This window comes from Streptomyces sp. S4.7, from assembly GCF_010384365.1.
In the GTDB taxonomy this organism is placed as follows: Bacteria; Actinomycetota; Actinomycetes; order Streptomycetales; family Streptomycetaceae; genus Streptomyces.
Window position 1 is genome coordinate 5,254,674 of record NZ_CP048397.1, and the last position, 55,797, is coordinate 5,310,470.

The following is a 55,797-nucleotide window of genomic DNA, read 5'->3' on the forward strand; positions in this document are numbered from 1 at the left end:
CATGTCCGCTGCTCTCGAGTTCGCCAACAACCTCGCCGCCGCCGGGGATTCCGCCAAGACCACCCTGGTCGGCAACGTCGCCTCCGTCGGCTACGGCCTCGCGGCGATCGGCCCCGGCGTCGGCGTCGGCATCATCTTCGGTAACGGCACCCAGGCCCTCGCCCGTCAGCCCGAGGCGGCCGGCCTGATCCGCACCAACCAGATCATGGGTTTCGCCTTCTGTGAGGCGCTCGCCCTCATCGGCATCGTCATGGGCTTCGTCTACCAGTAAGCCGGACCGACAGCCCGACCCCCTTTCACGGAAGGCATTGATGTGAACGCTCTCTACGTTGCGGCAGAGGCGGAGGCTCAGAATCCGCTCGTCCCGCATCTTGACGAGCTCATCATCGGCCTGATCGCCTTCGCCATCGTCTTCGGCTTCCTCGCCAAGAAGCTCCTCCCGAACATCAACAAGGTTCTGGACGAGCGACGTGAGGCCATCGAGGGTGGCATCGAGAAGGCGGAGGAGGCCAAGACCGAGGCGCAGAGCGTCCTGGAGCAGTACAAGGCCCAGCTCGCCGAAGCGCGTCACGAGGCGGCCCGTCTCCGTCAGGAGGCGACCGAGCAGGGCGCCACCATCATCCAGGAGATGAAGGCGGAGGGGCAGCGGCAGCGGGAAGAGATCGTCGCCGCGGGCCACGCCCAGATCGAGGCCGACCGCAAGGCCGCCGCTTCGGCGCTGCGCCAGGACGTGGGCAAGCTCGCCACCGACCTCGCCGGCAAGCTCGTCGGGGAGTCCCTTGAGGACAGCGCCCGCCAGAGCCGCACCATCGACCGCTTCCTCGACGAGCTCGAGGACGGCGCGTCGACGGCCGAGGCGGCCCGATGACGATGCACGGAGCGAGCCGCGCGGCGCTGGCCGCCGCACGCGAGCGCCTCGACGCGCTGACCGACAACACGTCGGCCGACGCCTTGAAGCTCGCCGAGGAGCTGACCGCCGTCACCGCGCTGTTCCAGCGTGAGGTGTCGCTGCGCCGGGTCCTGACCGACCCGGCGCGGTCCGGCGAGTCCAAGGCCGAGCTGGCCGGCGGACTGCTGGGCGGACAGGTGGGCGGCGAGACCGCCGACCTGATCACCGGCATGGTCCGCTCCCGCTGGTCGCAGCCGCGTGACCTGGTCGACGCGGTGGAGGAGCTGGCGGCCCTCGCCGAGCTCACCGCCGCGCAGCGGGCCGGTGGCCTCGACGAGGTGGAGGACGAGCTGTTCCGGTTCGGCCGGATCGTCGAGTCCAGCACCGCGCTGCGGGCCGCGCTGACCGACCGGTCGGCGACGGCCTCGGCCAAGACCACGCTGCTGAACAGCCTGCTCGGCGGCCGGGCCAACCCGAGCACCGAGCGGCTGGTCGTGCGCCTGGTGTCCCAGCCCCGAGGACGTAGCCTGGAAGCGGGTCTTCAGACTCTGTCCCGGCTCGCCGCGGCCCGCCGGGACCGGATGGTGGCGGTCGTCACGTCGGCGGTGCCTCTCACCGAAGGCCAGAAGCAGCGCCTCGGCGCGGCCCTGGCCAGGCTCTACGGTCACCAGATGCATCTGAACCTCGACGTGGACCCCGGGGTCCTCGGCGGGATCTCGGTACGCGTCGGCGACGAGGTCGTCAACGGCACGGTCGCGGAACGTCTCGACGAGGCGGCACGGCGGCTGGCCGGCTGAAGGCCGGTCGGTACGTGATTTCCGGATTACAGACACACATACAGAGATCAAGAACAGCGGCCCGGTTGGGCCGTGCAGAAATTGCAGAAGATTCCTGGGGGTCGCCCCCAGACCCCCATAGAACTTCGGGCCCAACAAGGAGAGCAGGGAATCCAGATGGCGGAGCTCACGATCCGGCCGGAGGAGATCCGGGATGCGCTGGAGAACTTTGTCCAGTCGTACAAGCCGGACGCGGCCTCGCGCGAGGAGGTCGGGACGGTCAGCGTTGCCGGTGACGGCATCGCGAAGGTCGAGGGTCTGCCCTCGGCCATGGCGAACGAACTGCTGAAGTTCGAGGACGGGACCCTCGGTCTCGCCCTGAACCTGGAGGAGCGCGAGATCGGCGCTGTCGTCCTCGGTGAGTTCAGCGGTATCGAGGAGGGTCAGTCGGTCACCCGTACCGGCGAGGTGCTCTCCGTCGGCGTCGGCGAGGGTTACCTCGGCCGTGTCGTCGACCCGCTCGGCGCCCCGATCGACGGCCTCGGCGAGATCGCGACCGACGGCCGCCGCGCCCTGGAGCTCCAGGCTCCGGGCGTCATGGTCCGCAAGTCGGTGCACGAGCCGATGCAGACCGGTTACAAGGCCGTCGACTCGATGGTGCCGATCGGCCGCGGCCAGCGTCAGCTGATCATCGGCGACCGCCAGACCGGCAAGACCGCCCTGGCCGTCGACACCATCATCAACCAGCGCGACAACTGGCGCTCGGGCGACGTGAACAAGCAGGTGCGCTGCATCTACGTCGCCATCGGCCAGAAGGGCTCCACCATCGCGTCCGTACGCGGTGCGCTGGAAGAGGCCGGCGCGCTTGAGTACACGACGATCGTCGCCGCCCCGGCGTCCGACCCGGCGGGCTTCAAGTACCTGGCCCCCTACACCGGTTCGGCCATCGGCCAGCACTGGATGTACCAGGGCAAGCACGTCCTGATCATCTTTGACGACCTGTCGAAGCAGGCCGACGCCTACCGCGCCGTCTCGCTGCTGCTGCGCCGTCCGCCGGGCCGCGAGGCCTACCCGGGCGACGTCTTCTACCTGCACTCGCGTCTGCTGGAGCGCTGCGCCAAGCTCTCCGACGACATGGGCGCCGGTTCGATGACGGGCCTGCCCATCGTCGAGACCAAGGCGAACGACGTGTCGGCGTTCATCCCGACCAACGTCATCTCCATCACCGACGGCCAGTGCTTCCTGGAGTCCGACCTGTTCAACGCCGGCCAGCGGCCCGCGCTGAACGTCGGTATCTCGGTCTCCCGGGTCGGCGGCTCCGCCCAGCACCGGGCCATGCGCCAGGTGTCGGGACGTCTGCGCGTGGACCTCGCCCAGTACCGCGAGCTGGAGGCGTTCGCCGCCTTCGGTTCCGACCTGGACGCCGCGTCGAAGGCATCGCTCCAGCGTGGTCAGCGCATGGTCGAGCTGCTCAAGCAGCCGCAGTACGCGCCGTTCCCGATCGAGGAGCAGGTGGTCTCCATCTACGCCGGCACCACCGGCAAGATGGACGACGTACCGGTCGAGGACATCAGCCGGTTCGAGAGCGAGCTGCTGGAGCACCTGCGCCGCGAGCGCAAGGAGCTGCTGACCAGCATCGCCGAGGGCGCCAAGATGTCGGACGACACTCTTGAGTCCATCAGCGACGCCATCGCCGCCTTCAAGAAGCAGTTCGAGACCTCGGACGGCAAGCTTCTGGGCGACGACGCCCCGGCCGGCGTCAACGTCTCCAAGTGACGACGGAAGGGACCTGACTCATGGGAGCCCAGCTCCGGGTCTACAAGCGTCGCATCAAATCCGTCACCGCGACCAAGAAGATCACCAAGGCGATGGAGATGATCGCCGCCTCGCGCATCGTCAAGGCGCAGCGCCAGGTGACGGCCTCCACACCGTACGCGACCGAGCTCACCCGCGCGGTCACGGCGGTGGCGACCGGATCCAACACCAAGCACGCCCTGACCACGGAGGTCGAGGCGCCGACACGGGCCGCGGTCCTGCTCGTCACGAGCGACCGCGGACTCGCCGGCGGCTACTCCTCCAACGCCATCAAGGCGGCGGAGCGGCTCACCGAGCGGCTCAGGGGTGAGGGCAAGGAGGTCGACTCATACATCGTCGGCCGCAAGGGTGTCGCCTACTACGGCTTCCGTGAGCGCAAGGTCACGGAGTCGTGGACCGGCTTCACCGACAGTCCCACCTACGCGGACGCCAAGAAGGTCGCGGGACCGCTGATCGAGGCGGTCCAGCGGGACACGGCGGACGGCGGCGTGGACGAACTCCACATCGTCTTCACCGAGTTCGTCTCGATGCTGACGCAGACGCCGGTACAGAAGCGGCTGCTGCCTCTCTCCCTCGCCGACACGGCGGAGGCGGACGAGGAGTCGGCGAAGCACGAGATCCTTCCGCTGTTCGACTTCGAGCCGTCGGCGGAGGACGTCCTCGACGCCCTGCTGCCGCGCTACGTCGAGAGCCGTATCTACAACGCGCTGCTCCAGGCCGCCGCCTCCAAGCACGCGGCCACCCGCCGCGCGATGAAGTCGGCGACCGACAACGCCGGAGACCTCATCAAGAGCCTCTCCCGGCTTGCCAACGCGGCCCGCCAGGCCGAAATCACCCAGGAAATCAGCGAGATCGTCGGTGGCGCCAGCGCCCTGGCCGACGCGACCGCGGGGAGTGAAAAGTAATGACGACCACTGTTGAGGCGGCCACCCCGGGAAGCACGGCCACAGGCCGCGTGTCCCGGGTCATCGGCCCGGTCGTCGACGTGGAGTTCCCCGTCGACGCGATGCCGGAGATCTACAACGCACTGCACGTCGAGGTGGCCGACCCGGCCGAGGACGGCAAGCGGAAGACGCTGACGCTCGAAGTCGCCCAGCACCTGGGTGAGGGAGTCGTCCGCGCCGTTTCGATGCAGCCGACCGACGGTCTGGTCCGCCAGGCCGTGGTGACGGACACCGGCGCGGGCATCTCGGTGCCCGTCGGTGACGTGACCAAGGGCAAGGTGTTCAACACCCTCGGCCAGATCCTGAACGACCCGGACGGCGAGGCTCAGATCACCGAGCGCTGGCCGATCCACCGCAAGGCCCCGGCCTTCGACCAGCTCGAGTCGAAGACCGAGATGTTCGAGACCGGCCTGAAGGTCGTCGACCTGCTGACCCCGTACGTCAAGGGCGGCAAGATCGGTCTGTTCGGTGGTGCGGGCGTCGGCAAGACGGTCCTCATCCAGGAAATGATCATGCGTGTGGCGAAGCTGCACGACGGTGTTTCCGTGTTCGCCGGTGTCGGTGAGCGCACCCGTGAGGGCAACGACCTCATCGACGAGATGACCGAGTCGGGCGTTCTGGACAAGACCGCGCTGGTCTTCGGCCAGATGGACGAGCCGCCGGGCACCCGTCTGCGGGTCGCCCTGTCCGCCCTGACCATGGCGGAGTACTTCCGCGATGTGCAGAAGCAGGACGTGCTGCTCTTCATCGACAACATCTTCCGCTTCACCCAGGCCGGTTCCGAGGTCTCCACGCTGCTCGGCCGTATGCCGTCCGCGGTGGGTTACCAGCCGACCCTCGCGGACGAGATGGGTGTGCTCCAGGAGCGCATCACCTCGACCCGCGGTCACTCGATCACCTCGATGCAGGCGATCTACGTGCCGGCGGACGACCTGACCGACCCGGCCCCGGCCACGACCTTCGCGCACCTCGACGCGACGACCGTGCTGTCGCGTCCGATCTCGGAGAAGGGCATCTACCCGGCGGTCGACCCGCTGGACTCGACGTCCCGCATCCTGGACCCGCGCTACATCTCGCAGGCGCACTACGACGCGGCCAGCCGCGTCAAGGGAATCCTGCAGAAGTACAAGGACCTCCAGGACATCATCGCGATCCTCGGTATCGACGAGCTGGGCGAGGAGGACAAGCTCGTCGTCCACCGTGCCCGTCGCGTCGAGCGCTTCCTGTCGCAGAACACCCACGCCGCCAAGCAGTTCACCGGCCTGGACGGCTCCGACGTGCCGCTCGACGAGTCGATCGCCGCGTTCAACGCGATCTGCGACGGGGAGTACGACCACTTCCCCGAGCAGGCGTTCTTCATGTGCGGTGGCATCGAGGACCTGAAGGCGAACGCCAAGGAGCTCGGCGTCTCCTGAGTCATCGACTCACCGGTGGGGGGCGGTCTCGTGCCGCCCCCCTCCGAACCGCCGATCGTGACCCCATAGAATTAGACCGACACCCGGCGACACAGCCGGGTGGTGACCCGAGGAGCACCCTTGGCTGCTGAGCTGCACGTCGAGCTGGTCGCCGCGGACCGCAGTGTCTGGTCCGGCGAGGCCACCCTGGTCGTCGCGCGTACCACGTCCGGCGACATCGGCGTCATGCCCGGTCACCAGCCGCTGCTCGGTGTGCTGGAGTCGGGCCCCGTGACCATCCGTACGACCGACGGCGGCACGGTCGTCGCCGCCGTGCACGGCGGTTTCCTCTCCTTCGCCGACAACAAGCTCTCCCTGCTCGCGGAGATCGCCGAGCTGGCGGACGAGATCGACGCCCAGCGTGCCGAGCGCGCGCTGGAGCGCGCGAAGTCGGGTGAGGACGACGCCGCCGAGCGCCGCGCCGACGTCCGACTGCGCGCTGTGGCGGTGCGTTGACGCACCGCTTCTGGAATTACCCTCAGCCGCGGCCCGTTCTGGAGTCATCCAGACCGTGTCGCGGCTGAGGCGATGCGGCACCTGTTTCTGTTGGTTCGTGCGGGTTACTCGATAGGCGAGGAGGTCGGTACAGATGGTCCTCGCTCTGCTTGTCTGCGGACTGGTCGTCGTGCTGGTTGCGGTCGGGCTCTTCGTCTTCGGGCTGCGCCGACGGCTGATCCAGCGGTCCGGGGGGACCTTCGACTGTTCGCTGCGCTGGAACGTGGCCGAGGAGCCCGACACGTCCGGCAAGGGCTGGGTGTACGGAGTCGCCCGCTACAGCGGTGACCGCATCAACTGGTTCCGGGTCTTCTCGTACGCCCCGAGGCCCCGCCGCAGTCTCGAACGCTCCGCCATCGAGGTGCTCGCCCGGCGCGCCCCCGAGGGCGAGGAGGAGCTGGCGCTGCTCTCCGACTCCGTCGTGCTCGGCTGCGTCCACCAGGGCACACGCCTGGAGCTGGCGATGAGCGAGGACGCGCTGACGGGTTTCCTCGCCTGGCTGGAGGCGGCGCCGCCCGGCCAGCGGGTGAACGTGGCCTGAGCTCCCGGAAGCCGTGGCACTGAGAGCGACGAGGGGGACAGCGCCCGGACGGGCGCTGTCCCCCTCGCCTTGTGCGCGTGGTGCTACTTCAGACCGTTGCTGATCGCCGTCACGAGTTCGCCGTTCGCGGTGTCACCGGTGAAGTCCCAGAAGAACGCTCCGCCGAGACCCTGGCTCTTCGCCCAGGCCATCTTCGTCGCGATCGTCGCCGGGGTGTCGTAGCTCCACCAGTTGCTGCCGCACTTGGCGTACGCGGTGCCGCCGACGGTGCCGGTGACGGGGCAGGTGTTCTTCAGGACCTTGTAGTCCTCGATGCCCGCCTCGTACGTGCCGGGGGCCGCGCCCGTCGCGCTGCCGCCCGGTGCGGCCTGGGTGACGCCGGTCCAGCCGCGCCCGTAGAAGCCGATGCCGAGCAGCAGCTTCTTCGCCGGGACGCCCTGCGCCTTGTACTTGGCGATCGCGTCGGCCGAGTTGAAGCCGGCCTGCGGGATGCCCGGGTACGAGGTGAGCGGGGAGTGCGGGGCCGTGGGACCCTGTGCGGCGAAGGCGCCGAAGAAGTCGTACGTCATGACGTTGAGCCAGTTCATGTACTGCGAGGCGCCGGCGTAGTCGGCGGCGTCGATCTTGCCGCCGCCGGACGCGTCGGCGGTGACGGCCGCGGTGACCAGGTAGTTGGCACCGAACTTGGCGCGCATGGCCTGCATCATGTTCTTCATCGCGGCCGGGCCGCTGGTGTCACAGCTCAGACCGCAGGCGTTCGGGTACTCCCAGTCCAGGTCGATGCCGTCGAAGACATCCGCCCAGCGCGGGTCCTCGACCAGGTCGTAGCAGGACTGCGCGAACGCGGCCGGGTTCTTCACCGCGTCACCGAAGCCGCCGGACCAGGTCCAGCCGCCGAAGGACCAGAGGACCTTGATGTCGGGGTTCGCGGCCTTGAGCTTGCGCAGCTGGTTGAAGTTGCCGCGCAGCGGCTGGTCCCAGGTGTCGGCGACCCCGTCGACGGCCTGGTCGGCCGTGTACGCCTTGTCAGTCGCGGCGTAGGCGTCACCGATGGTGCACTTGCCGCCCTGGACGTTGCCGAACGAGTAGTTGATGTGGGTGATCTTGGACGCGCTGCCGGACGTCACCAGGTTCTTGACGTGGTAGTTGCGGTCGTAGACGCCCCACTCGGTGAAGTAGCCGAGCTTGACCTGGTCGCCGGGCGGGGTGCCCGGGTCCGTACCGCCGCCGGTCGTCTTCACGGCGACCGAGCCGCTGACCGGTCCGCTCTGGTCGGCCGTGTCACGGGCCTGGACGCTGTAGGAGTAGCTGGTGCCCGCGGTCAGGCCGGTGTTCGTGTACGTCGTGCCGGTGACCGTGGCGATCTTCGCGCCGTCCCGCAGGACGTCGTAGTTCTTGATGCCCTTGTCGTCGGTGGCGGCGCTCCAGCTGAGCTTGGCCGACGTGTTCGTGATCTCGCTCGCGGTGGGGGTGCCCGGGGCGGTGGGAGCCGTGTCGCCGGGGACGCTGCCGCCGTCGCAGGACGCGCCGTTGAGCTTGCAGCCGGTCGGGGAGCCGGAGCCGGAGCCGGTGCCGTTGAAGCCGAAGGTGACGGAGGCGCCCGGGTTGAGGGTGCCGTTCCAGCCGACGTTCTTGGCGGTCCAGTGGTTGGTACCGCTCTTGGTGACCGTGGCGTCCCAGGCGGAGCCGACGCCGGTGCCGGCGGGGAAGTCCCACTCGACGGTCCAGGAGGTGAGGGTCGTGGTGCCGGTGTTCTTCACCGTCCACGAGCCTTCGAAGCCGGTGCCCCAGTCGGACTTCTTGGTGTACGTGGCGGTCGCGGAGGTGGCCGCCGCGGCGGGGGAGGCCAGGCCGACCATGGCGGCGAGGGGGAGGAGCAGTGCGGTCAGCGCCGCGACGGATCTGGATCTGAATCTGGTTCTGCGGACGGACGTCTTCGTGCTCAAGGGGTACTCCTCGAGTGAGTCAAGACAGATCGGGGATGGTCCGGGATGGTCCGTGACACCCGACTCTTGCGACAGCTCGCGCACTAGTCAGTGGCGTGAGGGTAAGGAGGTCTGGACCAATCGTCAATAGGTCCAGACCAAAGGCGCGGCGGCTCGCCGGTCCGTTGTCCGGGCTTACGGCGCGCCGGTCGTACGCCCGCCGCCTCAGATCCCCAACTCTTGCGCCAGAACGGCCGCTTGCACCCGGCTGCGCAGCTCCAGCTTGCCGAGCAGCCTGCTCACATGCGTCTTGACCGTCGCTTCTGCCATGTCCAGCCGTACCGCGATCTCCGCGTTCGACAGCCCGTCGCCCAGACTGGCCAGTACCTCGCGCTCGCGACGGGTGAGGGAGTCGAGCACCGTGAGGTCCGGCGCTTCGGGTGACCGTACGGCCTTCGGTGAGGCGAACTCCGCGATCAGCCGGCGCGTCACGGAGGGCGCGATCAGGCCCTCGCCGCGTGCCACCGTCCGTACCGCCTCGATGAGATCCCGCGCGTCCGTGTTCTTGAGCAGGAACCCGGCGGCGCCCGCGCGCAGCGCGCCGAAGACGTACTCGTCCAGGTCGAACGTCGTCAGTACGAGCACGTCGGCCAGCTTCTCGGCCACCACCTGCCGGGTCGCCGACACCCCGTCCAGCCGGGGCATCTGAACATCCATCAGCACCAGGTCCGGGCGCAGTTCACGGGCCAGCCGCACGGCCTCCTCGCCGTCCCCCGCCTCGCCGACGACCTCGATCTCCGGTGAGCTGCGCAGGATCAGGACCAGCCCCGCGCGTACCGCCGACTGGTCCTCCGCCACCAGAACCCGGATGGTCATGCCGTGCCGCCCCCTCGTCGACGGGCAACTCCGCCCGTACCCGCCAGATCTTCGTGCCGTTCGCCCCGCCCGTGGTGCCCGTGGCGTCGTCCGCCGCGACCGGTCCCGCCTCGAACTCGCCGTCCAGCAGGGCGACGCGCTCCCGCATCCCGACCAGACCGGCGCCGGAGCCCGGTGCGCGCGGGCCGGGCCGGTCGCCGTACGGGCTGACGACAGCGACGCGCAGAGCGCGCTTCGTGCGCTCCAGGAACACCGTCACGGGGCCGCGCGGCGCGTGCTTGAGCGCGTTGGTCAGCGACTCCTGGACGATGCGGTACGCCGCCATCTCGACCGGCGCGGGCAGCGCCGGCCCCTCCCCCCGCCGGTCCTCCAGCGTGAACGTGAGACCGCTGGAGGCGCCGTTCGTACGCGCCTGCTCCACCAGCGAGTCGAGCGACCCCAGCGTCGGCGCGGGGGCCGGCGCACGCTCGCCGTCCGTGTCCCGCAGCAGTCCGATCAGCCGCCGCATCTCCGCCAGTCCGGCGACGCTGTTCTCACGGATCACCGCCAGCGCGTCCTTGGAGATCCGCGCGTCGTCGAGGGAGAGCGCGGCGGTGGAGTGGATCGCGATGGCCGACAGATGGTTGGCGACCATGTCGTGCAGTTCACGGGCCATCCGCGCGCGTTCGGCCATGACGGCCTGCGTGCGGTCCATCTCGGCGAGCAGCGTGGTCTGTTCGGCCCGCAGCCGGGCGGCCTCGGCGGCGTCGCGGTGATTGCGCACCAGTACGCCGGTGGTGGCCGGGGCGATGGTGATCGCGGCGGCCAGGACGCCGAGCAGCAGGCCCTGGGGCGAGCGGAGCCAGCTCACGGCAGCGACGGTGACGACGACCGTGGTCAGCGCCGTGCCCCAGGGGATCCGGCGGGCGGCGGAAGGGCTGCCGTACAGCACCGCCGCGTAGACGATGTCCGTGAACATGGCGATGGTCGCCACGCTGCCCAGGGTGAGGAAGTCGACGACGAGCGCGAGTGCGGCGACCAGCAGGGCCGTGCGGGGCGCGCTCCTGCGCACCAGCTCCACCAGGGAGACGGCGGCGACCGGCAGCAGCACCCAGGAGCCGGACAGTCCCCGGTCGCTCCCCTGGGTGTGCAGTCCGAGCGCCCAGAGCAGTACGCCGCCGAGCAGACCGGCCGCCGCGATCAGGACGTCCTCTCGGTGCGGACGTGGGAGAACGGTCACCCCACCATCAAACACGGCGTCACGGGCGGGCACCTCCACGTGCCGGCCGAGACCGGCCGGCCGCGCGCTACATCGAAGGATGCAGTCACGGTTCGTCTCTGGTGACGACGATCGGGGCCGGGACCGGCGGAAGACTGGGAGTGAGCCGGAGGGAGACTGCTGTGATCGTCACGCTGATCATCATCTGCGAGGTCGGATTCTGGGTGCTGCTGGGCATCGGACTGGCCCTGCGCTACTTCGCCAAAATGCCGCGCGTGTCGACCGCGGTGCTGCTGTGCGAACCGCTGCTGGAGGTCCTGCTGCTGGTCGTGACGGCGATCGACCTCAAGAACGGCGCCGAACCGGACTGGAAGCACGGTCTCGCCGCGGTCTACATCGGCTTCTCGGTGGCCCTCGGCCCACAGCTGATCAAGTGGGCCGACGCGCGCTTCGCCCACCGGTTCGCCGACGGTCCGCCGCCGGTCCTGCCGCCGAAGTACGGCAAGGCCCGCATGGTGCACGAGTGGAGGACGGCGGCCCGCTGGGTGGCCGCCTCGGCCATCGCGATCGGTCTGCTCCAGTCCGCGATCTGGTACGTCGGCTCCGACGGGAACATCGGGTCGCTCCAAATGTGGCAGCGGAAGATGGTCTTCCTGATCGGGATCAACGTGGTGATCGCGCTCAGCTACACGCTCTTCCCGAAGAAGGACCCGGGCGGCCACGCGCCCGCCGAGCGGCCCAGGTCCTACAGCGACCGGTAGTCCGGGCGCCGGGCGTCGTGAGCCGGGCGCCAGTGTGAAGAGCGGACCTAGGGTCTGTCGTTCGGATCTTGCCGGGCTCGCGGTCCCCGGCACGCACGCCCGCCGCGTTGTCGTCGGTCGGCACGGCTCCGCCATGCCTCCCTCCTCCGCCCTGCGGTCGCACGCACCGGACCCCGCTCCCTGATCCGGCCTGATCCGAACGACAGACCCTAGCGCTCGCCGCCCGGCACCCACAGCACGTCTCCGACCTCCTTGTTGGCCACCCTGGCCAGGATGAACAGGAGGTCGGAGAGCCGGTTGAGATACGTGGCCGTCAGCGGGTTCATGGTCTGCCCGTGCACCTCGAACGCCGCCCACGTCGAGCGCTCCGCGCGCCGTACGACCGTGCACGCCTGGTGCAGCAGCGCCGCCCCGGCCGTGCCGCCGGGGAGGATGAAGCTGCGCAGCTTCTCGACCTCCTCCAGGAAGAGGTCGCAGTCCGCCTCCAGCTTGTCGATGTACGGCTGCTCGACCCGCAGCGGTGGGTACTCGGGCGCCTCGACCACCGGTGTGGAGAGGTCGGCTCCGACGTCGAAGAGGTCGTTCTGGACCCGGACGAGGACCTTGACGACGTCGTCCCTGAGCTGCCCCAGCGCGATCGCCCCGCCGATGACGGCGTTCGCCTCGTTGGCGTCGGCGTAGGCGGCGATCCGCAGGTCGGTCTTGGCCGTACGGCTCATGTCGCCGAGCGCCGTGGTGCCCTGGTCGCCGGTACGGGTGTAGATACGCGTCAGATTGACCATGCGGCCAGCCTAGACGCCGCGGTCAGGCGTCGGCCCGGCGGAAGACCCGGGTGCCGATCGTGACCGACACCAGCGCGAGGGCCACCGCCATCAGCACGCCGTGGAGCATCGCGGCGCTCGCGTAGTCGCCCACGTACCCCGCCCGTACCGCGTCCACCAGGAAGCGCAGCGGTACGGCGTGCGACAGCAGGTCCAGCCAGCCCGGCGCCAGCGTCATCGGCAGCACCAGCCCCGACAGCAGCATCGCCGGCATCGTCAGCGCGTTGATGACGGGGCCGAACTCCTGCGGCGTCGAGACCTTCATCGCCAGCGCGTAGGAGAGCGAGGCCAGCGCGGCGGCCAGGACGCCCACGAACAGGAACCCGATGAGGATCCCGCCCAGCGGCGCGCGCAGCCCCATCGCGAGCGCGGCGAGCACCAGCAGTACCGACTGGAAGACGAAGAGCGCGGCGTCGCGCAGCACTCTGCCCAGCAGCAGGGCGAGCCGGCTGACCGGGGTCGCCCGCATCCGTTCGAGGACCCCCGTCTGCTTCTCGATGAGGATCGAGAACCCCGCGAACGAGGCGCCGAGCAGGGCGAGTTGGAGTACGAGTCCGGGCACCAGGATCTGCCAGGAGTCCCCCCTCGTACCGAGCGGCAGATCGGTCAGCAGCGGCCCGAAGAAGATGAGGAACAGCAGTGGCATCAGGATGCCGAAGAGGATCTGGAACCTGGAGCGCAGGGTCTGGCGGGCGTACCGGCCGAAGACCAGCGCGGTGTCCGGGAACAGGGAGGAGGGGAGCGGGGAGGGCGATGACACGACGGGAGCCTCCTAGACGGCTGTGGGAACGGTGTCTTCCGGCGCCGGTGCGCGTCCGGTGATCGCGAGGAAGGTGTCCTGGAGCGAGGCGCCGGGGGAGCCGACGTACTCGCGCTTCAGCGCCTCGGGCGCGCCCTCGGCCACCACCACGCCGTGGTCGATGACGACGAGCCGGTCGGAGAGTTCGTCGGCCTCGTCGAGGTAGTGCGTCGTGAGGACGACGGTCGTGCCGTGCTCCTGGCGGATACGGCGGATCAGCTCCCACAGCCCGGCCCTGCCGGCCGGATCGAGCCCGGTCGTCGGCTCGTCCAGGAACAGCACCTCGGGGCGGTGCGTCAGCCCCATCGCGATGTCCAGACGCCGGCGCTGCCCGCCGGAGAGCGCGGCGCACTTGCGGTCGAGCAGGTCGGACAGGTCGAGGTCGCGCGCCAACTCATCGGCGCGGGAAGCGGCTTCGGCCTTCGTCAGCCGGTGGAGCCGGGCCTGGGTGATCAGCTCCTCGCGTACGGAGATCTGCGGGTCGACGCCGCCCGCCTGCGCCACGTAACCGATCCTGTGGCGCACCCGCGCGGGCTCACGGACCAGGTCGAACCCGGCGACCGTCGCCACGCCTCCGGTGGGCGCCAGCAGTGTCGTGAGCATCCGCAGGGTGGTGGTCTTGCCCGCGCCGTTGGGGCCGAGGAAGCCGAGGATCTCCCCGGCCCGCACGGTCAGATCGATACCGCGCACCGCCTCGACGGTGCCCTGTCCGCTGGAGAAGGACCGGGCGAGCCCGGCCGTACTGATGATTGGCATGGCTCCAGAAAAACAGAGTCACTGAAATTTTGCAACGACTCCAAAATTCAGCGGGACGGCGGCGCGAGCTTCCGTCCGTAAGCTGAGGGGCATGTCCGAAGGGCTCCGTGAGCGCAAGAAGCGCCAGACCAGGCAGTACATCTCCGACGTCGCCACACATCTGTTCGTCGAGCGCGGCTTCGACGCGGTGACCATCGCCGAGGTCGCCGAGGCGTCGGACGTCTCCGTCAACACGGTCTACAACTACTTCTCGACGAAGGAAGACCTCTTCCTCGACCGCAGCCGGGGCATCGTCGAGCGGCTCTCGCGGTTCGTACGGGCCCGTGACGCGGGTGAGTCGGCGGCGGAAGCGGTCCTGCGCGAACTGCGCGAGCTGACCGAGACCGTCTCGCCCACGGTCGGACTGCACAGGGGTTACGACCGCTTCATGAAGGTCGTCGACGAGTCGCACTCGCTCAGGTCCCGCCTCTGGTACATCCAGCAGGAACTGCTCGTCCATCTGGAGGCGACGCTCCGCGAGGAGACCGGCGCCGACGACTCGGACACGCTGCCCACCCTGGTCGCCGGTCAACTCGCCTGGGCGCACGGCACGCTCATGGCGTTCGTCGGACGCCGGATGCTGGCCGGCCGGACCCCGGAGGACACCTCGCGCGAAGCGCTCGTGCTGCTGGACGACATCGAGGAAGTACTGGGCGAGAAGGTGCTCAAGTACGCTGTACGGCAAGGGTGATGGGCCGACTCGTGTCGTCTGCGGATGTGATGTCCGTCATGTGAGACGTGACGCGCATCTCTTCACCACCACAGCGCACCTCACGACCGATAACCTCCGGCAGAGAGCAAATGTAAAGCGTGTGTTAAGGCACACGCGGGTCCGGAGCGGAAATCAAGGGGTACGTCGTGGCCAGGAAGCTCGCCGTCATCGGTGCCGGACTCATGGGGTCCGGAATCGCGCAGGTCTCGGCCCAGGCGGGCTGGGACGTCGTCCTGCGAGATGTGACCGACGAGGCCCTGGCCCGTGGCAAGGACGCGATCCGCGCCTCGTACGCCAGATTCGTCGCCAAGGGCAGGCTCGAAGAGGCGGACGCGGACGCCGCGCTCGCCCGGATCACCACGACCACCGACCTGGACGCCGCGGCAGACGCCGACATCGTCGTCGAGGCCGTCTTCGAGAAGCTCGACATCAAGCACGAGATCTTCCGCGCGCTCGACAAGCTCGTCCGCGACGACACCGTCCTCGCCTCCAACACCTCGGCGATCCCGATCACCAAGATCGCGGCGGCGACGGAGCGTCCCGAGCGCGTCGTGGGCGCCCACTTCTTCTCTCCCGTACCGATGATGAACCTCTGCGAACTGGTACGCGGCTACAAGACCAGCGACGAAACCCTCGCCACCACACGGGAGTTCGCCGAATCGGTCGGCAAGACCTGCATCGTCGTCAACCGTGATGTCGCGGGCTTCGTCACCACCAGGCTCATCACCGCCCTGGTCGTCGAGGCGGCCAAGCTCCAGGAGTCGGGCGTCGCCACCGCCGAGGACATCGACATCGCGTGCAAGCTCGGCTTCGGCCACGCCATGGGGCCGCTCGCGACCGCCGACCTCACGGGCGTCGACATCCTGCTGCACGCCGCCGACAACATCTACACCGAGTCGCAGGACGAGAAGTTCGCCGCGCCCGAGTTGATGCGCCGGATGGTGGACGCGGGTGACATCGGGCGCAAGAGCGGGCAGGGCTTCTACAAGCACTGAGTCCCCGCCGGCGAGTGGAGTGGCGGGCGCCGAGCGACATCGACCGGTCGCTCCTCACCCCACCGGGTGAATTCGGTATCAGTTCGCTCACGGACGGCAACTTCCGCAGCCGCACGGCTGTCAGGTGTTGCACAGAGACATCGCACGAAGACATTGCACGGACGCGTCGCACGGACGCGTCGCACACAGACCGAGCACACAGACGCGGAGCACAGAGGCATTCGGGGAGCGCATATGTACATCAGGGGCGACCACGCCGAGCTGGTCGTCGAGGGCCGCCTCGACGTCCGCAGCGCGGCGGACGCCCGTACGGTCCTGCACACGGCCGTCGACGACGGAGCCGGCGACCTGGTGCTCGATCTGACCGGACTGGATTCCTGGGACGCCACGGGTCTCGGCGTCATCATGGGCGCGCACCGCAGAGCCGGACGCTGCGGACGCAGACTCGTCCTGCGCGGCGTGCCCACCCAGATGCAGCGCCTGCTGGTGGCCACCCGGCTGCACCGCATCCTCGCCATCGAGGGCGGTATCGCAGCAGAATCGCTTCCGCGAGTCTGACGCCCGAACCTCCGAACGCCCGGACCGCGGGCGTCGCCCGTCCGGCGCCCGCGGCCGGGGAGCCACGCACAATCCTCACGAGACCGTGACGTCTCGGACGGGGTGGCACCCCGGCTGTTCCTGGATACTGTGCGGAGGTTTAGGGTTTCGGCCGTCGGCCGACCAACAACCCGTGCGGCGGGCACCGGACCAGAAGCGACAGCGGGGCGTGCGAGGCCGGAAGGGCAACCGCACGCCACGATCTGGGGGGCTTTGACGATGAACCCGACCGACCCGACCCACCCCGCGGACCCGCGTCCCGAGGGTGCCGGGCGCGCCGACGACAGACCCGCGGACGGCGCCGACCGTCCGAACCCGTGGCTGTCGCACCCGGCGCCCGCCCGCACCGTCGAGCTGATCTCGGGCGACTTCCTGATCACCGTCAACCCGGTCGACGGCAGCGAGATCGAGCCCTGCCCGCCCGGATCGCAGCCGCCCACCCCCGTCAGGCTCGACGCCGACGAGCGCGCCGAACAGCGCAGGGCCGGACGGCCGCCCATACCGCCCGGTCCCGGCGCGCCCCCGTTCCCGCTGCTGGAGCGTCAGGAGGAGCGCGAGCGGCTCGTCGGGCTGCTGGGGCGCGGCCACTCCATACGCCTCACGGGCTCGGCGGGCTCCGGCCGTACCGCACTTCTCGAAGCCGTCGCCGCCGACTGCGAGGAGCTGGCCCCGGACGGGGTCGTACGCCTCTCCGGCCACCACCGCACCGTCACCGAGCTGCTGTACGAGCTGTACGCGGCCGTGTACCGGTCCGTGCTGCACCGCCCCGACCGCGCCGGACTGCTCGGACTCGTCCGCGGTATCGGCGCCGTCGTCGTACTCGACGACCTCGAATTCGGCGGCGACCCGCTGGACGAACTCCTCGAAGCCGCGCCCGAATGCGCCTTCCTCCTCGCGGTCACCCCCGACGTGGACGCCCCCATGAGCCGTTCGCGGCTCGAAGAGGTCCTGCTCGGCGGCCTCGGCCGCGCCGCCTCGCTCGACCTGCTGGAGCGCGCCACGGGACGCCCCCTCACCGACGAGGAGGCCAACTGGGCCGGTGACCTCTGGTTCGAGTCCGAGGGCCTGCCGCAGCGCTTCGTCCAGGCGGGCGCACTGCTGCGCGGACGCGACAGCCTGCGCGCCGGACCCGGTGCGTACGAGGCGGACGGGGTCTTCGTCCACGAACTGGACGACGTGCCGTACGGCCGGGACCAGAGTCCGTCCGAGCGCGACGGGCTCACCGCCGACGGGCAGCACGACGTACCGCTGCCCACCCTCGGCGAGGGCGCCGCGCCCGCCGTGCTGCTCGCCTCCCGGCTCGGCGAGGCCGCGCGTGAGACATTGCGCTTCGCCGTCGCGCTCGGCGGCGAGGTGCCGCACCAGGCCCATCTGCCGGCGCTGGTGGGCGACACCCACGCCGACGCCGCCGTCGGCGAACTCATGAACGCCGGGCTCCTCTCGCCCGTGGGACCGCGCTACCGGCTCGCCGCCGGGGCGCTCGCCCAACTGGAGGCGCAGGGATACGGAGTCGAGGCCACGTCCCGCGCGCACACCGCCGTCCAGCACTTCACCTGGTGGGCCGGTCATCCGTCGGTCACCCCCCGGCGGGCCGCATCCGAGGCGGACGCGCTCCTCGCCGCGATCACCCCCCTGGTGTCCAGCGGGGAGCCGGGGCACGCGAGCGCCGCCGTCCTGCTGGCCAGGGGAGCGGCGCCCGCCTTCATGGCGGGGCTGCACTGGGGAGCCTGGGAGCGCGCGCTGCGGATCGGCCAGGAGGCGGCCAGGATCGCCGGAGAGGTCGCCGAAGAAGCCTATTTCCACCACGAGTTGGGGATTCTCGCGCTCTGCGTCGGGCGCCTGGACCGGGCCCGCGCCGAGCTGGAGACCTCCATCAGCATGCGCGGCGCGGTGGCGGACAAGCGGGGCACGGTCTCCGGGCGCAGGGCGCTGGCCCTGGTCTCCGACCGGGAGAACGGGAACACGCCGGCCGCGTCCCGCAAGGCCGACGCCGAACCGTCGGTGTCGCCGTCGCGCGGCGTGTCCATGGTCGTACCCGTCCTGAAGCCGCCGTCGCCGGACGAACGGCTGACGCTGGTCACCCGCCGCGACGACACCCCGGCGGCGGGAGCCCCCACCGGTGCGCCGTCCGCACGCCGGCGCCGCCCGGTGCTGGGCGGGGCCCGCCGCAACCTGGTCGCCGCCGGCGCGGGCGCGGTGCTCGCCGCCGTACTGGGCACGGTCGTCACGCTCGGGGCGTCGGGGAACGACACACCGACGGACCGGGTCCAGACCGACCACTCGGCGGAGGACGACGACGGCACCGGATACGACACCGAGACGCCCGCGGACGCGAGCACGGAGAAGCCCGCCGAGCCGGGCGGCGCTCCCGGCACCACGAGTGCGGGCGCGCCGACGCCCGGCACGAGCGGCGGATCCGAGTCGCAGGACCCGGGCGACAGCCCGTCCGACGACCCGTCGGAGCCGGACGACGAGCCGGATCCCTCCGACCCGGACCCCGACCCCACGGACTCCGACCCGGACCCCGATCCGACGGACTCCAGCCCCTCCCCGTCGACCCCCACGTCGCCTCCGCCGTCGACGCCGACCTCACCTCCGCCGACGTCGACGACCCCGGCACCGCCACCGGAGTCGGCGACGGTGGGCGTGCCGGTGGAACCGACGTCCGCCGCGCCGTCGGACTCGGCGACGACGGAGAGCACGGAAGGTACGACGGGCACGACGGGCACGACGGGCACGACGGGCACGACGGACGGCGCGGACGCGACGTCGCCGGTGATCTGACCGCCCCGCACAGCGCCCGGGGCCGTCAGGCCCCGGGCGGCGCGGACGCCGGCCCGACCCAGCGGTGATAGGCGTCCACGTCCACGTTGCTGCCGCAGACGACGGTGACCACGTGCCGGCCGGCGAAGCGCTCCCGGTCCTCGAGGACCGCCGCGACGCCGAGCGCGGCCGACGGCTCGACGACGAGTCCCGCGTGGTCCAGGAGCATCCGCATACCGGCGACGATCGACGCTTCCCGGACGAGGACGGCGTCGTCGGCGACGAGCAGCAGGTCGTCCAGGACGGCGGGGACGGGACGCCGGCCCGCGACGCCGTCGGCGATGGTGTCGGTCGACCCGGTCGTGACGACGCGCCGTTGGCGCCACGAGAGTGTCATCGCCGGTGCGCCCAGCGGCTGGACGCAGATCACCTCGACCCCGGGCGCCAGGGCCTTCACCACATACCCCACACCGGTCGCCAGCGCCCCGCCGCCGAGAGCGACCAGGACGGTGTCGAACGACGGCGCGGTGCCCACCAGTTCCAGACCGATGGTCGCGGCGCCGTCGCACGTCTCGATGTCCAGGCTGTCCTCGACCAGCCGGATTCCCTCGTACCGGGCGATGTCCGCAGCCCGCTCACGGGCCAACTCGTGGTCGCCGTCGACCAGTTCCAGCCTGGCGCCCAGCGCGCGTATGCGATCGAGCTTGGTCGCGGTCGCGAAGCGGGACGCCACGACGGACACATCGATCCCCCGGCCGCGCCCGGACCACGCGAGGGCCTGCCCGAGGTTGCCCGCACTGGCGCACACCACGGCTTGTGCACCTCCGCCGGCCAGTCGACCCGCGACCACCTCGGTGCCGCGGCCCTTGAAGCTGCGCACCGGATTCGCCGTTTCGAGTTTGATACTCACCGCACACCCGAGCCCGGCCTCCAGCGCCTCGCACCGGTACAGCGGAGTATCGAGAAAGACGGGATCGATCACCCGCCGGGCCGCCCGGATCCGGTCGATGTCGAGACGAGTCCGCTCCATGACACGGCAGCGTAGTGCGGTGGCGCCGACGGATCAGCCCCAACTACCCATTGATCAATGGCTGCTTGACACCTCTTGAATCACAACCGTAGCTTAATTGCACGTGGAACCTAGGTCATTGGCCGTCGTCGGACCCGGACGAGCAGGAAGGCGTATCTCGCCGACCGGTGCACCACGAGAAATCGAGACGTGAACCTGCCGCCTCGCGGCCCCGTCAGCATGCCCGCATTCTTCGGCAATTCCCCATGTCCCCATGTGCGCGCACAAGAAGCCTCGGTATTGAGATTCAGTCCATCACCCTCAGAAGAGAGGTTTTCGATGAAACTGGCGCTGATATCAGGAGATGGCCTGCCTGTGAGCGGTCTGCTCACCATCTTCCGCAACGTGATCGAGTCCGAGCTGGGAAACGGGAGTCTTGAGCTGCCGGTGGTGGCCGATCTCGGCTTCTCCTGGCGGCCCGACAAGCAGCACTTCTTCCCGCGGGGCGCCGAGCACAGTGTGTATCCCGACTGGATGTCCACCAGTGACACCGTGCCCCTCGGCGCCGGCCGCGCGGAGCTGATGCGTGAGATGACCCGGATCCGCGCGGCGGTGGCACGGGCCGACACACTGGACGACGAGGCACGCGCGGAGCCGCGCGCCGCCGTCGAGTCGCTCGCCGGACCGTACGAGGAGTACTTCACGCGCTGGTTCGAGGAACACGACGTCGACTGGGTCTGCGCGGTCAACATGACCCTCTCCGACGCCGTCCCGGTGACCCTCGGCCTGCACCGGGCGGCTGCCCGCCGCTGGCCCCCCGGGGTGCCGGGCGGGGTGCTGTTCTGGGACCACGACCTCTTCGGCACCTGCGCGATCTTCGAGGACGGGGCCCGGGTGTACCCGGCGTCGCCGAACGAGTTCACGCCCGTGCCCGGGACGCATCCCTGTCACCGCTGGGCCGTCGTCTCTCCCGCGCTGGCGGAGGAGGTGGCGGGATATCCGACGGAGCTGGAGGCGACGACGCTGCCGAACGTACTGCCGACGCTGCGAGCGCGGGAGCCGGGGGACCGGCACGCGGCCTTCCTGGCACAGCACCAACTGGCCCCGGAACGGCCGCTGTTGCTGGCGCCCGTGAGGGTGTTCCAGGTGAAGGGGGTGGAGATAGCGGTCTCGATGTTCGCGGAGATGAAGCGGATCTGTACGGAGCGGGGGACACCGGTGCCCTGCCTACTGGTGTTCGGCAGTCTGGACGAGGACCCGCCGTACGCCCGTGAGGTGGTCTCCGCCGTCCGGGAGTTGAAGGTGGAGGACGACGTGGTCTTTCTGGACGGGGTGCCGCTGTCGAGCCATCAGGACGCCGCGGGCCGCTGGCGGCTCGACGAGATCGACCTGCTGGGTCTGTGCCGGGACAGCGGGGGAGCGGTGCTCTTCACCCCCAACACCTCGGACGTGGAGAGCGTCGGTCTCGGGCCGGCGCTGGCCGCCATCGCGGAAGTGCCGTGCGCCGTCACCGAATACGACTGCTTCGAGGATATTTACGGGACACGGAGCAGCTGCGTCAGGGTGCCGGACCGTACGGGGATTCCGGCGGCGGCCGACCGGCTGCTCGATCTGATGGCGAAGAACCGGCACGGTGATTTCACGGTCCGTGAAGCTCTGAAGCGGGACAAGGAACATGTTCTGCGGTCATTCGATCCGAATCCGTGGCGAAAGCTTCTCCAGGAGATGGCGAACGAGGTCAGTGGTTCCGGGAGTGACGGAAACGCCGACGGGATGGATATCGGCGCGAGTTACTGATCGCGGGACATTCCCGAGCCGAGTGCGATCTCGTGGCGGCGGCAGCGGCTCCAGTGGGCGTACAGCCGGGCAGGGGGCGGGCCGCCGCCCCGGTCTCCGGGCGCCCGCCCGTCGCCGAGAGGCGCGGTTCAGTTCCCGGAGCCGACGACGGCGGTGACGCGGATCTCCACGCGCATGGCGGCGAGACCGAGGACCGTGACGCCGGTCTCGGTCCAGATCGGCGCGCGGCCGTCGAGACGACGGCGGAACTGCTCGGTCATGACCCTGTTGTGGTCCTCGCCGATGGCGTCGTCCCCCGGTGCGACCTTGTGGTAGGAGTTGACGTGGATGACGTCCTTCCATGTCGCGCCGACCGTGGCGAGCGTGCGCTCCACGTTGTCGAAAGCCTGGATGATCTCGTCCTCCAGCGAGTCGGGGACGACCAGGTCGTCGTCCACCCCGGCCTGACCGGAGGTCTCGACCCGGTCGCCGACGCGGACGGCCCCGCTGTAGCCGTGGGCCTCGTGCAGCTTCTCGCCGAAGCCCGCAGTGATGCCGAAGGAGACGGTGCTCATGATGCTTCCTCTTCCTGTCCGCAGAGGTGCGTTCCCTCTGGCATGAGTTCACGCGTAAAGTGAGAGTAGCAACGAATAACTTCAAGCGCAAAGTGATGGCGGGCGTCGCCGGAGGGACGGGAAGATCGATGAGCGGTACGGGAGGGCCCATGGGCGGCACGGGCGGACACGAGGACGACGAGGAGCCGCGATGGCTCGACGAGCAGGAGAAGGGGGCGTGGACGGGGCTGATCTCCCTGGTCCTGCTGCTGCCGGCCAAGCTGGAGTCGCCGCTGCGGCAGGCGCACGGCCTCACCCTGTTCGAGTACCTCGTGCTCAGCCATCTCTCCGAGGCCCCGGGGCGCAGGCTGCGGATGGGGGAGCTGGCCTTCCTCGCCAGCGGGTCGCTCTCGCGCCTGTCCAACGTCGTCAAGCGCTGCGAACAGCGGGGCCTGGTCGTACGGACACCCGACCCGGCCGACGGCCGTTACACCCTCGCCGAACTCACCGACGCGGGTTTCGACATCGTGCGCCAGGCGGCGCCCACACACCTGCGCGCCGTACGCCGCATCGTCCTCGACTCGCTCAACACGGCCGACCAGAAGGCCCTCGCCCGCATCGCGCAGAAGCTACGCATCGTTCCCGACGACTTCGGCTGACAGTCGTTCGCGGCGACGACCCGGGACGAGGAGGCGGCGGCGCCGGGCGCGCCGCCGCCGTCCGGCGGCAGGGCTCAGAACAGCCGCAGTTTGTCGTCCTCGATGCCGCGCAGCGCGTTGTAGTCCAGCACCACGCATCCGATGCCCCGGTCCGTCGCGAGGACACGGGCCTGGGGTTTGATCTCCTGGGCCGCGAACAGGCCGCGGACCGGGGAGAGATGGGGGTCGCGGTTCAACAGGTCGAGGTAGCGCGTCAGTTGCTCCACGCCGTCGATGTCGCCCCGGCGTTTGATCTCGATCGCGACCGTCGCGCCGTCCGAGTCGCGGCACAGGATGTCCACCGGGCCGATGGCGGTCGGGTATTCGCGGCGGATCAGGCTGTAGCCGTCGCCGAGTGTCTCGATGCGGTCGGCGAGGAGCTCCTGGAGGTGTGCTTCCACGCCATCCTTGATCAGGCCCGGATCGACACCGAGTTCATGTGACGAGTCGTGGAGGATTTCCTCCATCGTGATGATCAGTTTCTCGCCCGCTTTGTTCACGACCGTCCATACCCCGACATCGTCACCTGTGCCCTCTTTGAGGGTGCAGGGCGGGGACATCCAGTTCAGCGGTTTGTACGCCCTGTCGTCCGCGTGGATCGACACGCTCCCGTCGGCTTTGACCAGGATCAGACGGGGGGCGGCGGGCAGGTGGGCGGTGAGCCGGCCCGCGTAGTCGACGGAGCAGCGGGCGATGACGAGGCGCATGGTCCGCAACGCTACTCGACTGTCGGCGTACGCAGTGATTCGCCCCTCAAGCCCCGTTCGTCTGTGGCCGGTTGTGTTCCCATTCGCCTGGTGCGGTCCGGACAGCACGCATAACGTGGATGCAGGAGGTCGCCGCTCGTGCACGCTGCGTCGTCGTCTCCCCCTTCCCTGCCCGTAAGGCCCCGATATTTCGGGGTCGCGAGAGGAGAACCCATGTCGCTCGACGTCTCACCGGCACTCTTGGAGCAGGCCGAGCGAGGCGAGGTCGACGAAGCCGAATTCGTCGACTGCGTCCGGACCTCCCTGCCGTTCGCGTGGGAGATGATCAGCTCCTTGGTGGCCCAGCTGAAGGTGGACGGCGGAGAGTTCGCCGACAACCAGACGCCGCCGCCGGACGAGCAGGCACGTGGTCAGCTGCTGCGCGCGCTCGCCAGTGACGCGATCCGCGGTGCGCTTCAGCGTCACTTCGGGGTGCGCCTGGCATTCCAGAACTGTCACCGGGTCGCGGTGTTCCCGCTGGACCCCTCGGTCGACGAGAGGCTCGCCCGCTTCACTTCCGTCAGGGGGCAGTTGCTCAACCAGTCCCCGGAGCTCCGGGACTGCTGACGCCTTCGGGCCGCACGGCTTCGGTCCGCCGGCGGATTCCTGGGCCGACACAGGGATCCGCCCGACGCCCGTCGTGCGCCCCCGGGGGGACGGGCCCGCCGCCGCCTCAGCACAGCTGTGGCAGTACCTCGGCCCCGATCCTCCGTACGTTCTCCTCCGTGGCCGCCAGGTCCCCGGAGCCCTCGACGAGCAGTGCGAAGCGTGTGATTTTGGTGCGTTCCGCCGTGGCCGCGAGGCGGTCGGCGGCGAGCCGGGGGGAGCCCACCGGATGCAGCCCGCACAGCAACTCCGTGTACGCGACGGGATCACGCATGGACCTGTGCCTGCCGTCGACCGTCACATGTGCTTCGAGCCCTTCCCGCAGCCAGCCGGGCATGGCTTTCACCAGCGTCTCCGTCGCCTCCGCACGGCCGTCGGAGATCTGCGCCACGCCCGCGGACACATGACCGGCGCCGTCGGCCTCCTCGGGGGTGTGGCCACAGGCGATGGCATGGGTACGCCACAGGGCCACCATCTCGGCCTTCTCCTCGTCCCCGCAGTGCATCCCCAGCAGCATCGGCAGTCCGCGCTCGGCCGCGAGCCGTACGCTCCTCGCCGACGTGCAGGCGACGACCACCTCGGGGCCGGCGTCCGCGATCAGCTCGTCCGGCCTCGGTACCACGGGGACTTCACGGAAGCGGTAGCGCTCACCGTCCGCCGACACGCGTGACTCGCGCAGCCACCGCAGCAGCAGGTCGAGCGATTCGGGGAAGTCCCGCTCGTACGCCCGCAGTCCCGATCCGAAGACCTCCAGATCGACCCACGGGCCGCCCCGGCCCACCCCGAGCGAGAACCGCCCGCCGGAGAGCAGATGCAGCAGCGCCGCCTGCTCGCCGAGTATCACTGGATGTGTGTTCGGCAACACGCTGACCGCCGTACCCACCCGTAGACGCTGTGTACGCCCCAGGAGCAGCCCGGCCAGTGTCACCGCCGACGGGCACGTGCCGTACGGCACGAAGTGGTGCTCGGCCAGCCAGACCGAGTCGAGCCCGGCCTCCTCGCCGACCTCCGCCGTACGTACGGCTCTGTGCAGTGCTTCCCCCTGGCCCTGGCCCGGGAACTGGGCGGCCAGTACAAAAGCTCCAACTCGCATCGCCTTCTGCCTCCTTGCGGCTGACGCGTCTCCCCCTACAGGCATTAACGTCTGACACGTGCCATGGGCACGGGCGCCACGGAAGTTGTTGCGATTGTCCGCTAACTGCACCGTGCGGGTGCCCGCGGCCTCACGCGGTGCCGGCCCGGCACCGGGAGAGCGGCCCGTACGCTGGAGGGGAACCGTGCTGTCTGCCCCGTGAGGTGTCATGTGTCCCCGCGCCGCAACCGCCCCCGAGGCGGCGAGACCCCGACCGACCACGACGGTGGGACGTCGGACCGGTACGGCGGGTTCCAGCGGACCGAGTCCTGGCAGGGCGAGGAGTGGGCGGTCCGTCAGGTGGCCGGCGCGAACGCCGTGGGCAAGCGGTACCGCTGCCCCGGCTGCGACCAGGAGATCCCCTCGGGTGTGCCGCACGTGGTGGCGTGGCCGGAGTACGGCGGCGTGGACGACCGGCGGCACTGGCACAAGGCGTGCTGGAACGCGAAGGACCGCCGCACCTCGCGGGTGCAGCGGTCCCGTAACGCGCCGAAGTTCTGAGCCCCGCCTCCGAGTTGGCGGCGCCGGACAGGACCGAGGGCGTGTTTTGAAAGTCCCGTCCGGCTCACGACGCTACTTTCAAAACGCCCCCTAGACGTCGCGCCGGTCGAGCGAGAAGAAGGCGAGGGCCATCACCGCGGCCGTGACGACCGTCCCGATGAACAGCGGATCCCAGCCCTTCGGCCCCGAGCCGGTCATCGAGGTGTCGTAGAGGACCGCGATCTGGCTCGGGATCGAGTACTCGAAGAGGGCCTGCTGCACGTCGACCAGTGACGACGAGAACATGAACATCGCCAGCACCAGCGGCAGCAGCACCACCCCGATCATGATGGTGATCGCGCCGGCCGAGTGCCTGATGAGCGCGCCGACGCCCAGAGACAGCAGGCCCAGCAGCGCCAGGTAGAGGCCGACACCGAGCGTGGCCTGGAGCCACTCCTGGCCGGTGGGCGCGCGGCCGTCCAGCACCGCGACCTGGATGCCGCCCACCAGGGCCGCCGTCACCGTCGTGATGGTGAGGACGAGCAGGAAGAAGACGAGCGACTTCGCCGCCAGCACCCGGGCCCGGCTGGGGCAGGCGGTCAGGGTGGTGCGGATCATGCCCGTCCCGTACTCGGACGCGATGGTCAGCACGCCGAGGGTGATCACACAGATCGAGCCGAGCAGCGCTCCGAAGAAGCCCAGCGGCAGCGCCGACTCCGTGCCGAGAGTGGTCTCCGAGAGGGAGACGGCCCACGCCGCGAGCCCGCCGACGCCCACCATCAGCACGATCATGACGCCGAGTGTCCACATGGTCGAGCGGACGGAGCGGATCTTGGTCCACTCGGAGGCGACCGCGTCGCCGAGGGTGGCCGGGCGGACCGGGATCGGCGAGGTGTACGACCCGAGGGGCTGCCCGCCCTGCCAGATCGGCGCCTGCTGCTCGTACGGGGCTGTCATCGGTCGTCCTTGTCGGTCGTGTCGGTCTTCCCGTCGCCCGCGCTGCCCGCGTCGCTTCCGCGCTTGGTGAGATCGGGTACGGGCGCGGGCGCCTCCGCGGGTACGGCCACGGGCGCGTCCACCGGCGAGGACGCCGCGGCGGGCCGCGGGCCGGCCGGGCCGCCCTGCGCCGCGTACGGGTTCTCTCCGGGCGGCGGCGGCGCGTACCAGCCCTGCGTCGGCACCTCGGGCACGACGGGCGGCTGGTACAGCTGCCCGCCGTAGCCCGGCTGCGGCGGCGGCGCGAACCCGGCGAGCTGGTCGGCCGTCGACCGGTAGTCCACGGCGCCCTGCGTCAGCCGCATGTACGCCTCCTCCAGAGACGCCTGGTGCGGGGAGAGCTCCCAGAGCCGTACGTCCGACTCGTGCGCCAGATCGCTGATGCGGGGCAGCGGCAGCCCGGTGACCCGCAGCGCGCCGTCCGGCTCGGACAGCACCTGGCCGCCCGCCTCGCCCAGCGCGGCGACCAGCTTCTCGCGCGCCTCGGGGTCGCTCTGCGCGGGGCGGACCCGCGCGAAGTCCGCCGAGTTGTGCGAGATGAAGTCCTTGACGCTCATGTCGGAGAGCAGCTGCCCGCGCCCGATCACGATCAGGTGCTCGGCGGTGAGGGCCATCTCGCTCATCAGGTGCGAGGAGACGAAGACCGTACGGCCCTCGGACGCGAGCTGCTTCATCAGATTGCGGACCCAGAGGATGCCCTCGGGGTCGAGGCCGTTCACCGGCTCGTCGAAGAGCAGCACCTGCGGGTCGCCCAGCAGCGCGGCGGCGATGCCCAGCCGCTGCCCCATGCCGAGGGAGTAGCCGCTGGAACGCCGGCGCGCCACGTCCTGGAGACCGACCACGCCCAGCACCTCGTCGACCCGCGCCGCCGGGATGCCGGAGAGCTGCGCGAGGGAGAGCAGATGATTGCGCGCGCTGCGCCCGCCGTGCACCGCCTTGGCGTCCAGGAGCGCGCCGACCTGGCGGGGCGCGTTGGGGAGCCGGCGGAAGGGGTGCCCGCCCACGGTCACATGGCCGGCGGTCGGCCGGTCGAGGCCGAGGATCATCCGCATCGTCGTGGACTTGCCGGAACCGTTGGGGCCCAGGAACCCGGTGACGCTACCGGGCCTCACCTGGAAGGAAAGGTTGTACACGGCCGTCTTGGCGCCGTAGCGCTTCGTCAGGCCGACTGCCTCGATCATTCTCCAGCCCCATCGACAACTCGGTCAGGTGTCGGGGCGGTGGCCTCTGTGGACCGAAAGCCCCCGTAGGAGTTAGGAGGATATCCGGGCCTTGACGGTTCCGGCCAAGTCGTTGCGACGGAGCGGCGGCCGGTTTGTCCGCCGCCGCTCCCTGGACCGAGCCCTACGCGTCGCGCTTCTTCAGTACGAGATAGCCGCCGATCAGCGCGGCGACGACCCACAGCACCATGATCCCCATGCCCTCCCACGGGGTGTACGGACCGTCGTCGGAGTTCATCGCGCCGGGAACCACCTGCATGATCTTGGAGCCCGCCTGGTCGGGGAAGTAACGGGCGACCTCCTTCGCCTTCGGTACGGAGGCGAGGATCTGCGAGACCAGGAAGAAGAACGGCATCAGGATGCCGAGCGACAGCATCGAGCTGCGCAGCATCGTCGCGACGCCCATCGAGAACAGCGCGATCAGCCCCATGTAGAGACCGCTGCCGATGACCGCGCGCAGCACGTGCGGCTCACCGAGGGTCGTCCCGTGGTCGCCGAGTACCGCCTGGCCGAGGAAGAACGAGACGAAGCCGGTGAGGAGCCCGACCACCAGGGCCAGCGCCCCGGCGACCGCCAGCTTGCTGAAGAGGAACGCGCCCCGCTGCGGTACGGCGGCGAGCGAGGTGCGGATCATGCCCGAGCTGTACTCGGAGCCGACGACCAGGACACCGAAGACCACCATCGCCAGCTGGCCCAGGATCATCCCGGAGAAGCTGACGAAGGTCGGGTCGAAGGTGACGCGCTCGGCCTGCGACAGATCGTCGAACGTGGAGTTGAGCAGCGCCGACAGGGCGACACCCATGGCCACGGTGACGAGGAACGCGACGGCGAGGGTCCAGATCGTGGAGGAGACCGTACGGATCTTGGTCCACTCCGACTGGAGGACCGCGGGTACCGATGCCATGGGTCAGACTCCCTTGCCCTGGTTGTCGTGCTGTCCCCACCGGGGCCCCGGGGCCGCGGCTCCGGACGCGGGGGCCGCCGGGCCCGTGCCGGGGGCGGAGTGGGCGTGGTACTCGACCGACTCGGCCGTCATCTGCATGAACGCCTCTTCCAGCGAGGCGCGTTGGGAACTCAGCTCGTGCAGCACGAGCCCGTTCCCGGCGGCCAGCTCACCGATCTCCTCGGAGGTGGAGCCGTCGATCTCCAGCGCGCCGTCGCCCGCCTCGGCGACGGTGAAACCGCCCGCGTGGAGCGCGTCACGGATCTGCTCCTGCTGCGGCGAGCGGAGCCTTACGAAACTGCGCGAGTTCGTCTGGATGAAATCCGCCATCGAGGTGTTCGCGAGCAGTCTGCCCTGACCGATCACGATCAAGTGATCGGCCGTCAGCGCCATTTCACTCATCAGATGGCTGGAAACGAAGATCGTGCGGCCCTGGGCGGCGAGGGCTTTCATCAAGTTGCGAATCCAGTGGATGCCCTCCGGGTCCAGACCATTCACCGGTTCGTCGAACATCAGGATCTCGGGATCTCCGAGCAGCGCGGCGGCGATTCCCAGCCGCTGCCCCATCCCCAGCGAGAAACCTTTCGACTTCTGCTTCGCCACGGCGGTCAGACCGACGGTGTCGAGAACCTCGTTGACCCGGCTCACCGGGATGCGATTGCTCTGCGCCAGACACAGGAGGTTGTTGTACGCGCTGCGTCCGCCGTGCATCGCCTTCGCGTCCAGCAGGGCCCCGATGTACTTCACCGGCTCCTGGAGCTCGCGGTAGTGCTTCCCGTCGATGCGGACCGATCCACCGGTCGGGATGTCCAGATCCAGCATCATCCGCATGGTCGTCGACTTACCGGCTCCGTTCGGCCCCAGAAAACCCGTCACCACCCCGGGCCGGACCTGGAAGGAGAGATGGTCGACCGCGATTTTCTTCCCGAAACGTTTGGTGAGCCCTTCGACCTCGATCATGCGGACAACCTATGGGTTGCGCAAAGCCCCCCGCCACTCCGGTGGCGGGGGGCTTGCACGATCGTTACTTGCGGAACGGGAGCCTCGTCCATCGGCCCCGAGCGGGGCGGTCACGGACGGACCGGCCCACCGGGCGGACCCGGTGCACCCCGTCCGTTCACCGCACTAGCGCGACTGCTGGGCCGGGACCCCGCGGGAGATCGGCTCGTCCTCCGCCGGCGTACCCGCCGCGGCGACGGCCGCACCGGTCAGCGTGGCCAGCATCTCGCGGACGTTGGTCAGCTGGGCGTTGATCGAGTCGCGGCGGTTGGTGAGCGCCGCCAGCTCGCGCTCCGATTCGCTGCGGATCCGGTCGGCCTTGGCGTTCGCGTCGGCCACGATGTCCTCGGCCTGGCGCTGCGCGGTCTCCACCGTCTGACGGGCACGGCGCTCCGCGTCCGTACGGAGCTTCTCCGCCTCCAGACGCAGCTGCTCGGCGCGGTGCTCGATCTCCGCCAGGCGCTTCTCGGCCTTCGCCTGACGCGAGGCCAGGTCACGCTCGGACTGCTCACGCCGCTTGGCGAGGTTCGTCTCGAAGTCCGCGGCCGCCTGGGCGGCCTTGGCGCGGGTCTCCTCGAAGAGCGCGTCCGCCTCCTCGCGCTTCTGCTGCGCGTCCTTCTGCGCCTCGGAGCGCAGGGTCGAGGCCTCGCCCTTCGCCTTCTCGACGATGCGGACGCCCTCGTCCTCGGCCTTCGCCTTGCGGTCGGCGGAGAACGCCTCGGCGTCGTTGCGCACCTGCTGGGCCGCCGACTCGGCGAGCTCACGGTGCTGTTCGGCGGCGCGACGGGCCTCTTCGCGCAGGTCCTTCGCCTCCTCCTCGGCGAGGCGGAGGATCTTCTCGACGCGCGCACCCAGACCGGCGTACGACGGCTCCGCGTCGGTGACCTGGGCCTGAGCGTTCTGCGTTTCGAGGTGGAGCTCCTCGATGCGCTTTTCCAGTGCGGTGATCCGTGCGAGAGCGCTGTCACGATCGGCGACGAGCTTGGTAATGCGGTCATCCACCTGACCGCGGTCGTAACCACGCCGCACGAGCTCGAAGCCGAATGGGGAGGAAGTGTCGCTCATGGGGTTCCTGTCGAATGAGACCGGTGAGGTGATAGGGGGAATCCTAGGCGCCGAAGCGGCGTGTCATCGAGCGGATGCCGGTTTGATCTGGAGAATGTCCAGCCTTTTGAGTGGCTAGCTGTCGGACGGCTTGCCACCCGTACGAGTAACACCCGCCGTCGCACCAGCCTTGACGTTACCCCCGCCGGAGCCGCTGCCAGAACCCGTCTTGCCACTCGCGGCCGGAGTCTCGAAGGATTCCAACGCTTCCAACACGTCCTGCACACGAGAGATCTCGGCCTGGATGTCCTCGCGCCTGCGAACGAGGACGTCGAGTTCACGCCGGCCCTCCTCGACGGTCCGGGCCGCCTGCGCCTCGGCGTCCGCGAGCAACTTCTCACCCGCACGGGTCAGTTCGGCCTTCTTCAGCTCCGCTTCCTTCAGCAGCGCCTCGGCCTTCTTCACCGCCGCGATTCGGACCTTGCTCGCTTCCGAACCGGCCTCCGCCACCAGCGACTTGGCCTTCTCCGCCGCCTCCGCCTGCTGCTCGGTGGCCGCCTTGACCAGCTTGTCGACGCGTTCGCCCGCGTTCTTCATCTGCTCGGCCGTCTCGCGCCGCGCCCGCTCGTGCAGTTGGTCGATCTCGCCCTCGACCCGCACCCGCATCTCCTCGGTGCGTTCGCGGATCGCCGTGGCGTCGTTGCGCGCCCCGACCAGCAACTCGTCGGCGTCCGTACGGGCCTTCTCCACCAGGGAGTTGCCCTCCACCGTCGCGTCCGCGTGGATCCGCGCCGCCTCGGAGCGCGCGGCGCCCACCATCGCGTCGGCCTGCGCCTCCGCCTCGGTGGCGGCGCGCAGCGCCTCCTCCTGGGCCTTGTTGATGAGCTGGTCGGCCTGCTCGGCCGCGTCGCCGCGGCGCTTGGACGCGCTCGCCCGCGCGTCGTCGAGCAGCCGGTCCGACTCCGTGATGGCCTCGCTGATGGTCTGTTCGGCCGATGCGTCGGCGTCCGCCTTGACCCGCTCCGCCTCCGCGCGCAGCCGTTCGGCCGCCCGCTGGGCCGAGTTGACGGTGTCGGCGGCCTCGGCGCGCATACGCTCCGATTCGCTCGTCGCCTCGCCGATGAGCCGGTCCGCCTGCTCCGCCGCGTCGCCCCGGATGCGGTTGGCGTCGTCGCGCGCCTCCTGGCGGGCGCGTGCGGCGTCCTGCTCGGCGGTGGCCAGGGAGTCCGACGCCTCGGTCCGCAGCCGCTGCGCGTACTCGGAGCTCTCCGCGCGCAGCCGCTCCGCCTCCGCGACCGCCTCGCCGACGGTGCGCTCGGCGTGCGCCCGCGCCGCCTCGGTCTCCTCCTGGGCGCGGCCCCGCAGCCGCGTCACGTCCTCCGCGGCGCGCTCGCGCTCCGCGTACGCGTCGGAGCGGACCCGGTCCGCCTCCTCCTGCGCCTGCGACCTCGTCCGCTCGGCCGCGTGCTCGGCGGCGGAGCGCAGTCCCGCGATCTCCTGCTCGGCCTGGTCGTGCAGTCCGGCGACCGCGTCCCGTATCTGCTGCGCCGTCTGCTCGGCGGCCGACACCATCTCCGTGGCGCGGAGATCGGCCTCCTCGACCAGCCGCGCCGCCTCCGTCTGCGCCTCGTCGACCCGCTTGCGCGCCGACGCCAGCAGCTCCTCGCTCTGCTCGCGGGCCCGCTCGCGCTCCTGGTCCGCCTCCGTACGGGCGGCCGTCAGCAACTCCTCGGCCTCGCGGCGGCGGCGGCCCGCCTCCTCCTGCGCGGCGTCCAGCGCCTCGGCCGCCTCGGTCCCCACCCGCTCGGCCGCGGCGGCGGCCTCCGACCGCAGCCGGTCGGCGCTCTCCCGCGCCTCGGACTTGACCCGCTCGGCCTCCTCGGCGGCCTCGTCCCGCAGCCGTACCGCGGCCGACTCGCCCTCCGCACGGGACTGGGCGGCGTCCGCGGACGCCTCGTCGCGCAGCCGCTCGGCCTCCTGCTCCGCCTGGGCCTGGAGCGTACGCAGCCGCTCGGCGGCCTCCGCGCGCAGCCGCTCCGTCTCCTCGGCGGCCTCCCGGCGGATCCGCTCGCTCTCGGCGCGGGCGTCGGTCAGCGCCGACTCCGCGCCGCTCAGGCGCTGTTCGGCCTCGGTGTGCAGGCGGGTCAGCTCGTCGGCGGCCTCGGCCCTGCGGGCCTCGACCCCGCGCTCCGTCTCCTCGCGCAGCTCGACCGCGGCCCGCTCGGCGGCGGCCTTCGTCTCCTCGGCCTGCTCCTCGCCCTCGGCGCGCAGCCGGTCCGCCTCGGCGCGGGTGCGCTCCAGGGTCTCCTCGGCCTGCTTGCGCAGCGTCGTGGCGCGCTCGATGGCCTCCGTACGGACCCGCTCGCTGTCCGTGGACGCGGTGGCGCGCAGCTCGTCGGCGTCGGCGCGGGCCTTGGTCAGCAACTCCTCGGCGGTGCTGGCCGCCTCCTCGATCTGCTGGACGGCCTCCCGGCGCGCCTCGCCCCGGATGCGCTCGCCCTCGGCGACGGCCTCCGAACGCAGCGTCTCGGCCTCGCCGCGCAGCCGGCGGGCCTCCTCCTGGAGCTCGACCGTCTTGGCCCGGTACTCCTTGGTGTCGTCCTTGGCCGCGCCCTTCAGCTGGTCGGCCTGTTCGGCCGCCTCGCCGCGCAGCCGGTCCGCCTCGGCCTCGGCCTCGCTGCGGATGCGCTCGGCCTCCTCGCTCGCGGCGCGGGTGGTGGCCCTGGCGTCGTCGGACGCCTTGGTGAGGACTTCCTCGGCGGTACGGGCGGCCTTGGCGAGCTGGGCGGCGGTGTCCTCGGAGGCGGCCGTACGGGCCTTCTCCGCCGCCTCGGTGACCATCTTCTCGGCCTCGGCGCGGGCGTCGGCGAGCGCCTGCTCGGCCTCGGCCTTCAGCGCCTCCGACTCCTTCGTGGCCTCGCCGACGAGCCGGGCGATCTCGGATTTGGCGGTACGGGTGCGCTGCTCGTACTGGGTCTCGGCGCCGGCCAGCCGTTTGACGGCGGCTTCCTTGGCCTCGGAGACCATCTTCTCGGCCTCGGCGCGGGCCTCGCGCAGCCGCTCGTCCGCCTCCTGTATGCGCTGTTCGGCCGACCGGCTCAGCTCGCCCGCCTGCTGGCGCGCCTGGTCGGACTCGGCCGTCGTCGTACTGCGCAGCTGCTCGGCGTGGCTGGTGGCCTCCTGCGCCTGCGTGGACGCGGCGTTGAGCAGCCGCTCGGCGTCCTTGCGGGCGCGCTGCAGAATCGCCTCGGCCTCCGCGCGGGCGGTCTCGGCCTCGGCGCCGAGCCGGCGGCGGGCCTCCTCGGCGACCCTCGTGGCCTCCGCGCGGGCGGCGCCCAGGGACTTCTCGGCCTCGGCGCGTGACTCGTCCAGCAGCCTGCGGGCCTGCGTCTCGGTGCGGCCGCGCAGCTGCTCGGCCCAGGCGACGTTCTCGTTGACGTGCGACTCGACGGTCTGGCGGCGCTCCGCCAGCTCCTGGTCGAGCCGCTGGCGGCGCTGTACGGCCTCGGCGTGCAGCTCGGCCTGGAGCCTGGCCTGGTGCTCGGCGTGCTCCTGGAGGATGCGCTGCGTCTGGGCGCGGGCCTCGCGCAGCTCACGCTCGGCGTCGGTGCGCAGCTGGTCGGCCTGGATCTGCGCGTTGCGGAGCATCTGCTCGGCCTGGTAGCCGATGTCGGCGTTGTCGTAGGAGGGCCGGGACGCGAGGTTGCGGCGCGCCTCGTGCAGTTTCGCGCGCAGTACTTCGACCTGGTAACCGAGGTCCTCGGCGTGCTGGACGGCCTTCTCCCGCGCGGTCTTCAGCCGATCCATCTCGGCTTCGAACCGCGAAAGGTGGTCGTCGTCAGCTCGGTGGCTCTCCTGGCGTTCGTAGCCCCGCACTGCGCGGTCCCATCCGTCCCCTGGTCGCAACTCTGGCAACTCCGCATTCGACACCGCCCGACGGGCGAACGGCCCCCCGGGGAATGGTGACAGATCATCGGCCGAGGCGCCGCCCCGACCCGGCCCCGGCCCGGAGCGGCCCACTCTACCGGGCCGGGAATCGTTCGGGTCAGTGCTCTTGGGGCTTCGCCGCCGAGGTGACGAGTTCCGTCAGGACTCCGTGACAGTCCTTGGGATGGAGAAACGTGATGCGCGAGCCCATCGAACCTGTGCGCGGCTCGTCGTACAGGACCCGTACGCCCTTCTCCCTGATCGACTCCGAGTCGCCGTCGACATCGGCGGTGCCGAAGGCGATGTGGTGGACCCCCTCGCCGTTCTTGGCCAGCCACTTGCCCACGGCCGAGTCCTCGCGGACCGGTTCGAGCAGCTGGAGGTACGAGGCCGCGCCGTCCGAGGTCTCGTTGATCTTGAGCATGGCCTCCCGTACGCCCTGCTCCTCGTTGACCTCGGTGTGGAACACCTCGAAGCCGTAGGTGGCCCGGTAGAACTCGACGGTGGCGTCGAGGTCGTGACAGGCGATTCCGATGTGGTCGATTCGCGTCAGCATGCGCACAGTGCAGCGCCAACCGCCCGGTTACGCAACGTGCGCGCCGTCACACTCGTTGCCAGGTGACCCGGGACCTGAGTGGTCAGTACATTTGGTGAACCCTCGTTAACCCCCAATCGTCAGGCAAAGGGGTCCCATCTCATGCCGGATTCGAACAAGACCACCTCCGTCATCGTCGCCGGTGCGCGCACGCCCATGGGCAGGCTGCTCGGGTCGCTGAAGTCCTTCTCCGGCGCCGATCTCGGCGGCTTCGCCATCAAGGCCGCGCTGGAGCGGGCCGGTGTCACCGGTGCGCAGGTGCAGTACGTGATCATGGGGCAGGTGCTCCAGGCCGGGGCGGGCCAGATCCCGGCGCGACAGGCCGCCGTCAAGGCCGGTGTCCCGATGGACGTTCCCGCGCTCACGATCAACAAGGTCTGTCTCTCCGGCCTCGACGCGATCGCGCTGGCCGACCAGCTGATCCGCGCCGGCGAGTTCGACATCGTGGTCGCGGGCGGCCAGGAGTCCATGACCAACGCGCCGCATCTGCTGCCGAAGTCCCGTGAGGGCTACAAGTACGGCGCGATCGAGATGCTCGACGCGATGGCGTACGACGGTCTGACCGACCCCTTCGAGTCCATCGCCATGGGCGCCTCCACGGAGAAGCACAACACCCGTCTCGCGATCGCGAGGCCCGAGCAGGACGAGGTCGCGGCGCAGTCGCACCAGCGGGCCGCCGCCGCGCAGAAGAACGGTGTCTTCCAGGCCGAGATCACGCCCGTCGAGATTCCGCAGCGCAAGGGCGACCCGGTGGTCTTCGACCAGGACGAGGGCATCCGTCCCGAGACCACCGTCGAGTCCCTGGGCCGGCTGCGGCCCGCCTTCGCCAAGGACGGCACGATCACGGCGGGGTCCGCGTCGCAGATCTCCGACGGCGCGGCGGCCGTCGTGGTCATGAGCAAGGCCAAGGCGCTGGAGCTGGGCCTGGAGTGGATCGCGGAGATCGGCGCGCACGGCAATGTGGCGGGGCCGGACAACTCGCTCCAGTCGCAGCCCGCGAACGCGATCAGGCACGCGCTGAAGAAGGAGGGCATCGCCGTCGACGACCTGGACCTGATCGAGATGAACGAGGCGTTCGCCGCGGTCGCCGTCCAGTCGACGAAGGAGCTGGGCGTGTCCCCTGAAAAGGTGAACGTGAACGGCGGCGCGATCGCCCTCGGTCACCCGATCGGCATGTCCGGCGCCCGGCTGGTGCTGCACCTGGCGCTCGAACTGAAGCGGCGCGGCGGCGGCGTGGGCGCGGCGGCGCTCTGCGGCGGCGGCGGCCAGGGCGACGCGCTGATCGTGCGGGTGCCGCGGGCGTGACGCCGGCGCCGAGGGCGTAGCCGGCAACAGGGTGGCCAGGGTCGCTGGCAACGGATCGGATCGGAACGGAGCGCGGTACGGATGACGGTGGACGTCCCCCAACTGGTGGCCCAGGCACGGGAAGGCCGGCCCCGGGCGGTGGCGCGGCTGATCTCGCTGGTCGAAGGGGCGTCGCCGCAACTGCGCGAGGTGATGGCGGCGCTGGCGCCCCTGTCGGGCGGCGCGTACGTCATCGGGCTCACCGGTTCGCCCGGTGTCGGCAAGTCGACGACGACATCGGCGCTGGTGTCCGCCTACCGCGGGGCGGGCAAGCGCGTCGGCGTCCTGGCCGTCGACCCGTCGTCACCCTTCTCCGGCGGCGCGCTGCTCGGGGACCGGGTCCGGATGTCCGACCACGCGTCGGACCCCGGCGTCTACATCCGCTCCATGGCGACCCGCGGCCATCTCGGCGGGCTCGCCTGGTCGGCGCCGCAGGCGATCAGGGTGCTGGACGCGGCCGGCTGCGACGTGATCCTGGTGGAGACCGTCGGGGTCGGCCAGTCGGAGGTGGAGATCGCCTCCCAGGCCGACACCTCGGTGGTGCTGCTCGCGCCCGGTATGGGGGACGGCATCCAGGCGGCCAAGGCCGGGATCCTGGAGATCGGTGACCTCTACGTCGTGAACAAGGCGGACCGCGACGGCGCCGACGCGACCGCGCGCGAGCTGAACCACATGCTCGGCCTCGGCGAGGCCCGCGGCCCCGCCGACTGGCGCCCGCCCATCGTCAAGACGGTGGCGGCGCGCAACGAGGGCATCGACGAGTTCGTCGAGGCCCTGGAGAAGCACCGCGCGTGGCTGGAGAAGCACGACGTGCTCGACCGGCGGCGGGCCCGGCGTGCGGCCCGCGAGGTGGAGACCATCGCCGTCACCGCCCTCCGCGAACGCATCGACGACCTGCGCGGCGACCGGCGCCTGGGGGCGCTGGCCCAGCGGATCGTCGCGGGCGAACTGGACCCGTACGCGGCGGCCGACGAACTGGTGGCGGGGCTGACGGGCGGCTAGGGCCTGTCTTCACACTGGCGTCCGGCTCACGCCGCCTGGCACGCACGCCCGCCGCGTTGTGGGACTCGCCCGAGTACGGCCGGTACGGATGGGATCCTCCGTCTTGCGATCGCACGCGCCGGACGCCGCGGGCCCCGCCCTGCGGGCGGACGGCGCCGGTTCGAAGACAGGACCTGGACCGGCCGGAACGTCCCGCCTGGCCCGCGACGCCCGGCACTCCGCCGCGTTGCCGGAGTCGGCCGAGTACGGCCGGTCCATCCACCACGCCGGTCCTCCGCCTCGCGATGCACCGCGGAACGTACCCGGGCGCCGGGCGGGACGCGTGTGCGTCCCGCCCGGCGCCCGGGGTCGACCGCGGCCGGGGGCCGCGGGGCTCAGTCGTCGTCGCCGTCGTCATCACGGTCGTCGCGGTCGTCGTCCCGGTCGTCGTTGTCGTCCCGGTCCGCGGCCACCGTGCCGGAGGACATGTCGACCGTCACCTCGTGCGTACGGCCGTCGTCGCCCCGCACCGTCACCTCCCAGTGGTCGGCCTTGCGGTCGTCGTCGTCCGAGTCGATCGACGTCACGGCGCCGGGGTGCTTCTTGAGCGCGGCGGCGGCAGCCGCCCGGGCGTCCACCTCGGCGCCGCGCACCGCGGCGCGCTCGCGGCGGTCGTCGTCGTCATCGTCGTCGTCGTTGTCCGCGCGGACCGCACCCGTCGAGGCGTCGACCCGCAGGTCGTACCACTTGCCGTCCTGGCCGATGATGTCGACCTCCCAGTGCCGGCCGGCGGACGAGCGGTCGTCGTCATCGTCGTCGTCCAGGTCGACGGACTCCACCTTGCCCGGGTGCTGCTTCAGCGCCGCCGCGGCGGCCTGGGCCGCGGTCAGCTTCGAGCCCGCCGCGGAGGTGTCGTCCTTGCCGTTGCCGCCGCTGTTGCCGGCGCCGTTGTCGTCCCGGTCGTCGTCCGGCTCGTTCCGGTCGTCGCGGTCGTCGCGGTCGTCGCGGTCGTCGTTCACGAGCGACGCCGAGGAGACCGTCTTCGGCGCGGCGTCCGCGCCGGTGTCGGTGGCACCCGTCGCGACCGCGGTGTACGTACCGCCGCCGATCAGAGCCGCCGCGGTGATACTGGCGATGACAAGATCGCGCTTCATGAGGGTTCCTCCCCGTCGGGCCGTTTCGCTTGACCTCAAGCTCGCTGACGGAAGCTGAACGCAGCCTGAAGCCACCTGAAGCCGTCTTCAGGTTCGTTTTGGGAGGCTGTCCGGATGCGCCTGTTGATTGTTGAGGACGAGAAGCGGCTCGCGGTGTCGCTGGCCAAGGGCCTGCGGGCCGAGGGCTTCGCCGTGGACGTCGTGCACGACGGCCTCGAAGGGCTCCATCTGGCCGGTGAGGGCGCGTACGACCTGATCGTGCTCGACATCATGCTGCCCGGCATGAACGGCTACCGCCTCTGCGCCGCCCTGCGCGCCGCCGGCAACGACGTACCGATCCTGATGCTGACGGCCAAGGACGGCGAGTACGACGAGGCCGAGGGCCTGGACACCGGCGCCGACGACTATCTGACCAAGCCGTTCTCGTACGTCGTGCTCGTCGCGCGGGTCAAGGCGCTCCTGCGCCGCAGGGGTTCCGCCGGGGCCTCGCCCGTTCTGCGCGTCGGCACACTCAGCGTCGACACCGCGACCCGGCGCGTCCACCGGGGGGACACCGAGATCACCCTCACCGCCAAGGAGTTCGCGGTGCTGGAGCAGCTCGCGATCCGGGCGGGACAGGTCGTCGGCAAGCCCGAGATCCTGGAGCACGTCTGGGACTTCGCGTACGACGGCGACCCCAACATCATCGAGGTCTACATCAGCGCGCTGCGCCGCAAGCTCGGCGCCACGACGATCCAGACGGTGCGCGGCGCCGGATACCGGCTGGTCGCCGTATGAGGCGCCCCTTCTCCTCCGTACGGTCCCGGGCCGCGCTCGCCGCGACCCTCGTCGTGGCCGTGGCCCTGGTGGCCGCCGCGTTCGCCCTGCTGTTCGCGCTGCGCTCGAACCTGACCGACCAGGCGGAGGGGCAGGCCGACCAGTGGTCGAACGAGGTCGCCCAGCAGATCGCGAACCACGTGCCCATCGGCGAGCTGGAGCTGCCGGACAGCGAGGACCACCCGACCCAGGTGACCGACGCGAAGGGGCGGCTGCTGATCGCGAGCGAGGACATGCAGAGCATCACCGGTACCGGTGTGTCCGCCGTACGGCCCGCGTCGCCCCCGCCCACCACGGCGCCGACCCCCACGCCCACCCCGTCGCCCGCCCCGACCGGCGACGACGATGACGACAACGACGACGACAGCGGTGGTGACGACGACAGCGGGGACGACGACGACAGCGGTGGTGACGACGACAGCGGGGACGACGACGACAGCCGGCCCCCGGGCGCCCCGGCCGACGGAAAGGTCTCGCGGCCCACCGGGCACAGCGAAGGAAGCGTGACCGTCCAAGGCACGACCGTCGACCACCGCTTCTCGCAGCGCGAGGTCACCGGCATGGCGGGCGGCCCCTACCTCGTCCACGTCGGCGCCTCGCTCGGCCCGCAGCAGAGCGCCGTCGCCGCCGCCCAGATCGCGATGATCATCGGGCTGCCCGCCCTGCTCGTCGTCGTCGGCGGTGTGACCTGGCTCGTGACACGGCGCGCGCTGAAGCCCGTCGAGGGCATCAGGCGCGAGATGGCCGCCATCACCGCCTCCGAGGACCTGAGCAGGCGGGTGCCCGAGCCGGGCACGCACGACGAGGTCGCGAAGCTGGCCCGGACGACCAACGAGACGCTCACCGCCCTCGAAGCCTCCGTCGAGCGCCAGCGCCGTTTCGTCGCCGACGCCTCCCACGAACTGCGCAGTCCCATCGCCTCGCTCCGCACCCAGCTCGAAGTGGGCGCGGCGCACCCGGAGTTGCTGGACGTGCCGGGCGCGGTGGCCGACACCGTAAGGCTCCAGCAGCTCGCCGCCGATCTGCTGCTGCTGGCCCGTCTCGACGCGGGGGAGCAGGCCGGGCGTACGCGGCTGGATCTGGCCGCACTGGTGCGTGAGGAGGTCTCGCAGCGCTCGGCCGACCGGATCCCGGTGGTGCCGGAGGTCCGGAGCAGCGCCGAAGTGGCGGGCTCGCGCGGCCAGTTGGCGCGGGTGCTCGGCAATCTGCTGGACAACGCGCAGCGCCACGCGGCCGGTGAGATCCGAGCGACGGTGCGCCGGGAGGGCGGTCAGGTGGTGCTCGCGGTCTCCGACGACGGGGCGGGGGTGCCGGAGGAGGAGCGGGAGCGGATCTTCGAGCGGTTCGTACGGCTCGACGACGCCCGCAGCAGGGACGACGGCGGCGCCGGACTGGGCCTGGCGATCGCCCGCGACGTGGCGCACCGGCACGGCGGCACACTGGAGGTCGGACGCGGTGAGGCGGGCGGCGCCCTGTTCGAGCTGCGCCTGCCCGCCGCGGGCCGGGATCCGGAGGGACCGGTCCCGGCCGGCGCCTCAGCTCTTGGCGCGGCGCCCCCGCAGGTGCTCGGCGACCGGCGTGAGTGACTTGCTCAGCGCGGCGAGAGCCTCGGGCGGCAGGAGGTCGATGAAGTGCTTCCGTACGGAGGCGACGTGGTGCGGAGCGACCTTCTGCATCGTCTCCATGCCCTGATCGGTGAGGACGGCGAAGAGGCCGCGGCGGTCCGACTCGCAGTTCTCCCGGCGCACCATCCCCGCGGTCTCCAGCCGGGTGATCTGGTGCGAGAGACGGCTCTTCGACTGCAGCGTGACGGCGGCGAGATCGCTCATCCGCAGGCGCCGCTCCTCGGCCTCGGAGAGGTTGACGAGGATCTCGTAGTCGTTGTTCGTCAGCCCGAACGGCTGGAGGTCCTTCTCCAGCTGGTGCATCAGCAGTCTGCTGACGTCCAGATGGGTGCGCCAGGTGCACTGCTCCGCGTCACTCAGCCAACGGGTGGCCGTCTCGGTCTCCATATATGAATTCTACCTAAGATGTTGAAATTTGGACGAAGTCCGCGAGTGTGACGCCGGGCACAGAAGAGCCGCCCCGGGAACTTCCGGCACGGAAAAGGCGCACGTGTTCGAGGTCACACTCCGCAGACTACCGTTTACAGCCCGAAGCGTCGCTGGAGGTCGCCCAGCTGTCCAGGTATCCGGGGCGTGCCGCCCGGCTGTCCGCCCGGTGGGGCCCCGCCGCCCGGTACGCCCGGTTCGTTCGGCACCACGCCCCGCGCCGTCTCGGCCAGCAGCGCCTCGCTCGACTGGAGGAGTACCGTCCCGGCCCCCACGAACTCGAACTGGTGCTCCTCGCCCGACGACCCGCCGAGCCCGCTCATCGCCCGCAGCCCGCCCATCACCCCCGTCATGTAGACGTGGTCGTAGTGGTGGCACGGCGACGGGCAGTCCGCCCAGCCCACCAGGGCCTGCGGATCCACCCGCAGCGGCGGCTCCATGAAGACCACCGGACCGTTCGACGCGGCCACGAACTTCCCCGTGCCGATCAGGGTCAGGAAGCCCGGCACGATCGACTGCTTGAGCGCCAGCGACGGCTCGTACGCCAGTAGATTCCCGGAGCGGACCGTCAGATTGCCGTTCTCCAGGTCGAAGGAGTTGACGTCGAAGGCGCGGTCGGCGAGGAGCATCTTGCCGCTGCCCTCCGCCACCACCCAGTCGCTCGCGTGCAGCGGTGAGTGGAAGCTGGTGCGCACCAGCCGGTCGAGCCGGCCGTGGCCGATGCCGCTGAAGTCGATCCGCCCGTAGTAGGCGATCATCTTGCCCTTCTGGAGGAACCACTGGCTCCCCTTGAGCTCCACGCAGAAGGTGTACGCGTTGACGTTGTCGTCGCTCGGCAGCGTCGACGGGTCGTGAATCACGGGCGCGCTCACAGCTTCTCCTCCGACGCCTGGACGTACACCGCACCGTTGCCGCTCAGCTCCAGCTGGAACGCCTCGCCCGAGCCCCGGCCCACCATGTCGCGCCAGCCGACCGCGGTGGAGAGCTTGTTGCGTACCTCGCCGTGGTGGGCGACGTACGCCTGGGGGTCGACATGGACCGTACGGCCCTGGCCGATCGGCAGCTCGATGATCCCGCCGTGCGCCATGACGGCGACCGAGCCATGCCCCTTGAGCGTCGTGGTGAACAGGCCCTGACCGCTCACCTGGCCGCGCACCATCCCCATCACACCGCCCTGCGCGCCCATGAACATCGTGCCCTGCTCCAGCGACCCGTCGAACGCGAGCAGCCGGTCGGCCTCCACATACAGGGTGTCGCCGGAGAGGTCGATCACCTGGATGTGGTGCCCGCCGTGGCCGAACATCACGGTGCCGCTGCCCTCGACGGTCATCAGCGGGGTCGCCTCACCCGCCACACGCCGGCCGATCATCGACATCAGACCGCCCTGCCCGCCCGCCGTGTTGGGGGTGAACGTGACCTCGCCCCGGTAGGCGAGCATTGCGCCGCGCTGGCTGAACATCCGCCGGCCGGGCGCCACCGTGGCCTCGACCATCTTCGAGTTGATCTCCCGGAACGGCATCAGACATCGCCCCCGACGGTGTTGCGCTCGCTCGGCTGTACGTACACCAGACCGTCGCCCTCGAACCGCATCTGGAAGGCCTCGCCACCGCCCTCGCCCATGATCGTCCGGAAGTTCACACCGGACTGGAGGTGCTGCTGGAGGCTGCCCTGGTGGGCGACGTACGCGCCGGGGTCGACGGAGAGTGGGTACTGGGGTGTCACCCGGAGCACCACGGCCACGCCGTCCGACATGATCGCCGCCTGGCCCGTGCCCTCGACGGTCGTCGTGAAGAGCCCGTTGCCGCTCGCGCCGCCGCGCAGACCGGTGAAGCTGGTGCCGGTGCGCAGACCGCCGTCCGTGCACAGCAGGTTGCTCGATTCCACGTACAGCTTGTCGCCGTGCAGCGAGACGAGACTGATCTCGCTCGCGCGGTCCGCGAAGAAGCAGGTGCCCTCGCCCTTCACCTCCATCATGACCATCTGTTCGCCGGTCAGACGCCGGGTCACCATCCCCCGTATGCCCTCACCGCCGCCGGACAGCTTCTTGAACGCCATCCGGCCGTCGTAGGCGACCATCGAGCCGTTCTTCGCCCGTACCGAGTCGCCCGCCATGTCGACGGCGAGCACCTTGCTGCCTTGGAGTCGCAACTGAGCCACAGGTCGAAGGTATCCGGACCCGGATAAAAAGCGGGCAAAGCCTGGTGCACAATGAGACGTCGCTTGTGCACGCGTTCACAAGATGATCACTCGCGCGCGGCCATGTGCGCGACGGCCGCGACGAGCCGACGATCGCGACGCCCCCCGACGACGAAGGTGCCTGCCTCGTGGACATCAAGACCGCCTCATCCCTCCACCGTCTCCGACTGGTATCGGCGCCGGAGGCCGTGTCCTTTCTGCTGCTGCTCGTCTGCTCCGTGCTCAAGCGCACGACGGACTTCAACGCCGTCCCGGTCATGGGCGCGATCCACGGGCTGCTCTTCGTCCTGTACGTGATCTTCTGGCTGGACGCCTGGAAGCGCACCAAGTGGTCACTGGGCACCGCCGCCCTCTACTTCGCGCTGTCCGTCCTGCCGGCCGGCGGCTTCTACGCCGAGCGCAAGCTCAAGCGCGAGGCCGAGGACGAGGTCATCGCCTCCCGCGCCCGCCGCGAGGGCACGGTCAGCGCATGATCGTCGCCTTCTCCATCACGCCGCTCGGTGTGGGTGAGGACGTGGGGGAGTACGTCGCCGACGCCGTCCGGGTGGTACGCGAGTCCGGGCTGCCGAACCACACCGACGCCATGTTCACCTCCGTCGAGGGCGAGTGGGACGAGGTGATGGACGTGGTCAAGCGGGCGGTCGCCGCCGTCGAGGCGCGGGCCCCGCGCGTCTCGCTCGTCCTGAAGGCCGACGTGCGGCCGGGTGTCACCGACGGTCTCAACTCCAAGGTCGAGACGCTGGAACGGCACCTCGCCGGCTGACGGCGGCGTGACGTCTCATCGATCGCCGGACGGGCCGTGGGCGGCCCGCCCGGCGATCGGGCGTCCGAAAGGGCCTTGACCGCCCGTGATCCGCCTTCTCTTACCGCCACTCGCACGGACGACCCCAGTCGACACGCCGAGGTATATCCACTTCTCTGAGGATATCGACCTCGCCCAATCGCTGGAGGTGCCGTGCGGCCGGAGGGCTACGACTACGAAACCCACAGCCGTCTCGCGGGCCCGCTGACCGAGCCGGACCGGACCACCGCCTACCAGGTGCGATACCGGAGTCTGCTGGCGCAGGAGCCCCACCGGGTACGTGCCGTCGCTCTCATGGTCATGGCCCCGTTCCTGTCCGGCGTGCTGATGGTCTATCTGATCTGGCCGACCCACTGGACCGAACGCGAGGGCGGCGCCCGCTGGCTGGTCGTCTTCGACACCGTGATGCTCGTGTCGATCGGGCTCATCGCCCTCTTCATGCTCGTCAACGTCGCCTCCATCGCGCACGCGACGCTGGTCGCCCGGGACCCCGTCCCGGTGGTCGCCGAGCTCGGCACCCGCGTCGCCTTCGTCACCACGTACGTCCCCGGCAAGGAGCCGCTCTCCATGCTCCGGGCCACCCTCGAAGGCGCCGTACGGCTGCGCCACCGCGGGCCCCTCGACATCTGGCTGCTCGACGAGGGCGACGACCCGTCCGCGCGGCGGCTCTGCCGGGAGCTGGGGGTGCGGCACTTCAGCCGCCTCGGTGTCCCCGAATGGAACCGCGAGAAGGGCGTGCACAAGGCCAGGACCAAGCACGGCAACTACAACGCCTGGCTCGCGATGCACGGCGACGACTACGACTTCTTCGCGTCCGTCGACACCGACCACGTGCCGCTGGCCAACTTCCTGGAGAGGATGCTGGGCTTCTTCCGCGACCCCGACATCGCCTTCGTCGTCGGACCGCAGGTGTACGGCAACTACGACTCGGCGGTCACCAAGGCCGCCGAGTCGCAGCAGTTCCTCTTCCACGCGCTGATCCAGCGGGCCGGCAACCACTACCACGCGCCCATGTTCGTCGGCACCAACAACGCCGTACGGATCAGCGCCCTCAAACAGGTCGGCGGCCTCTACGACTCCATCACCGAGGACATGGCCACCGGCTTCGAACTGCACCGCGGGAGGAACCCGCAGACCGGCCGGTACTGGCGGTCTGTCTACACCCCCGACGTCCTCGCCGTGGGCGAGGGCCCCGAGTCCTGGACCGACTTCTTCACCCAGCAGCTCCGCTGGTCGCGGGGCACGTACGAGACGCTCCTCAGGCAGTACGGCAAGGCGCTGTTCAGGGTGCCGCCCGGCCGGCTCCTCAGCTACACGCTGATGCTCGTCTACTACCCGATGACCGCGATCAACTGGCTCCTCGGCATCCTCAGCTGCGTGCTGTTCCTCTGGCTCGGCGCCTCCGGCACCCAGGTGTCCTCCTCGCTCTGGCTGATGCTCTACAGCGACGCCGCCGCCTGCCAGATCGGCCTCTACCTCTGGAACCGGCGCCACAACGTCTCGCCCCACGAGCCCCAGGGGTCCGGCGGGCTCGCCGGCATGGCCATGTCGGCGCTCTGCGCGCCGATCTACCTCAGGTCGCTGGGCTCGGCGGTGCTGCGCACCAGCGGCCGGTTCGTGGTCACCCCCAAGGGTGGCCAGACCAGCGCCGACCGCCTCATGACCTTCCGGCTCCATCTGTTCTGGGCCCTCGTGCTGGTGGTGTCACTCGCGGCGTCCGTCCACTTCGGCCACACGCACGCCGCGATGCGTACCTGGGCCGTACTGGCTCTGGTCATCTCGCTCGCCCCGGTCGCCGTCTGGGCCGTGACCACCGTGCGCGGGCGCCGCGACGCCGCGCGGATCCCGCTCGGGCCGGTCGACGACGGACCGGAGCAGACCGAGCTGGCGCTCGCCACGACGACAGGAGGGAACTGAGCCATGGCCTACCGGCCCTCGCGCAAGTTCAAGAAGACCTCCTCGGCGGTGGCGCCGTGCTGGTGCTGATGTCGCTGAACGCGCCGGCCGCCATCTCCTTCGCGCAGGAGAAGTACCACGCGTACAAGATCGAGCAGCCCGGCTACAAGGCACGGTACGGCTCCTGGGAGGTGCTGGACGTGCCCGAGGAGTACCGCACCAACGCGATCCACGCCGCGCTGCTGCACACCGGCAAGGTGCTGCTCATCGCCGGATCCGGCAACAGCCAGGAGAAGTTCGACGCGGGCACCTTCGACACCGTCCTGTGGGACCCGGCGGACAACTCGTACCGGAAGATCCCCACCCCGGAGGACTTCTTCTGCTCCGGCCACTCCCAACTGCCGGACGGGCGGCTGCTGGTGGCGGGCGGCACCGCGCGCTACGAGGTCCTCGACGGGGAGGTCGACCGCGCGGGCGGCGGAATGCGCGTCAAGAACGAGAACCCGGACAAGGCGCGGACCTTCAAGAAGGGCACCCGCTTCCGCTCGCCGTCCGGTGTCGAGTACGTGAGCAAGTTCGACGTCACCGTCCCCAGGGCGAAGCGCGACTTCAAGATCTCGTACGCCGAGAGCGGCCGGATGCTGCCGTGGAAGACGAAGGTCACGGCGGGCGAGGCACGCGTCTTCGTGGAGGCGGTGGAGAAGGGGCCGCGGGCGCTGACGACCGAGGCGGCGCAGTACGAGATCGTCGGTCTCAAGGGCAAGGACGCGGAGAACCACTACGGACTGGCGCAGAAGCTGACCACGGAGAAGCAGGACTTCCAGGGGATCAAGGCGGCGTACGAGTTCGATCCGGTCGCGGAGAAGTACATCCGGGTCGACCCGATGAAGGACGCCCGCTGGTACCCGACGCTGGTCACCCTGGAGGACGGCCGGGTGCTGGCCGTCTCGGGCCTGGACGACGTGGGCGCCGTACTGACCGGGGCCAACGAGATCTACGACCCCAGGACGAAGAAGTGGGCCAAGGGGCCGACGCGCTACTTCCCGACCTATCCCGCGCTCTTCCTCACCAAGGGCGGCAAGGTCTTCTACTCGGGCTCGAACGCGGGCTACGGGCCCGCCACGGCGGGCCGCCAGCCCGGTCTGTGGGACCTGGACAAGAACATCTTCACGAAGGTCGACGGGCTCAGCCGGCTCGACCAGACGGAGACCTCGGCCTCGCTGGTGCTGCCTCCCGCGCAGGACCAGAGGGTGATGGTGATGGGCGGCGGCGGGGTCGGCGAGTCGTCCAGGTCCACGTCCCGTACGGCGATCGTGGACCTGAAGGAGGACAGCCCGGCATTCCGGCCGGGGCCGGACCTGCCGCAGGGGACGCGCTATCTCAGCAGCGTGATCATGCCGGACGACACGGTCTTCACCAGCGGCGGTTCGTCCGACTACCGGGGGCGCGGCGCCAGCGACATCCTCAAGGCGCAGTTCTACGACCCGAGGACGAACACCTTCAAAAAGGCGGCCGATCCGACGGTCGGCCGCAACTACCACTCCGAGGCGCTGCTGCTGCCCGACGGGCGGGTGGCGACCTTCGGTTCCGACCCGCTCTTCGACGACGCCGACAACACGAAACTCGGCACGTTCGAGCAGCGCGTCGAGATCTACACGCCGCCCTCCTTGGAAGGCGACCGAGAGAAGCGGCGGCCGGTGCTGGGGGAGGGGCCGACGGAACTCGACCAGAACGGGCGCGCGACCTTCCGTACGGAGAACTCCCGGCGGATCAGGACGGCACGGCTGATGCGACCGAGCGCGGTCACGCACAGCACGGACGTGGAGCAGCGCTCGATCGACCTCGCCCTGACCAGGCGCGGTGGCTCGGTGACGGTTGACGTCCCGTCGGACCCGACGCTGGTGCCGCCCGGCTGGTACATGCTGTTCGTGACGGACGAGGCGGGGGTGTCGTCGGAGGCGAAGTGGATCCAGGTGAAGGGGGAGTAGCGGTGGGGCCGGCCGCGGCGTCGGGGCCGGTTCGCGTCAGCGTCCTTACGGAGGTCACGCACCCGCGCGGCGGGCGAGTCCGAGCGCGTAGTCCGGCCACCAGGTCCCGGCGGCCGGGCCGCCCCGGCAGGTGCCGTCCGAGTCACCGGGCCGTTTGATCCACAGGTACGCGTCGATCAGCTCGTCACCGGTCTCGGCGGTCGGTGGTGTCCCGAGCGACCTGCCCGGCGGATTGCACCAGGCCTCGTCCCCCTGGTCCTTGAGGGGGCCCTCGCCGTTGCGGCTGGTGTCGACGGTGAAGTGGGCGCCGTCGAGGAGCCCGGAGAGCCGGGTGCCGAAGGTCTTGACGGCCCCGTCCGTCTCGAAGTTGGAGACGTTGAGCGAGAAGCCGTCCGCCTTGGCGACACCCGCCGTGCGCAGCGGCTCCGCGAGCTTCTCCGGTTCCTTGATCCAGTTCGGGTTGCCCGCGTCCAGATAGACCTTGGTGCCCGGCTGCTCCTTCAGCCGCTCGATCGCGTCCGAGAGGAGCTGGTTGCGCTCGGCGTGGTGCTCTGCGGGGGTGCAGCCGTCCACCAGGTGCGAGACGGCGTCCGGCTCCAGGATCACCAGGGCGCGGGCGTCGCCGATCGCGGTGGCGAAGGAGTCGATCCAGTCGAGGTAGGCCCGGCCGTCGCGGGCGCCGCCGGCCGAGTAGAGGCCGCAGTCGCGGTGCGGGATGTTGTACGCGACGAGCACCACCGTGCGTTTTCCCGCCGCGCCCTTGACGGCCCTGCGGATCCCCGGCGCGGGGTCGTCGCCGGAGGGCCAGTCGGCCACGGGGCGCTCCGAGATCCGCTTGAGGAGCTCGGCGTCCTCGGTACGGCCCTCGGCCTGCCACTCCTCGACCTGGCGCGCGGCGTCGCTCTGCGGGTCCACCCAGAACGGTGAGCCGCCGCTGGGGGCGGCCTCGCCCCGTACGGCCGCGGTACCGGTCCTGCCGGGCGCGGGGGCTTCGGAGCCGGACGAGCAGGCGGCGAGCGCGAGCGCGAGAACGGCGGCGGAGGCCGAGGCTGCGGTGGAGAGGCGGCGCGGTGTGCGGCCGGACATCCAGCCCCCTTGAACGACCGGAGAAGCACAGGACCGGCCAATCGTGACATAACGGTCACAATCCGTGTCGTTACGACACCGCCAGCGCGATCCCGAGCGGTGTCCGCTCGTACAGCACCTGGTGCGACTGGCGCCGCGACGTCAGCAGGCCGGCGTCGCGCAGCACCGACAGATGCGCGGACACGGAGGACGGCGCGAGGCCCAGCCGGTGCGCGAGCGCGGTGGTCCCGGCGGGCTCGTCGAGCGCGCACAGGACATCGGCCCGGACCCGGCCGAGCAGCCGGGCGAGGGTCTCCGGCGTACGGTCGGCCGGCTCCGTCCACAGGCCGCCGATGCCGCGTGCCGGATAGATCACGGCGGGCTGCCAGGGCGGCTCGTGCCCGCCGATGATCTCGGGCCAGGTGAAGACGCTCGGTACGAGGACGAGACCGCGTCCGCCGAGCACCCGGTCGTGGTCGCCGCGCGTGCCGAGGACGGTGAGGGTGGAGTCGGCCCACACGAGCCGGGGGCTCAACTCGCCCAGCAGCCGCCCGAATCCGACCTCGGCGAGCCGCCGCGAGTGATAGGCGATGTCGGCTTCGAGCAGCGCGCGCAGACGGGGCCAGTCGGGCTCGATCAACCGCTGCCAGACCTGCTCCAGCAGTCCGGCGATCTCCCGCACCGCGTGCGCGGGATCGTCCAGCATCTCGCGCCCCGGACCGCTCTCGGCGGCGCCGGGCGTCTCGGCGAGCGTGAGGGTCAGATCCCGGCGGGCGACATCGAGGGGCGTCGACCGAACCAGCGCGATCTCCTCGGCGAAGGTGGCGACGGGGCTCTCGGGCGGCGGGCAGAAGAAGTCGGGATTGTGTCCGGCCTGCGGCATCAACAGCCACAGCCGCCGCAGATCGATCCCGGCCGCGGCGCTCCTGATCCGCCGCAGCCACGGCAGGTGATACCCGTGCCGCTCGGGCCGCGAGAGGGTGCGTACGGCCTCCTGCGTCTCCCAGAGCGGCGACAGGGCGAACCGGCAGCGCAGCAGATCGTGCTCGCCGAAGTGCAACTGGAACGCCACGGGTCGGTTCCTCGCTCGGTCCGGAGAGATTCGGATGGAGCCGAAAGTCTAGAGCCCGGACTCCCTCCGGACGAGGCTTCGTCCCATGCCGACCGAATCAGCCCGCCCGTCGACCCCCACGCCCGACGGGCCGCAGCCCCCGCCCGCGCCGGACGTGCCGAGTGTCGTGTCCTCGATCGCCGGACGTGTCGAGACCCGCCGCCCGGCCACCGGGTCGGCGGTGGCCGCCGGGGCGGGGGCACCCGCGCCCGACGGCTCGGAGGTCCCGCCCGCGCCGGGCGGCGCGGGCGCTGTGTCCTCAAGCGCCGGACGGGCCGATTCGGCCCGCCCGGCCGAGGTCGCGCCGGGGTATCGCGAGGTGTTGTGGGTACGGGAGTTCCGCGTCGTGTTTGCCGCGCATCTGCTGTCACTGCTCGGGGTCGTCGTCACCGAGATCTCCCTGACCGTCCTCGTCTACGACCTCACCGGATCACCCCTCCTCAGCGCCCTCACCTTCGCGCTCGGGTTTCTGCCCTACGTCTTCGGCGGGACGCTCCTCGCCGGGGTCGCCGACCGGTTTCCGGTGCGGCGGGTGCTCGTCGTGTGCGATCTCGTCTGCGCCGGGTGCGTCGCCGTGATGGTGGTGCCCGGGACGCCCGTCGCGGGGCTGCTCGCGCTGCGGTGCGCCGTCGCCGCCGTCGCGCCCGTGTTCACCGGGACCCGGATGGCGGCCCTCACCGACATCCTCGGGGAGGGCGACCTCTACGTCCTCGGCCGCTCCCTCCTGCGGATCGTGTCGCAGAGCGCGCTTCTCGTCGGGTTCGCCGTCGGCGGCCTCCTCCTCGCCGTCGTACCCCCGCGCGGGGCGATCGCGATCACCGTTGTCACCTTCCTCTGCTCGGCCGCGCTGCTGCGCTTCGGTACGAAGGACAGGCCGGCCCGCCTTCTCGAGAAGGACGGCGGCGCGAATCTGCTGCGGGACTCGCTCGACGGCGCCCGGCTGGTCTTCGCCGACCGGCGGATCCGCGCGCTGACGCTGCTCTTCTGGATTCCCGCGATGTTCGTCGTCGCGCCGGAGGCGCTGATGGCGCCGTACGCCGACCGGATCGGCGTCGGCCCCGCCGCACTCGGCCTGATGATGTGCGCGATGCCCGTCGGGCACATCGCGGCCGAACTCGTCGCGGGCTCCGCGCTCGGCCCCCGTTCGCGCTCACGGATCGTGCTCCCCTCCGCCGCCTTGGGGCTGCTGCCCCTGCTCGTGTACGCCGTCACGCCCGGTATCGCCCTGGCCGTGGTCGCCCTCGCCCTGTCCGGCGTCGGCGCCGTGTACGTGATCGGACTCGACCAGTGGTTCGTGGAGGCGGTCCCGGAGGAACTCCGGGGCCGGGCCATGACGCTGATGACCGCCGGGCTGATGACGGTGCAGGGCCTCGGCATGGCGCTGGCGGGTCTCGCCGCCGAGTTCGTGCCGGTGCACCAGGTCGTCGCCGGGGCCGGCGCGATCGGAACCCTCTGCTCGGTCCTTCTCGTGTACGAGGTCCGCCGAACGGGTGGACCCCGTAATCCGGGAGTAGGGGCAGACCGGGACATGACCACTCGGTAGGGTCGCTGACGTGTCCAAGCCGCTCAGCCTTGCCTTCGATCCCATCGCCCGAGCCGACGAGCTCTGGCAGCAGCGCTGGGGCCCCGTGCCGTCGATGGGCGCCATCACGTCGATCATGCGGGCCCACCAGATCCTGCTCGCCGAGGTCGACGCGGTGGTCAGACCGTACGGGCTGACCTTCGCGCGGTACGAGGCACTGGTGCTGCTCACCTTCTCCAAGGCCGGTGAGCTGACCATGTCCAAGATCGGCGAGAGGCTGATGGTCCACCCGACGTCCGTCACGAACACGGTGGACCGGCTGGTCAGGGCCGGTCTGGTCGACAAGCGCCCCAACCCCAACGACGGCCGCGGCACCCTCGCCTCGATCACCGACAGGGGCCGCGAGGTGGTGGAGGTCGCGACCCGCGACCTGATGGAGATGGAGTTCGGCCTCGGGGCGTACGACGCGGAGGAGTGCGCCGAGATCTTCGCGATACTGCGCCCGCTGCGCATCTCGGCCAAGGACTTCGAGGAGAACTGAGCCCCGCCGTCCGCGGGGACTTTTCGGGTCGTTACGCTCGTCGCATGAAACAGAGCATCCTGACCCGCTACCGGGTCATGGCGTACATCACCGCCGTCTGGCTGCTGGTCTTCACCGTCGCCATCGTGCTGAAGTACGGCTTCGACACGGGCGACACCATGGTGATCTCCCAGATCCACGGTCTGCTCTTCATCGTCTACGTCGTCTTCGCCTTCGACCTTGGCTCCAAGGCCAAGTGGTCCTTCGGCAAGCTCCTGTGGGTGCTGGCCGCCGGCTGCATCCCGGTCGCCTCGTTCTTCGTCGAACCGAAGATCACCCGAGAGGTCCAGCCGCTGATCGTCCGGGACGAGACCGCCCCCGTCGAGGCCTAGCCACGCTCCCTTCCCACCGCCGTGAGGAAACTCGCGGCGGTTTACGTTCGACATTTACTAGGACGTCCTAGTAAATTCGAGGTATGGACGCTCACGCGCAGGCCGAGACCGCAGCGATCGAGGAGGGCCGCCGGCGCTGGCAGGCCCGTTACGACAAGGCCCGCAAGCGGGACGCGGACTTCTCCACGCTCTCGGGTGACCCCGTCGAGCCGGTCTACGGGCCGCGCCCGGGTGACACGTACGAGGGATTCGAGCGGATCGGCTGGCCGGGCGAGTACCCCTTCACCCGCGGACTCCACGCGACCGGCTACCGGGGCCGTACGTGGACGATCCGCCAGTTCGCCGGCTTCGGCAACGCGCGCCAGACCAACGAGCGCTACAAGACCATCCTCGCCAACGGCGGCGGCGGTCTCTCCGTCGCCTTCGACATGCCGACCCTCATGGGCCGCGACTCCGACGACCCGCGCTCCCTCGGCGAGGTCGGCCACTGCGGCGTCGCGATCGACTCCGCAGCCGACATGGAGATCCTCTTCGGCGACCTCCCGCTCGGGGACGTCACGACGTCCATGACCATCAGCGGCCCCGCCGTCCCGGTCTTCTGCATGTACCTGGTGGCCGCCGAGCGCCAGGGCATCGACCCCGCCGTACTGAACGGCACGCTCCAGACCGACATCTTCAAGGAGTACATCGCGCAGAAGGAGTGGCTCTTCCAGCCCGAGCCCCATCTGCGGCTGATCGGCGACCTGATGGAGCACTGCGCGGCGTCCATCCCCGCGTACAAGCCCCTCTCCGTCTCCGGCTACCACATCCGTGAGGCCGGGGCCACGGCCGCGCAGGAGCTGGCGTACACCCTCGCCGACGGCTTCGGCTACGTGGAGCTGGGTCTCTCGCGCGGCATGGACGTCGACGTCTTCGCCCCCGGTCTGTCCTTCTTCTTCGACGCGCACCTCGACTTCTTCGAGGAGATCGCCAAGTTCCGCGCCGCGCGCCGGATCTGGGCGCGCTGGATGAAGGAGATGTACGGCGCGAAGACGGACAAGGCGCAGTGGCTCCGCTTCCACACCCAGACGGCGGGCGTCTCACTCACCGCGCAGCAGCCGTACAACAACGTCGTACGGACCGCCGTCGAGGCCCTGTCGGCGGTCCTCGGCGGCACGAACTCGCTGCACACCAACGCCCTGGACGAGACCCTGGCCCTCCCCAGCGAGCAGGCCGCCGAGATCGCCCTCCGTACCCAGCAGGTGCTGATGGAGGAGACCGGCGTCGCCAACGTCGCCGACCCGCTGGGCGGTTCCTGGTACGTGGAGCAGCTCACCGACCGCATCGAGGCCGACGCGGAGAAGATCTTCGAGCAGATCAAGGAGCGCGGCCTGCGCGCCCACCCCGACGGGCAGCACCCCATCGGCCCGATCACGTCCGGCATTCTGCGCGGCATCGAGGACGGCTGGTTCACCGGCGAGATCGCCGAGTCCGCCTTCCAGTACCAGCGCGCGCTGGAGAAGGGCGACAAGCGGGTCGTCGGCGTCAACGTCCACCACGGCTCGGTCACCGGCGACCTGGAGATCCTGCGGGTCAGCCACGAGGTCGAACGCGACCAGGTGGCGGAGTTGGCGGAACGCAGGTCGGCCCGTGACGACGCCGCCGTCCGTACGGCGCTGGACGCGATGCTGGCCTCCGCGCGCGACGGGTCGAACATGATCGGACCGATGCTGGAGGCCGTCCGCGCGGAGGCGACGCTGGGCGAGATCTGCGGCGTGCTGCGGGACGAGTGGGGCACGTACACGGAGCCGCCCGGCTTCTGACGGCCACGCGGGAGCGCCGGCCACTCCGTGAGGCGGTCGGCGGTCGGCCGGGCGCTCGTCCGGGGCAGTCGCTGTCGCCGCCGAGGCGGCCGGCCTCTCCCGCCTCCGTGAGGACGGACATGCCCGGGGATGTCCCCGGACGGCCCGCCGCGGGCGGTCAGATCGCCGTACACGGCCGCGAAGCCGCTGTCCCGGTCGTCGAAGGGCGCGAGCCGGTCGGCCGGGCCCGGCCCCACGGCCGACGGCGCCGGAGACGGGGCGCATCGCCGCGCCGCC

At 70.5% G+C, this 55,797-nt stretch carries 52 protein-coding genes and 1 pseudogene; 29 read left to right on the plus strand and 24 right to left on the minus strand.

Annotation, left to right across the window (positions count from 1 at the left end):
• The first annotated feature begins 1 nt into the window (after window position 1).
• From atpE to SSPS47_RS23625, 8 genes are all read left to right on the plus strand, one after another.
• Window positions 2–271 (plus strand): ATP synthase F0 subunit C, encoded by a 270-nt coding sequence (atpE, locus tag SSPS47_RS23590; protein WP_203557910.1) that lies wholly within the window; start codon window positions 2–4, stop codon window positions 269–271.
• A gap of 42 nt (window positions 272–313) precedes the next feature.
• On the plus strand, window positions 314–868 hold the full coding sequence (locus SSPS47_RS23595) for a F0F1 ATP synthase subunit B (protein WP_164252778.1): 555 nt from the start codon (window positions 314–316) through the stop codon (window positions 866–868).
• A gap of 2 nt (window positions 869–870) precedes the next feature.
• Window positions 871–1,686 carry a F0F1 ATP synthase subunit delta gene (locus SSPS47_RS23600; protein ID WP_164254909.1) on the plus strand — a complete coding sequence of 272 codons (816 nt, stop codon included), beginning with the start codon at window positions 871–873 and terminating at the stop codon, window positions 1,684–1,686.
• Between the two features lie 156 nt (window positions 1,687–1,842).
• Window positions 1,843–3,441, plus strand: a complete 1,599-nt coding sequence (gene atpA, locus SSPS47_RS23605; RefSeq protein ID WP_147873839.1) for a F0F1 ATP synthase subunit alpha — start codon at window positions 1,843–1,845, stop codon at window positions 3,439–3,441.
• 20 nt (window positions 3,442–3,461) lie between these two features.
• Window positions 3,462–4,385, plus strand: coding sequence for a F0F1 ATP synthase subunit gamma (locus SSPS47_RS23610; RefSeq protein ID WP_164252779.1), 924 nt, complete (start codon window positions 3,462–3,464; stop codon window positions 4,383–4,385).
• The gene (atpD, locus tag SSPS47_RS23615; protein WP_164252780.1) at window positions 4,385–5,839 is read left to right on the plus strand and encodes a F0F1 ATP synthase subunit beta; all 1,455 of its coding nucleotides are present in this window, start codon (window positions 4,385–4,387) and stop codon (window positions 5,837–5,839) included. The genes SSPS47_RS23610 and atpD overlap by 1 nt, the downstream gene beginning before the upstream one ends.
• A 120-nt stretch (window positions 5,840–5,959) precedes the next feature.
• The gene (locus SSPS47_RS23620) at window positions 5,960–6,334 is read left to right on the plus strand and encodes a F0F1 ATP synthase subunit epsilon (protein ID WP_147873836.1); all 375 of its coding nucleotides are present in this window, start codon (window positions 5,960–5,962) and stop codon (window positions 6,332–6,334) included.
• 133 nt (window positions 6,335–6,467) lie between these two features.
• Window positions 6,468–6,914 (plus strand): DUF2550 domain-containing protein, encoded by a 447-nt coding sequence (locus SSPS47_RS23625; protein ID WP_147873835.1) that lies wholly within the window; start codon window positions 6,468–6,470, stop codon window positions 6,912–6,914.
• Window positions 6,915–6,997: 83 nt separating this feature from the next.
• Here the strand turns inward: SSPS47_RS23625 and SSPS47_RS23630 are convergent, their stop codons facing one another.
• From SSPS47_RS23630 to SSPS47_RS23640, 3 genes are all read right to left on the minus strand, one after another.
• A complete protein-coding gene (locus SSPS47_RS23630) occupies window positions 6,998–8,860 on the minus strand; it encodes a glycoside hydrolase family 18 chitinase (protein WP_239065023.1) in 1,863 nt (620 codons plus the stop codon).
• Between the two features lie 204 nt (window positions 8,861–9,064).
• Entirely contained in the window at window positions 9,065–9,697 is a 633-nt protein-coding gene (locus tag SSPS47_RS23635; RefSeq protein WP_239065326.1) for a response regulator transcription factor, read from the minus strand.
• Window positions 9,579–10,934, minus strand: coding sequence for a histidine kinase (locus tag SSPS47_RS23640; RefSeq protein WP_239065024.1), 1,356 nt, complete (start codon window positions 10,932–10,934; stop codon window positions 9,579–9,581). The genes SSPS47_RS23635 and SSPS47_RS23640 overlap by 119 nt, the downstream gene beginning before the upstream one ends.
• A gap of 161 nt (window positions 10,935–11,095) precedes the next feature.
• Between SSPS47_RS23640 and SSPS47_RS23645 the strand changes: the two genes are divergently transcribed.
• Window positions 11,096–11,674, plus strand: coding sequence for a hypothetical protein (locus SSPS47_RS23645; RefSeq protein ID WP_164252782.1), 579 nt, complete (start codon window positions 11,096–11,098; stop codon window positions 11,672–11,674).
• A 209-nt stretch (window positions 11,675–11,883) separates the two neighbouring features.
• Here the strand turns inward: SSPS47_RS23645 and SSPS47_RS23650 are convergent, their stop codons facing one another.
• Genes SSPS47_RS23650 through SSPS47_RS23660 form a run of 3 tightly spaced genes read right to left on the minus strand, consistent with a single transcriptional unit; the run spans window position 11,884 to window position 14,050 of the window.
• Window positions 11,884–12,456 carry a cob(I)yrinic acid a,c-diamide adenosyltransferase gene (locus SSPS47_RS23650; protein ID WP_164252783.1) on the minus strand — a complete coding sequence of 191 codons (573 nt, stop codon included), beginning with the start codon at window positions 12,454–12,456 and terminating at the stop codon, window positions 11,884–11,886.
• A gap of 22 nt (window positions 12,457–12,478) precedes the next feature.
• The gene (locus SSPS47_RS23655; RefSeq protein ID WP_239065025.1) at window positions 12,479–13,255 is read right to left on the minus strand and encodes an ABC transporter permease; all 777 of its coding nucleotides are present in this window, start codon (window positions 13,253–13,255) and stop codon (window positions 12,479–12,481) included.
• A gap of 12 nt (window positions 13,256–13,267) precedes the next feature.
• Window positions 13,268–14,050 carry an ATP-binding cassette domain-containing protein gene (locus SSPS47_RS23660; protein WP_164252784.1) on the minus strand — a complete coding sequence of 261 codons (783 nt, stop codon included), beginning with the start codon at window positions 14,048–14,050 and terminating at the stop codon, window positions 13,268–13,270.
• Between the two features lie 91 nt (window positions 14,051–14,141).
• On the opposite strand from SSPS47_RS23660, the gene SSPS47_RS23665 reads away from it, so the two are divergent.
• The 4 genes from SSPS47_RS23665 to SSPS47_RS23680 all read left to right on the plus strand — a co-directional run bounded on the left by SSPS47_RS23665 (window position 14,142) and on the right by SSPS47_RS23680 (window position 19,177).
• Window positions 14,142–14,780, plus strand: coding sequence for a TetR/AcrR family transcriptional regulator (locus SSPS47_RS23665; RefSeq protein ID WP_147873829.1), 639 nt, complete (start codon window positions 14,142–14,144; stop codon window positions 14,778–14,780).
• 167 nt (window positions 14,781–14,947) lie between these two features.
• The gene (locus SSPS47_RS23670) at window positions 14,948–15,796 is read left to right on the plus strand and encodes a 3-hydroxyacyl-CoA dehydrogenase family protein (protein ID WP_147873828.1); all 849 of its coding nucleotides are present in this window, start codon (window positions 14,948–14,950) and stop codon (window positions 15,794–15,796) included.
• Window positions 15,797–16,030: 234 nt separating this feature from the next.
• Window positions 16,031–16,354 carry an STAS domain-containing protein gene (locus SSPS47_RS23675; RefSeq protein WP_147873827.1) on the plus strand — a complete coding sequence of 108 codons (324 nt, stop codon included), beginning with the start codon at window positions 16,031–16,033 and terminating at the stop codon, window positions 16,352–16,354.
• Window positions 16,355–16,612: 258 nt separating this feature from the next.
• Window positions 16,613–19,177, plus strand: a complete 2,565-nt coding sequence (locus tag SSPS47_RS23680; protein ID WP_164252785.1) for an ATP-binding protein — start codon at window positions 16,613–16,615, stop codon at window positions 19,175–19,177.
• A 25-nt stretch (window positions 19,178–19,202) separates the two neighbouring features.
• On the opposite strand, the gene SSPS47_RS23685 is transcribed toward SSPS47_RS23680, so the two are convergent.
• The gene (locus tag SSPS47_RS23685) at window positions 19,203–20,186 is read right to left on the minus strand and encodes a pyridoxal-phosphate dependent enzyme (protein WP_164252786.1); all 984 of its coding nucleotides are present in this window, start codon (window positions 20,184–20,186) and stop codon (window positions 19,203–19,205) included.
• 354 nt (window positions 20,187–20,540) lie between these two features.
• Here SSPS47_RS23685 and SSPS47_RS23690 point away from each other — a divergent pair, with 354 nt between their 5' ends.
• A complete protein-coding gene (locus tag SSPS47_RS23690; RefSeq protein WP_164252787.1) occupies window positions 20,541–21,962 on the plus strand; it encodes a glycosyltransferase family 1 protein in 1,422 nt (473 codons plus the stop codon).
• A gap of 128 nt (window positions 21,963–22,090) precedes the next feature.
• On the opposite strand, the gene SSPS47_RS23695 is transcribed toward SSPS47_RS23690, so the two are convergent.
• Complete coding sequence (locus SSPS47_RS23695; protein WP_164252788.1) at window positions 22,091–22,516, minus strand: Rid family hydrolase; 426 nt, start codon at window positions 22,514–22,516, stop codon at window positions 22,091–22,093.
• Between the two features lie 128 nt (window positions 22,517–22,644).
• On the opposite strand from SSPS47_RS23695, the gene SSPS47_RS23700 reads away from it, so the two are divergent.
• Window positions 22,645–23,154: a MarR family transcriptional regulator gene (locus tag SSPS47_RS23700; protein ID WP_164252789.1), complete on the plus strand. Its 510-nt coding sequence runs from the start codon at window positions 22,645–22,647 to the stop codon at window positions 23,152–23,154.
• 74 nt (window positions 23,155–23,228) lie between these two features.
• Here SSPS47_RS23700 and nucS read toward each other — a convergent pair whose 3' ends face one another.
• The gene (nucS, locus tag SSPS47_RS23705; protein WP_164252790.1) at window positions 23,229–23,900 is read right to left on the minus strand and encodes an endonuclease NucS; all 672 of its coding nucleotides are present in this window, start codon (window positions 23,898–23,900) and stop codon (window positions 23,229–23,231) included.
• 213 nt (window positions 23,901–24,113) lie between these two features.
• On the opposite strand from nucS, the gene SSPS47_RS23710 reads away from it, so the two are divergent.
• Entirely contained in the window at window positions 24,114–24,506 is a 393-nt protein-coding gene (locus SSPS47_RS23710) for an SCO5389 family protein (protein WP_069629932.1), read from the plus strand.
• Between the two features lie 106 nt (window positions 24,507–24,612).
• On the opposite strand, the gene SSPS47_RS23715 is transcribed toward SSPS47_RS23710, so the two are convergent.
• Window positions 24,613–25,638, minus strand: coding sequence for an LLM class flavin-dependent oxidoreductase (locus SSPS47_RS23715; protein WP_164252791.1), 1,026 nt, complete (start codon window positions 25,636–25,638; stop codon window positions 24,613–24,615).
• Between the two features lie 210 nt (window positions 25,639–25,848).
• Between SSPS47_RS23715 and SSPS47_RS23720 the strand changes: the two genes are divergently transcribed.
• A complete protein-coding gene (locus tag SSPS47_RS23720) occupies window positions 25,849–26,178 on the plus strand; it encodes an ATP/GTP-binding protein (RefSeq protein ID WP_147873820.1) in 330 nt (109 codons plus the stop codon).
• A gap of 90 nt (window positions 26,179–26,268) precedes the next feature.
• On the opposite strand, the gene SSPS47_RS23725 is transcribed toward SSPS47_RS23720, so the two are convergent.
• From SSPS47_RS23725 to mce, 7 genes are all read right to left on the minus strand, one after another.
• A complete protein-coding gene (locus SSPS47_RS23725) occupies window positions 26,269–27,114 on the minus strand; it encodes an ABC transporter permease subunit (protein WP_164252792.1) in 846 nt (281 codons plus the stop codon).
• The gene (locus SSPS47_RS23730) at window positions 27,111–28,334 is read right to left on the minus strand and encodes an ATP-binding cassette domain-containing protein (RefSeq protein ID WP_164252793.1); all 1,224 of its coding nucleotides are present in this window, start codon (window positions 28,332–28,334) and stop codon (window positions 27,111–27,113) included. The genes SSPS47_RS23725 and SSPS47_RS23730 overlap by 4 nt, the downstream gene beginning before the upstream one ends.
• Window positions 28,335–28,497: 163 nt before the next feature.
• Window positions 28,498–29,277: an ABC transporter permease subunit gene (locus SSPS47_RS23735; RefSeq protein ID WP_164252794.1), complete on the minus strand. Its 780-nt coding sequence runs from the start codon at window positions 29,275–29,277 to the stop codon at window positions 28,498–28,500.
• Window positions 29,278–29,280: 3 nt separating this feature from the next.
• Window positions 29,281–30,276 (minus strand): ATP-binding cassette domain-containing protein, encoded by a 996-nt coding sequence (locus tag SSPS47_RS23740; protein ID WP_164252795.1) that lies wholly within the window; start codon window positions 30,274–30,276, stop codon window positions 29,281–29,283.
• Between the two features lie 165 nt (window positions 30,277–30,441).
• Complete coding sequence (locus SSPS47_RS23745) at window positions 30,442–31,380, minus strand: cellulose-binding protein (RefSeq protein ID WP_147873815.1); 939 nt, start codon at window positions 31,378–31,380, stop codon at window positions 30,442–30,444.
• Between the two features lie 114 nt (window positions 31,381–31,494).
• Entirely contained in the window at window positions 31,495–35,235 is a 3,741-nt protein-coding gene (gene scy / locus SSPS47_RS23750) for a polarized growth protein Scy (RefSeq protein WP_164252796.1), read from the minus strand.
• A 169-nt stretch (window positions 35,236–35,404) separates the two neighbouring features.
• Complete coding sequence (mce, locus tag SSPS47_RS23755; protein WP_164252797.1) at window positions 35,405–35,842, minus strand: methylmalonyl-CoA epimerase; 438 nt, start codon at window positions 35,840–35,842, stop codon at window positions 35,405–35,407.
• A 141-nt stretch (window positions 35,843–35,983) separates the two neighbouring features.
• Between mce and SSPS47_RS23760 the strand changes: the two genes are divergently transcribed.
• Window positions 35,984–37,186, plus strand: coding sequence for an acetyl-CoA C-acetyltransferase (locus SSPS47_RS23760; protein WP_164252798.1), 1,203 nt, complete (start codon window positions 35,984–35,986; stop codon window positions 37,184–37,186).
• Between the two features lie 81 nt (window positions 37,187–37,267).
• Entirely contained in the window at window positions 37,268–38,227 is a 960-nt protein-coding gene (gene meaB / locus SSPS47_RS23765) for a methylmalonyl Co-A mutase-associated GTPase MeaB (RefSeq protein WP_147873811.1), read from the plus strand.
• Between the two features lie 374 nt (window positions 38,228–38,601).
• On the opposite strand, the gene SSPS47_RS23770 is transcribed toward meaB, so the two are convergent.
• Window positions 38,602–39,360: a PepSY domain-containing protein gene (locus SSPS47_RS23770; RefSeq protein ID WP_164252799.1), complete on the minus strand. Its 759-nt coding sequence runs from the start codon at window positions 39,358–39,360 to the stop codon at window positions 38,602–38,604.
• Between the two features lie 114 nt (window positions 39,361–39,474).
• Here SSPS47_RS23770 and SSPS47_RS23775 point away from each other — a divergent pair, with 114 nt between their 5' ends.
• Window positions 39,475–40,137 carry a response regulator transcription factor gene (locus SSPS47_RS23775; protein WP_164252800.1) on the plus strand — a complete coding sequence of 221 codons (663 nt, stop codon included), beginning with the start codon at window positions 39,475–39,477 and terminating at the stop codon, window positions 40,135–40,137.
• The gene (locus SSPS47_RS23780) at window positions 40,134–41,762 is read left to right on the plus strand and encodes a HAMP domain-containing sensor histidine kinase (RefSeq protein ID WP_164252801.1); all 1,629 of its coding nucleotides are present in this window, start codon (window positions 40,134–40,136) and stop codon (window positions 41,760–41,762) included. The genes SSPS47_RS23775 and SSPS47_RS23780 overlap by 4 nt, the downstream gene beginning before the upstream one ends.
• Here the strand turns inward: SSPS47_RS23780 and SSPS47_RS23785 are convergent.
• The 4 genes from SSPS47_RS23785 to SSPS47_RS23800 all read right to left on the minus strand — a co-directional run bounded on the left by SSPS47_RS23785 (window position 41,712) and on the right by SSPS47_RS23800 (window position 44,384).
• The gene (locus SSPS47_RS23785; RefSeq protein ID WP_164252802.1) at window positions 41,712–42,188 is read right to left on the minus strand and encodes a MarR family transcriptional regulator; all 477 of its coding nucleotides are present in this window, start codon (window positions 42,186–42,188) and stop codon (window positions 41,712–41,714) included. The two genes, SSPS47_RS23780 and SSPS47_RS23785, sit on opposite strands and share 51 nt — an antisense overlap.
• A 134-nt stretch (window positions 42,189–42,322) precedes the next feature.
• Entirely contained in the window at window positions 42,323–43,099 is a 777-nt protein-coding gene (locus SSPS47_RS23790) for an AIM24 family protein (protein WP_164252803.1), read from the minus strand.
• Window positions 43,096–43,746: an AIM24 family protein gene (locus SSPS47_RS23795; protein WP_147873805.1), complete on the minus strand. Its 651-nt coding sequence runs from the start codon at window positions 43,744–43,746 to the stop codon at window positions 43,096–43,098. The genes SSPS47_RS23790 and SSPS47_RS23795 overlap by 4 nt, the downstream gene beginning before the upstream one ends.
• Window positions 43,746–44,384: an AIM24 family protein gene (locus tag SSPS47_RS23800; RefSeq protein ID WP_203557911.1), complete on the minus strand. Its 639-nt coding sequence runs from the start codon at window positions 44,382–44,384 to the stop codon at window positions 43,746–43,748. The genes SSPS47_RS23795 and SSPS47_RS23800 overlap by 1 nt, the downstream gene beginning before the upstream one ends.
• A gap of 167 nt (window positions 44,385–44,551) precedes the next feature.
• On the opposite strand from SSPS47_RS23800, the gene SSPS47_RS23805 reads away from it, so the two are divergent.
• From SSPS47_RS23805 to SSPS47_RS23820, 4 genes and pseudogenes are all read left to right on the plus strand, one after another.
• Window positions 44,552–44,896 (plus strand): DUF3817 domain-containing protein, encoded by a 345-nt coding sequence (locus tag SSPS47_RS23805; RefSeq protein WP_147873804.1) that lies wholly within the window; start codon window positions 44,552–44,554, stop codon window positions 44,894–44,896.
• Window positions 44,893–45,186, plus strand: coding sequence for an MTH1187 family thiamine-binding protein (locus SSPS47_RS23810; protein WP_078075032.1), 294 nt, complete (start codon window positions 44,893–44,895; stop codon window positions 45,184–45,186). The genes SSPS47_RS23805 and SSPS47_RS23810 overlap by 4 nt, the downstream gene beginning before the upstream one ends.
• 192 nt (window positions 45,187–45,378) lie before the next feature.
• Window positions 45,379–47,142 carry a cellulose synthase catalytic subunit gene (locus SSPS47_RS23815; RefSeq protein ID WP_164252804.1) on the plus strand — a complete coding sequence of 588 codons (1,764 nt, stop codon included), beginning with the start codon at window positions 45,379–45,381 and terminating at the stop codon, window positions 47,140–47,142.
• A gap of 3 nt (window positions 47,143–47,145) precedes the next feature.
• Window positions 47,146–49,109 (plus strand): annotated as a pseudogene (locus SSPS47_RS23820) (galactose oxidase-like domain-containing protein).
• Between the two features lie 54 nt (window positions 49,110–49,163).
• On the opposite strand, the gene SSPS47_RS23825 reads toward SSPS47_RS23820, so the two are convergent.
• On the minus strand, window positions 49,164–50,195 hold the full coding sequence (locus tag SSPS47_RS23825) for a glycoside hydrolase family 6 protein (RefSeq protein WP_164252805.1): 1,032 nt from the start codon (window positions 50,193–50,195) through the stop codon (window positions 49,164–49,166).
• A 70-nt stretch (window positions 50,196–50,265) separates the two neighbouring features.
• Window positions 50,266–51,246, minus strand: coding sequence for a DUF5937 family protein (locus SSPS47_RS23830; RefSeq protein ID WP_164252806.1), 981 nt, complete (start codon window positions 51,244–51,246; stop codon window positions 50,266–50,268).
• A gap of 85 nt (window positions 51,247–51,331) precedes the next feature.
• On the opposite strand from SSPS47_RS23830, the gene SSPS47_RS23835 reads away from it, so the two are divergent.
• From SSPS47_RS23835 to SSPS47_RS23850, 4 genes are all read left to right on the plus strand, one after another.
• Window positions 51,332–52,828 (plus strand): MFS transporter, encoded by a 1,497-nt coding sequence (locus SSPS47_RS23835; protein ID WP_239065027.1) that lies wholly within the window; start codon window positions 51,332–51,334, stop codon window positions 52,826–52,828.
• Between the two features lie 10 nt (window positions 52,829–52,838).
• A complete protein-coding gene (locus SSPS47_RS23840; RefSeq protein ID WP_164252807.1) occupies window positions 52,839–53,348 on the plus strand; it encodes a MarR family transcriptional regulator in 510 nt (169 codons plus the stop codon).
• A 44-nt stretch (window positions 53,349–53,392) separates the two neighbouring features.
• Window positions 53,393–53,719, plus strand: coding sequence for a DUF3817 domain-containing protein (locus tag SSPS47_RS23845; RefSeq protein WP_147873798.1), 327 nt, complete (start codon window positions 53,393–53,395; stop codon window positions 53,717–53,719).
• An 83-nt stretch (window positions 53,720–53,802) separates the two neighbouring features.
• Window positions 53,803–55,521 carry a methylmalonyl-CoA mutase family protein gene (locus SSPS47_RS23850; RefSeq protein WP_147873797.1) on the plus strand — a complete coding sequence of 573 codons (1,719 nt, stop codon included), beginning with the start codon at window positions 53,803–53,805 and terminating at the stop codon, window positions 55,519–55,521.
• The last annotated feature ends 276 nt before the right edge of the window (window positions 55,522–55,797 follow it).

Coding starts and splice junctions, on each gene's coding strand:
- atpE (WP_203557910.1), top strand. CDS start 2: ATGTCCGCTGCTCTCGAGTTCGCCAACAACCTCGCCGCCGCCGGGGAT.
- SSPS47_RS23600 (WP_164254909.1), top strand. CDS start 871: ATGCACGGAGCGAGCCGCGCGGCGCTGGCCGCCGCACGCGAGCGCCTC.
- atpA (WP_147873839.1), top strand. CDS start 1,843: ATGGCGGAGCTCACGATCCGGCCGGAGGAGATCCGGGATGCGCTGGAG.
- SSPS47_RS23610 (WP_164252779.1), top strand. CDS start 3,462: ATGGGAGCCCAGCTCCGGGTCTACAAGCGTCGCATCAAATCCGTCACC.
- atpD (WP_164252780.1), top strand. CDS start 4,385: ATGACGACCACTGTTGAGGCGGCCACCCCGGGAAGCACGGCCACAGGC.
- SSPS47_RS23625 (WP_147873835.1), top strand. CDS start 6,468: ATGGTCCTCGCTCTGCTTGTCTGCGGACTGGTCGTCGTGCTGGTTGCG.
- SSPS47_RS23650 (WP_164252783.1), bottom strand. CDS start 12,456: ATGGTCAATCTGACGCGTATCTACACCCGTACCGGCGACCAGGGCACC.
- SSPS47_RS23660 (WP_164252784.1), bottom strand. CDS start 14,050: ATGCCAATCATCAGTACGGCCGGGCTCGCCCGGTCCTTCTCCAGCGGA.
- SSPS47_RS23665 (WP_147873829.1), top strand. CDS start 14,142: ATGTCCGAAGGGCTCCGTGAGCGCAAGAAGCGCCAGACCAGGCAGTAC.
- SSPS47_RS23675 (WP_147873827.1), top strand. CDS start 16,031: ATGTACATCAGGGGCGACCACGCCGAGCTGGTCGTCGAGGGCCGCCTC.
- SSPS47_RS23680 (WP_164252785.1), top strand. CDS start 16,613: ATGAACCCGACCGACCCGACCCACCCCGCGGACCCGCGTCCCGAGGGT.
- SSPS47_RS23685 (WP_164252786.1), bottom strand. CDS start 20,186: ATGGAGCGGACTCGTCTCGACATCGACCGGATCCGGGCGGCCCGGCGG.
- SSPS47_RS23695 (WP_164252788.1), bottom strand. CDS start 22,516: ATGAGCACCGTCTCCTTCGGCATCACTGCGGGCTTCGGCGAGAAGCTG.
- SSPS47_RS23700 (WP_164252789.1), top strand. CDS start 22,645: ATGAGCGGTACGGGAGGGCCCATGGGCGGCACGGGCGGACACGAGGAC.
- nucS (WP_164252790.1), bottom strand. CDS start 23,900: ATGCGCCTCGTCATCGCCCGCTGCTCCGTCGACTACGCGGGCCGGCTC.
- SSPS47_RS23710 (WP_069629932.1), top strand. CDS start 24,114: ATGTCGCTCGACGTCTCACCGGCACTCTTGGAGCAGGCCGAGCGAGGC.
- SSPS47_RS23715 (WP_164252791.1), bottom strand. CDS start 25,638: ATGCGAGTTGGAGCTTTTGTACTGGCCGCCCAGTTCCCGGGCCAGGGC.
- SSPS47_RS23725 (WP_164252792.1), bottom strand. CDS start 27,114: ATGACAGCCCCGTACGAGCAGCAGGCGCCGATCTGGCAGGGCGGGCAG.
- SSPS47_RS23730 (WP_164252793.1), bottom strand. CDS start 28,334: ATGATCGAGGCAGTCGGCCTGACGAAGCGCTACGGCGCCAAGACGGCC.
- SSPS47_RS23735 (WP_164252794.1), bottom strand. CDS start 29,277: ATGGCATCGGTACCCGCGGTCCTCCAGTCGGAGTGGACCAAGATCCGT.
- SSPS47_RS23740 (WP_164252795.1), bottom strand. CDS start 30,276: ATGATCGAGGTCGAAGGGCTCACCAAACGTTTCGGGAAGAAAATCGCG.
- SSPS47_RS23745 (WP_147873815.1), bottom strand. CDS start 31,380: ATGAGCGACACTTCCTCCCCATTCGGCTTCGAGCTCGTGCGGCGTGGT.
- mce (WP_164252797.1), bottom strand. CDS start 35,842: ATGCTGACGCGAATCGACCACATCGGAATCGCCTGTCACGACCTCGAC.
- SSPS47_RS23760 (WP_164252798.1), top strand. CDS start 35,984: ATGCCGGATTCGAACAAGACCACCTCCGTCATCGTCGCCGGTGCGCGC.
- meaB (WP_147873811.1), top strand. CDS start 37,268: ATGACGGTGGACGTCCCCCAACTGGTGGCCCAGGCACGGGAAGGCCGG.
- SSPS47_RS23770 (WP_164252799.1), bottom strand. CDS start 39,360: ATGAAGCGCGATCTTGTCATCGCCAGTATCACCGCGGCGGCTCTGATC.
- SSPS47_RS23775 (WP_164252800.1), top strand. CDS start 39,475: ATGCGCCTGTTGATTGTTGAGGACGAGAAGCGGCTCGCGGTGTCGCTG.
- SSPS47_RS23780 (WP_164252801.1), top strand. CDS start 40,134: ATGAGGCGCCCCTTCTCCTCCGTACGGTCCCGGGCCGCGCTCGCCGCG.
- SSPS47_RS23785 (WP_164252802.1), bottom strand. CDS start 42,188: ATGGAGACCGAGACGGCCACCCGTTGGCTGAGTGACGCGGAGCAGTGC.
- SSPS47_RS23795 (WP_147873805.1), bottom strand. CDS start 43,746: ATGCCGTTCCGGGAGATCAACTCGAAGATGGTCGAGGCCACGGTGGCG.
- SSPS47_RS23810 (WP_078075032.1), top strand. CDS start 44,893: ATGATCGTCGCCTTCTCCATCACGCCGCTCGGTGTGGGTGAGGACGTG.
- SSPS47_RS23825 (WP_164252805.1), bottom strand. CDS start 50,195: ATGTCCGGCCGCACACCGCGCCGCCTCTCCACCGCAGCCTCGGCCTCC.
- SSPS47_RS23835 (WP_239065027.1), top strand. CDS start 51,332: ATGCCGACCGAATCAGCCCGCCCGTCGACCCCCACGCCCGACGGGCCG.
- SSPS47_RS23845 (WP_147873798.1), top strand. CDS start 53,393: ATGAAACAGAGCATCCTGACCCGCTACCGGGTCATGGCGTACATCACC.
- SSPS47_RS23850 (WP_147873797.1), top strand. CDS start 53,803: ATGGACGCTCACGCGCAGGCCGAGACCGCAGCGATCGAGGAGGGCCGC.